General features: G+C 71.9%; 52 protein-coding genes and 1 tRNA gene (1 of these 53 running past the window's edge). 32 read left to right on the forward strand and 21 right to left on the reverse strand.

Annotation, left to right across the window (positions count from 1 at the left end; all coding sequences use genetic code 11):
• The first annotated feature begins 214 nt into the window (after positions 1–214).
• The gene (gene fabG, locus ASF96_RS13660) at positions 215–925 is read left to right on the forward strand and encodes a 3-oxoacyl-ACP reductase FabG (RefSeq protein WP_055837650.1); all 711 of its coding nucleotides are present in this window, start codon (positions 215–217) and stop codon (positions 923–925) included.
• A 61-nt stretch (positions 926–986) separates the two neighbouring features.
• Here fabG and ASF96_RS13665 read toward each other — a convergent pair whose 3' ends face one another.
• Together ASF96_RS13665 and serB are read right to left on the reverse strand one after the other, a co-directional pair.
• A complete protein-coding gene (locus ASF96_RS13665; RefSeq protein WP_055940102.1) occupies positions 987–1,679 on the reverse strand; it encodes an alpha/beta fold hydrolase in 693 nt (230 codons plus the stop codon).
• A 149-nt stretch (positions 1,680–1,828) separates the two neighbouring features.
• Entirely contained in the window at positions 1,829–2,470 is a 642-nt protein-coding gene (gene serB, locus ASF96_RS13670; protein WP_055940104.1) for a phosphoserine phosphatase SerB, read from the reverse strand.
• A gap of 121 nt (positions 2,471–2,591) precedes the next feature.
• Between serB and ASF96_RS13675 the strand changes: the two genes are divergently transcribed.
• Positions 2,592–3,065 (forward strand): S-ribosylhomocysteine lyase, encoded by a 474-nt coding sequence (locus tag ASF96_RS13675; protein ID WP_055940106.1) that lies wholly within the window; start codon positions 2,592–2,594, stop codon positions 3,063–3,065.
• Positions 3,066–3,159: 94 nt separating this feature from the next.
• Here the strand turns inward: ASF96_RS13675 and glgC are convergent, their stop codons facing one another.
• On the reverse strand, positions 3,160–4,404 hold the full coding sequence (glgC, locus tag ASF96_RS13680) for a glucose-1-phosphate adenylyltransferase (RefSeq protein ID WP_055837638.1): 1,245 nt from the start codon (positions 4,402–4,404) through the stop codon (positions 3,160–3,162).
• Positions 4,405–4,480: 76 nt separating this feature from the next.
• Between glgC and glgA the strand changes: the two genes are divergently transcribed.
• The 3 genes from glgA to ASF96_RS13695 all read left to right on the forward strand — a co-directional run bounded on the left by glgA (position 4,481) and on the right by ASF96_RS13695 (position 6,940).
• Positions 4,481–5,671: a glycogen synthase gene (gene glgA, locus ASF96_RS13685; RefSeq protein ID WP_055940107.1), complete on the forward strand. Its 1,191-nt coding sequence runs from the start codon at positions 4,481–4,483 to the stop codon at positions 5,669–5,671.
• A gap of 122 nt (positions 5,672–5,793) precedes the next feature.
• Positions 5,794–6,576 carry an ABC transporter ATP-binding protein gene (locus ASF96_RS13690; protein WP_055940109.1) on the forward strand — a complete coding sequence of 261 codons (783 nt, stop codon included), beginning with the start codon at positions 5,794–5,796 and terminating at the stop codon, positions 6,574–6,576.
• Positions 6,577–6,688: 112 nt separating this feature from the next.
• On the forward strand, positions 6,689–6,940 hold the full coding sequence (locus ASF96_RS13695) for a type B 50S ribosomal protein L31 (RefSeq protein WP_055837630.1): 252 nt from the start codon (positions 6,689–6,691) through the stop codon (positions 6,938–6,940).
• Between the two features lie 175 nt (positions 6,941–7,115).
• Here the strand turns inward: ASF96_RS13695 and ASF96_RS13700 are convergent, their stop codons facing one another.
• The 3 genes from ASF96_RS13700 to ASF96_RS13710 all read right to left on the reverse strand — a co-directional run bounded on the left by ASF96_RS13700 (position 7,116) and on the right by ASF96_RS13710 (position 10,834).
• Positions 7,116–7,922 carry a carbon-nitrogen hydrolase family protein gene (locus ASF96_RS13700; protein WP_055940110.1) on the reverse strand — a complete coding sequence of 269 codons (807 nt, stop codon included), beginning with the start codon at positions 7,920–7,922 and terminating at the stop codon, positions 7,116–7,118.
• 281 nt (positions 7,923–8,203) lie between these two features.
• A complete protein-coding gene (locus tag ASF96_RS13705; RefSeq protein ID WP_082509697.1) occupies positions 8,204–9,757 on the reverse strand; it encodes an HNH endonuclease signature motif containing protein in 1,554 nt (517 codons plus the stop codon).
• 342 nt (positions 9,758–10,099) lie between these two features.
• Positions 10,100–10,834, reverse strand: coding sequence for an exonuclease domain-containing protein (locus ASF96_RS13710; protein WP_055940114.1), 735 nt, complete (start codon positions 10,832–10,834; stop codon positions 10,100–10,102).
• A 141-nt stretch (positions 10,835–10,975) separates the two neighbouring features.
• Between ASF96_RS13710 and ASF96_RS13715 the strand changes: the two genes are divergently transcribed.
• Entirely contained in the window at positions 10,976–11,848 is an 873-nt protein-coding gene (locus ASF96_RS13715) for an alpha/beta fold hydrolase (RefSeq protein ID WP_055940116.1), read from the forward strand.
• A 112-nt stretch (positions 11,849–11,960) separates the two neighbouring features.
• On the opposite strand, the gene ASF96_RS13720 is transcribed toward ASF96_RS13715, so the two are convergent.
• On the reverse strand, positions 11,961–12,521 hold the full coding sequence (locus ASF96_RS13720; RefSeq protein ID WP_082509699.1) for a CGNR zinc finger domain-containing protein: 561 nt from the start codon (positions 12,519–12,521) through the stop codon (positions 11,961–11,963).
• A gap of 72 nt (positions 12,522–12,593) precedes the next feature.
• Here ASF96_RS13720 and ASF96_RS13725 point away from each other — a divergent pair, with 72 nt between their 5' ends.
• Complete coding sequence (locus tag ASF96_RS13725; protein WP_055940118.1) at positions 12,594–13,586, forward strand: EamA family transporter; 993 nt, start codon at positions 12,594–12,596, stop codon at positions 13,584–13,586.
• A gap of 58 nt (positions 13,587–13,644) precedes the next feature.
• Here ASF96_RS13725 and ASF96_RS13730 read toward each other — a convergent pair whose 3' ends face one another.
• Positions 13,645–14,118 carry an Lrp/AsnC family transcriptional regulator gene (locus ASF96_RS13730; RefSeq protein WP_055837611.1) on the reverse strand — a complete coding sequence of 158 codons (474 nt, stop codon included), beginning with the start codon at positions 14,116–14,118 and terminating at the stop codon, positions 13,645–13,647.
• A 176-nt stretch (positions 14,119–14,294) separates the two neighbouring features.
• On the opposite strand from ASF96_RS13730, the gene pdhA reads away from it, so the two are divergent.
• From pdhA to ASF96_RS13745, 3 genes are read left to right on the forward strand one after another with little or no spacing between them, the layout of a single operon-like run.
• Entirely contained in the window at positions 14,295–15,422 is a 1,128-nt protein-coding gene (pdhA, locus tag ASF96_RS13735; RefSeq protein WP_055940424.1) for a pyruvate dehydrogenase (acetyl-transferring) E1 component subunit alpha, read from the forward strand.
• Positions 15,419–16,465 carry an alpha-ketoacid dehydrogenase subunit beta gene (locus tag ASF96_RS13740; RefSeq protein WP_055837600.1) on the forward strand — a complete coding sequence of 349 codons (1,047 nt, stop codon included), beginning with the start codon at positions 15,419–15,421 and terminating at the stop codon, positions 16,463–16,465. Before pdhA ends, ASF96_RS13740 begins: the two co-directional genes overlap by 4 nt.
• The gene (locus ASF96_RS13745; RefSeq protein WP_055940121.1) at positions 16,462–17,865 is read left to right on the forward strand and encodes a dihydrolipoamide acetyltransferase family protein; all 1,404 of its coding nucleotides are present in this window, start codon (positions 16,462–16,464) and stop codon (positions 17,863–17,865) included. Before ASF96_RS13740 ends, ASF96_RS13745 begins: the two co-directional genes overlap by 4 nt.
• Before the next feature lie 522 nt (positions 17,866–18,387).
• On the opposite strand, the gene ASF96_RS13750 is transcribed toward ASF96_RS13745, so the two are convergent.
• Positions 18,388–19,188 (reverse strand): TetR/AcrR family transcriptional regulator, encoded by an 801-nt coding sequence (locus ASF96_RS13750; protein WP_235560615.1) that lies wholly within the window; start codon positions 19,186–19,188, stop codon positions 18,388–18,390.
• Positions 19,189–19,308: 120 nt separating this feature from the next.
• Between ASF96_RS13750 and ASF96_RS13755 the strand changes: the two genes are divergently transcribed.
• The 5 genes from ASF96_RS13755 to ASF96_RS13775 all read left to right on the forward strand — a co-directional run bounded on the left by ASF96_RS13755 (position 19,309) and on the right by ASF96_RS13775 (position 25,744).
• The gene (locus tag ASF96_RS13755; protein WP_082509703.1) at positions 19,309–20,916 is read left to right on the forward strand and encodes a carboxyl transferase domain-containing protein; all 1,608 of its coding nucleotides are present in this window, start codon (positions 19,309–19,311) and stop codon (positions 20,914–20,916) included.
• Positions 20,917–20,921: 5 nt separating this feature from the next.
• A complete protein-coding gene (locus tag ASF96_RS13760; RefSeq protein WP_235560616.1) occupies positions 20,922–23,189 on the forward strand; it encodes an acetyl/propionyl/methylcrotonyl-CoA carboxylase subunit alpha in 2,268 nt (755 codons plus the stop codon).
• The gene (locus ASF96_RS13765; RefSeq protein WP_082509705.1) at positions 23,186–24,361 is read left to right on the forward strand and encodes an acyl-CoA dehydrogenase family protein; all 1,176 of its coding nucleotides are present in this window, start codon (positions 23,186–23,188) and stop codon (positions 24,359–24,361) included. Before ASF96_RS13760 ends, ASF96_RS13765 begins: the two co-directional genes overlap by 4 nt.
• Positions 24,358–24,825, forward strand: coding sequence for a MaoC family dehydratase (locus ASF96_RS13770; protein WP_055940123.1), 468 nt, complete (start codon positions 24,358–24,360; stop codon positions 24,823–24,825). Before ASF96_RS13765 ends, ASF96_RS13770 begins: the two co-directional genes overlap by 4 nt.
• 106 nt (positions 24,826–24,931) lie before the next feature.
• A complete protein-coding gene (locus tag ASF96_RS13775) occupies positions 24,932–25,744 on the forward strand; it encodes an HpcH/HpaI aldolase/citrate lyase family protein (protein ID WP_055940125.1) in 813 nt (270 codons plus the stop codon).
• 39 nt (positions 25,745–25,783) lie between these two features.
• On the opposite strand, the gene ASF96_RS13780 is transcribed toward ASF96_RS13775, so the two are convergent.
• The 3 genes from ASF96_RS13780 to ASF96_RS17025 form a co-directional block, all read right to left on the reverse strand.
• Positions 25,784–26,371: a histidine phosphatase family protein gene (locus tag ASF96_RS13780; protein WP_055940126.1), complete on the reverse strand. Its 588-nt coding sequence runs from the start codon at positions 26,369–26,371 to the stop codon at positions 25,784–25,786.
• Between the two features lie 337 nt (positions 26,372–26,708).
• Positions 26,709–27,557, reverse strand: coding sequence for a Sir2 family NAD-dependent protein deacetylase (locus ASF96_RS13785; RefSeq protein ID WP_055837586.1), 849 nt, complete (start codon positions 27,555–27,557; stop codon positions 26,709–26,711).
• A gap of 86 nt (positions 27,558–27,643) precedes the next feature.
• Positions 27,644–27,814, reverse strand: a complete 171-nt coding sequence (locus ASF96_RS17025) for a hypothetical protein (protein ID WP_156458872.1) — start codon at positions 27,812–27,814, stop codon at positions 27,644–27,646.
• A 96-nt stretch (positions 27,815–27,910) separates the two neighbouring features.
• On the opposite strand from ASF96_RS17025, the gene ASF96_RS13790 reads away from it, so the two are divergent.
• Positions 27,911–29,113, forward strand: a complete 1,203-nt coding sequence (locus tag ASF96_RS13790; protein WP_055940128.1) for an amidohydrolase family protein — start codon at positions 27,911–27,913, stop codon at positions 29,111–29,113.
• Positions 29,114–29,813: 700 nt separating this feature from the next.
• Entirely contained in the window at positions 29,814–30,620 is an 807-nt protein-coding gene (locus ASF96_RS13795) for a TrmH family RNA methyltransferase (RefSeq protein ID WP_055837580.1), read from the forward strand.
• Here ASF96_RS13795 and ASF96_RS13800 read toward each other — a convergent pair.
• The 3 genes from ASF96_RS13800 to ASF96_RS13810 form a co-directional block, all read right to left on the reverse strand.
• Complete coding sequence (locus ASF96_RS13800; protein WP_055940130.1) at positions 30,617–30,919, reverse strand: putative quinol monooxygenase; 303 nt, start codon at positions 30,917–30,919, stop codon at positions 30,617–30,619. The genes ASF96_RS13795 and ASF96_RS13800 overlap by 4 nt on opposite strands.
• Before the next feature lie 67 nt (positions 30,920–30,986).
• Complete coding sequence (locus ASF96_RS13805; RefSeq protein WP_235560617.1) at positions 30,987–31,670, reverse strand: hypothetical protein; 684 nt, start codon at positions 31,668–31,670, stop codon at positions 30,987–30,989.
• A 5-nt stretch (positions 31,671–31,675) separates the two neighbouring features.
• Positions 31,676–32,536 carry an SGNH/GDSL hydrolase family protein gene (locus ASF96_RS13810; RefSeq protein ID WP_055940134.1) on the reverse strand — a complete coding sequence of 287 codons (861 nt, stop codon included), beginning with the start codon at positions 32,534–32,536 and terminating at the stop codon, positions 31,676–31,678.
• 335 nt (positions 32,537–32,871) lie between these two features.
• Between ASF96_RS13810 and ASF96_RS13815 the strand changes: the two genes are divergently transcribed.
• Positions 32,872–35,061: a DEAD/DEAH box helicase gene (locus ASF96_RS13815; protein ID WP_235560618.1), complete on the forward strand. Its 2,190-nt coding sequence runs from the start codon at positions 32,872–32,874 to the stop codon at positions 35,059–35,061.
• Between the two features lie 275 nt (positions 35,062–35,336).
• Positions 35,337–36,458, forward strand: a complete 1,122-nt coding sequence (locus ASF96_RS13820) for a VIT1/CCC1 transporter family protein (RefSeq protein ID WP_432734302.1) — start codon at positions 35,337–35,339, stop codon at positions 36,456–36,458.
• A 145-nt stretch (positions 36,459–36,603) separates the two neighbouring features.
• Here ASF96_RS13820 and ASF96_RS13825 read toward each other — a convergent pair whose 3' ends face one another.
• Positions 36,604–37,647, reverse strand: coding sequence for an isopenicillin N synthase family dioxygenase (locus tag ASF96_RS13825; protein ID WP_055940138.1), 1,044 nt, complete (start codon positions 37,645–37,647; stop codon positions 36,604–36,606).
• A 157-nt stretch (positions 37,648–37,804) separates the two neighbouring features.
• Positions 37,805–37,890: transfer RNA gene (locus ASF96_RS13830), tRNA-Leu, on the reverse strand.
• 140 nt (positions 37,891–38,030) lie between these two features.
• Between ASF96_RS13830 and ASF96_RS13835 the strand changes: the two genes are divergently transcribed.
• Both ASF96_RS13835 and ASF96_RS13840 read left to right on the forward strand, forming a co-directional pair.
• Positions 38,031–39,332 carry a M20/M25/M40 family metallo-hydrolase gene (locus ASF96_RS13835; RefSeq protein ID WP_055940140.1) on the forward strand — a complete coding sequence of 434 codons (1,302 nt, stop codon included), beginning with the start codon at positions 38,031–38,033 and terminating at the stop codon, positions 39,330–39,332.
• An 8-nt stretch (positions 39,333–39,340) separates the two neighbouring features.
• A complete protein-coding gene (locus ASF96_RS13840; RefSeq protein ID WP_055837560.1) occupies positions 39,341–40,186 on the forward strand; it encodes an undecaprenyl-diphosphate phosphatase in 846 nt (281 codons plus the stop codon).
• A gap of 71 nt (positions 40,187–40,257) precedes the next feature.
• Here the strand turns inward: ASF96_RS13840 and ASF96_RS13845 are convergent, their stop codons facing one another.
• The gene (locus ASF96_RS13845) at positions 40,258–41,124 is read right to left on the reverse strand and encodes a PAC2 family protein (protein WP_055837557.1); all 867 of its coding nucleotides are present in this window, start codon (positions 41,122–41,124) and stop codon (positions 40,258–40,260) included.
• A 108-nt stretch (positions 41,125–41,232) separates the two neighbouring features.
• Between ASF96_RS13845 and ASF96_RS13850 the strand changes: the two genes are divergently transcribed.
• From ASF96_RS13850 to lnt, 9 genes are all read left to right on the forward strand, one after another.
• Positions 41,233–41,928, forward strand: a complete 696-nt coding sequence (locus ASF96_RS13850; RefSeq protein WP_055940142.1) for an HAD family hydrolase — start codon at positions 41,233–41,235, stop codon at positions 41,926–41,928.
• Complete coding sequence (locus tag ASF96_RS13855) at positions 41,925–42,941, forward strand: tRNA (adenine-N1)-methyltransferase (protein WP_055940144.1); 1,017 nt, start codon at positions 41,925–41,927, stop codon at positions 42,939–42,941. The genes ASF96_RS13850 and ASF96_RS13855 overlap by 4 nt, the downstream gene beginning before the upstream one ends.
• A gap of 9 nt (positions 42,942–42,950) precedes the next feature.
• Positions 42,951–43,898, forward strand: coding sequence for an FKBP-type peptidyl-prolyl cis-trans isomerase (locus tag ASF96_RS13860; RefSeq protein WP_055837548.1), 948 nt, complete (start codon positions 42,951–42,953; stop codon positions 43,896–43,898).
• Positions 43,899–43,924: 26 nt separating this feature from the next.
• Complete coding sequence (locus ASF96_RS13865) at positions 43,925–44,917, forward strand: helix-turn-helix transcriptional regulator (RefSeq protein ID WP_055837545.1); 993 nt, start codon at positions 43,925–43,927, stop codon at positions 44,915–44,917.
• On the forward strand, positions 44,914–45,888 hold the full coding sequence (locus ASF96_RS13870) for a helix-turn-helix transcriptional regulator (protein WP_055837542.1): 975 nt from the start codon (positions 44,914–44,916) through the stop codon (positions 45,886–45,888). Before ASF96_RS13865 ends, ASF96_RS13870 begins: the two co-directional genes overlap by 4 nt.
• 164 nt (positions 45,889–46,052) lie before the next feature.
• Complete coding sequence (tatA, locus tag ASF96_RS13875) at positions 46,053–46,307, forward strand: Sec-independent protein translocase subunit TatA (protein WP_055837538.1); 255 nt, start codon at positions 46,053–46,055, stop codon at positions 46,305–46,307.
• Between the two features lie 63 nt (positions 46,308–46,370).
• Positions 46,371–47,132: a twin-arginine translocase subunit TatC gene (gene tatC / locus ASF96_RS13880; protein ID WP_055940436.1), complete on the forward strand. Its 762-nt coding sequence runs from the start codon at positions 46,371–46,373 to the stop codon at positions 47,130–47,132.
• The gene (locus ASF96_RS13885) at positions 47,129–49,612 is read left to right on the forward strand and encodes a DEAD/DEAH box helicase (protein ID WP_055940146.1); all 2,484 of its coding nucleotides are present in this window, start codon (positions 47,129–47,131) and stop codon (positions 49,610–49,612) included. Before tatC ends, ASF96_RS13885 begins: the two co-directional genes overlap by 4 nt.
• Positions 49,609–51,204 (forward strand): apolipoprotein N-acyltransferase, encoded by a 1,596-nt coding sequence (gene lnt, locus ASF96_RS13890; RefSeq protein ID WP_235560619.1) that lies wholly within the window; start codon positions 49,609–49,611, stop codon positions 51,202–51,204. Before ASF96_RS13885 ends, lnt begins: the two co-directional genes overlap by 4 nt.
• 15 nt (positions 51,205–51,219) lie before the next feature.
• Here the strand turns inward: lnt and ASF96_RS13895 are convergent, their stop codons facing one another.
• Both ASF96_RS13895 and ASF96_RS13900 read right to left on the reverse strand, forming a co-directional pair.
• Positions 51,220–51,591, reverse strand: a complete 372-nt coding sequence (locus tag ASF96_RS13895; protein ID WP_055837532.1) for an RNA polymerase-binding protein RbpA — start codon at positions 51,589–51,591, stop codon at positions 51,220–51,222.
• A 108-nt stretch (positions 51,592–51,699) separates the two neighbouring features.
• The gene (locus ASF96_RS13900; protein WP_055940148.1) at positions 51,700–52,497 is read right to left on the reverse strand and encodes a glycerophosphodiester phosphodiesterase family protein; all 798 of its coding nucleotides are present in this window, start codon (positions 52,495–52,497) and stop codon (positions 51,700–51,702) included.
• Positions 52,498–52,717: 220 nt separating this feature from the next.
• On the opposite strand from ASF96_RS13900, the gene ASF96_RS13905 reads away from it, so the two are divergent.
• On the forward strand, positions 52,718–53,482 hold the full coding sequence (locus ASF96_RS13905) for an SDR family oxidoreductase (RefSeq protein ID WP_055837526.1): 765 nt from the start codon (positions 52,718–52,720) through the stop codon (positions 53,480–53,482).
• A 2-nt stretch (positions 53,483–53,484) separates the two neighbouring features.
• Positions 53,485–55,458: a S9 family peptidase gene (locus tag ASF96_RS13910; protein ID WP_055940150.1), complete on the forward strand. Its 1,974-nt coding sequence runs from the start codon at positions 53,485–53,487 to the stop codon at positions 55,456–55,458.
• 51 nt (positions 55,459–55,509) lie between these two features.
• Here the strand turns inward: ASF96_RS13910 and ASF96_RS13915 are convergent, their stop codons facing one another.
• A protein-coding gene (locus ASF96_RS13915; protein WP_055837520.1) for an HdeD family acid-resistance protein crosses the window boundary here: on the reverse strand, positions 55,510–56,053 show its 3' portion. Its footprint extends 8 nt past the window's final position; the window shows 544 of its 552 coding nt (coding positions 9–552); its start codon lies beyond the right edge, outside the window — the gene reads right to left on this strand; the stop codon is at positions 55,510–55,512.

The raw sequence follows: 56,053 nt of genomic DNA on the forward strand, positions 1-56,053 counted from the left end.
CTCGCGGGAGGCGGGCGGCGGTGCGGTGGGGGCGCGCGGACGGGTGGCATCGGGTTCCCCCGCGCCCGTCGTCGTGGGTGCCGTGCTCCGAGCCGGTGCCCGTGCTCCGCGGCCGCGCTTCGAGCCCGAGCCCCGAGCCCGCGCTCCACGGCTCGGACGTCAGCCTCGGTAGGCTGAGTCGGTTCCGTCCCTCGCAAGCGCAGGAGTCTCACCCATGTCTCAGGACCGCGTCGTCGTCGTCACCGGTGGAAACCGGGGCATCGGTCGTGCCATCGCCGAGCGGTTCGTCGCGGAGGGGTGGCGCGTCGCCGTCACCGCCCGCTCGGGCGAGGGCCCCGAGGGCACTCTCACGGTGCGCGCCGACGTCACCGACGCCGCCGCCGTGGACGCCGCCTTCTCGCGGGTGGAGGCCGAGCTCGGACCGATCGCCGTGGTCGTGGCCAACGCCGGCGTCACCAAGGACACTCTGCTGCTGCGCATGACCGAAGACGACTTCGACAGCGTCGTCAACACGAACCTCGGGGGAGCGTTCCGCGTGGTCAAGCGTGCCTCGAAGGGCATGCTGAAGGCACGGTGGGGCCGCGTCATCCTCATCTCCAGCGTCGTCGGACTGTACGGTTCGGCCGGTCAGATCAACTACGCGGCGTCGAAGAGCGCCCTCGTCGGTTTCGCCCGCTCACTCACGCGCGAGCTCGGGGGGCGCGGGATCACCGCGAACGTCGTCGCTCCGGGCTTCATCGAGACAGACATGACGGCCGAGCTTCCGGCCGACACGCAGGCCGACTACAAGAAGAGCATCCCCGCGGGGCGCTTCGCCTCTCCCGACGAGGTCGCCGGTGTCGTCACCTGGCTCGCCGGCGATGACGCCGCCTACATCTCGGGCGCCGTGATCCCGGTCGACGGCGGCCTCGGCATGGGGCACTGACGAGACAGGACCCCCGTCGCGCGACGATCGACCCCGTCCCGAGTTGGTATCGGCCGGCCCCTCAGCGGATCGCCGCGTCGATCGCGCTCGCCAGCGCATGCGGCTGAGCGAACTGCGGCCAGTGACCGCCGGGCAACTCGACGATCTCGAGGTCGTCGATCGCGTTCATCTCGGCTGCCCACGGAGGTGACCCGGCGAGCGTCGCGCGCAGGTCATCGGCCGACAGGGTGCACGTCACGACGGTGACCGGGATGCCGTGACGGCGATCGTCGTGGAGCGAGATCGGGTCGGTGGGGATACGTGCCGGAACGGAAAGCATCTCGTCGTCGGCTCGCCGGCGCGCGTCGACGTCGAGGTCGGCGACCTCGACCTCGTCGAACGAGGCCCAGCCGGGGAAGGGCACGACGCCGTCGACGACTGCGAACTCCCAGATCCCCGCGCCGTCGGTGGGAGCGAACGTGTCGACGAGGATGACGCGTGCGACGCGCTCGGGGCGTGCGTCGGCCGCACCCCAGACGACGTTGCCTCCTCCGGAGTGCCCGACGAGGACGACCGGCTCGTCGCCCTGATCGATCACGCGGGTGACGTCGGCGATCCAGTCGGCGATACCGAGGTGCGCGGAACCGCTCGCGCCGATGCCCACGCCCGGCAGGGTGAGAGCTCGCGGACGGTGACCGGAGCGGGTGAGGTGGTCGGCGACCGTGTCCCAGGACGACGCGGTGAGCCAGAGCCCGGGAACGAGGACGATCTCCATGCCTCGAGGGTAGGACGGCCCACCGACATCGGCCAGGGGCGACCGGACGCGGGGCGCGGTGAGCCGGAGCCCGGTGCCGTCGAGGGGCTCGCTCACCTCGTCGATCGCCCGCAGGCGGGATCACGCGGGCGGGTGTGAGCCCCGTTGCGTCAGCGCGGCAGCAGCGCGATGACCTGGGCCAGGTCGACGTCGCCGATCACGAGGTCGGCGCGCTCGCGCACGGCGGGCTTGGCGTTGAACGCCAGACCCAGGCCCGCGGTCGCCATCATCTCGAGGTCGTTCGCGCCGTCGCCGATCGCGAAGGTGAGCGAGAGGGGCACGTCGTGTTCCGCCGCCCAGGCGCGCAGCGTCTCGGCCTTCGCCGTGGCATCCACGATCGCGCCGTCGACCTCGCCGGTGAGCGCGCCGTCGGCGGTGACGAGCCGGTTGGCGCGCCAGACGTCGACTCCCAGGTCGGGGGCGACGGTGTCGAGCACCTCGTGGAACCCGCCCGACACGACGCCGACGACCCCACCGCGCTCGTGCACGGCGGCGATGAGTTCGCGCACGCCGGGCGTGGGTTCGATGCGGGCGATCGCCCGGGCGAAGGCCTCGGTCGGCACGCCCGTGAGGGCGGTGACCCGCGAGCGCAGGCTCGTGGCGAAGTCGACCTCGCCGCGCATCGCGGCCTCGGTCGCCGCGGCCACCTCGGCGCCTCGGCCGGCTTCGTCGGCGAGGAGTTCGATGACCTCGTTGCGGATCAGGGTGGAGTCGGCATCGAGCACGACGAGGAATCGGGCGGGCGCAGGCACGCGCTCGACCCTAGCGGGTCGGACCGCGGGTCCCGCGTCGCGCGGCGTCACGCGCGGTGCCGTCACCGGCATCGCCGCGTAGGCTTTCGCGGTACCCCGAACCCCTCAGAAGGGACCCTCCATGGCCGATGTCGAGAGCTTCACCCTGGATCACACCGCCGTGCTGGCGCCCTACGTGCGCCTGATCGGCACCGAGTCGGGCCCGCGCGGCGACGTCATCTCCAACTTCGACCTGCGCCTCGTGCAGCCGAACGAGCAGGAGATCCCCACGGCGGGGCTCCACACGATCGAGCACCTGCTCGCGAGCCTCGTGCGCGACCGCATCGAGGGTCTCATCGACATCTCGCCGTTCGGATGCCGCACCGGCTTCCACGTCATCATGTGGGGCGAGCCGGCGGTCGCCGACCTCGTCGAGGCCATCACGGGCTCGCTGCGCGCGATCGCCGAAGACGTGCAGTGGGATGACGTGCCCGGCACCGACGCGTTCAGCTGTGGCAACTACCGCGACCACAGTCTGCACAGCGCCCGCGAGTGGTCAAGGGTCGTGCTCGACAAGGGCATCAGCCGCGACGCGTTCGCGCGCGTGGGCGTCTGAGCGTCGCCCCATAGGAACGCGGAAGGGGCGGTGACCATCGCGGTCACCGCCCCTTCCGGCATCCAGGATCCCGGCATCCGGGTCTGGATCACGCTCACGCGTGGACGTGCACGTCCTTGCCGACGACGGTGATGCCCGTCTCGGTGACGGTGAAGCCGCGGGCCAGGTCGCGTTCGCGGTCGACGCCGATGGTGGCGCCGGGTTCGAGCACGACGTTCTTGTCGAGGATCGCGCGGTGGATGCGGGCTCCCGCGCCGACCTGCACGCTGTCGAAGAGCACCGAGTCGGTGATGGTCGAGCCGCCACCCGCGAGGGCCCAGGGGCCGACGACGCTGCGCTCGAGGTGGGTGCCCGAGAGCACCGAACCGAGCGAGACGATCGAGTCGATCGCGTTGCCGATGCGTCCGACCGAGTCGCGCACGAACTTCGCCGGCGGGGCGTTGAACGTCTGCGAGTAGATCGGCCAGTCGGTGTTGTACAGGTTGAAGATCGGCAGGGTCGAGATCAGGTCCATGTGGGCGTCGTAGAACGACTCGATCGTGCCCACGTCGCGCCAGTACGAGCGGTCGCGCGGCGTGGAGCCCGGAACGTCGTTGCGCTGGAAGTCGTAGACGGCCGCTTCGCCGCGGTCGACGAACCAGGGCACGATGTCGCCGCCCATGTCGTGCGCCGAGGTCGGCAGCTCACCGTCGTGCGTGACGGCTTCGACCAGCGCATCGGCGTCGAAGATGTAGTTGCCCATCGACGCGAGCACCTCGTGCGGGGCGTCGGCGAGACCCGTGGGGTTCTGCGGCTTCTCGAGGAACGCGCGGATCTTCGTGGGGTCGGTCGGGTCGGTGTCGATCACGCCGAACTGGTTCGCGAGCCCGATGGGCTGACGGATGCCGGCCACCGTGGCGCGCGCGTCGGAGGCGATGTGGGCGTCGAGCATCTGCTTGAAGTCCATGCGGTACACGTGGTCGGCACCGATGACCGCCACGATGTCGGGCTTCTCATCGCGGATGAGGTTCATCGACTGCAGGATCGCGTCGGCCGAACCCGAGAACCATCGCTTGCCGAGACGCTGCTGCGCCGGCACCGACGCCACGTAGGCGTTCAGCATCGGCGACATGCGCCAGGTTTGCGAGATGTGGCGGTCGAGGCTGTGCGATTTGTACTGCGTGAGCACGACCAGCTGACGCAACCCCGAGTTGATGAGGTTGGAGATGGCGAAGTCGATCAGGCGGTACTGGCCACCGAACGGCACGGCGGGTTTCGCGCGGTCGGCCGTGAGGGGCATGAGACGCTTTCCCTCGCCGCCGGCGAGGATGATTCCGAAGACCTTCGGCGCTGCAGGCATGGCACCACACTAGGGGTCGAAAACTCCCGCGACTACACGCGGCGCGTCGCTTGACGGGTGTACTACCGTTCGTGTCATGCGCGTCGACATCGTGACCAAGGAATACCCGCCGGAGATCTACGGCGGTGCGGGTGTCCACGCCACCGAACTGGTGCGCGCGCTGCGTGCCGAGGGCACCGAGGTGCAGGTCCGCGCGTTCGGTGCGGCGCGCGACGAGAACGACACGACGTCGTACGGCGTCCCGGCGGAGCTCTCCTCCGCGAACGGGGCGATCCAGACGCTCGGCACCGACCTCGAGATCGTCTCCGACATCGCCGGCGCCGACGTCGTGCACTCGCACACCTGGTACGCGAACTTCGCCGGACACCTCGCGTCGCTGCTGCACGGCATCCCGCACATCGTCACCGCGCACAGCCTCGAGCCGCTGCGCCCGTGGAAGGCCGAGCAGCTCGGCGGCGGCTACGCCGTGTCGAGCTACATCGAGAAGACCGCGTACGAGGGAGCCGCCGCGGTCGTCGCGGTGAGTTCGGGTATGCGCGACGACATCCTGCGCAGCTACCCCGCTCTCGACCCCGCCAAGGTGCGCGTGATCTACAACGGCATCGACACCGAGTCGTGGCATCCGGTGTCGGACGACGCGTTCCTGTCGTCGGTCGGCATCGACCCCGCGCGGCCCTCGGTCGTGTTCGTCGGACGCATCACCCGTCAGAAGGGGCTGCCCTACCTGCTGCGCGCTGCGGAGCAGCTGCCCCCCGAGGTGCAGCTGGTGCTGTGCGCGGGGGCGCCCGACACCCCGCAGATCATGGCCGAGGTGCAGGAGCTCGTGCGCGGACTGCAGGCCACGCGCGACGGCGTCGTCTGGATCGACCGACTTCTGCCGCGGGGCGAGCTGTGCGCGATCCTCACCTCGGCGACGACGTTCGTGTGCCCCTCGGTCTACGAGCCGCTGGGCATCGTGAACCTCGAGGCCATGGCGTGCGGTGCCGCGGTCGTCGGCACGGCCACCGGGGGGATCCCCGAGGTCGTCGTCGACGGCGTCACCGGCCGTCTCGTGCCCATCGAGCAGGTGCAGGACGGCACGGGCACGCCCGTCGACCCCGAGCGCTTCGTCGACGACCTGGCCCGCGTGCTCACCGAGGTGGTGACGGATGCCGAGACCGCCCGCGCCTACGGACAGGCCGGTCGCCAGCGCGCCATCGACGACTTCAGCTGGGCGGCGATCGCCGAGACCACGGCGGCGCTGTACGCGGAGGTGGCGGGGAAGTAGCGGATCGGCGCCGTCGGGTGCGCGCGGTACGCCGAGGTCGCGGGCCTCGCGGTGCCGTGGCGCCTCGCCGCGCGGGCCGCGTCGCACCCGGCCCGGCGGGTCGGGGCCAGTAGGCTAGCCCCATGCCGCAGGTGCTCGAATTCTCCGATGTCGTCGTCCGCCGCAACGGTCGGGACATCGTGTCCCACCTCGACTGGACGGTCTCGGATGACGAGCGCTGGGTCGTCCTCGGACCGAACGGCGCCGGCAAGACCACGGTGCTGCAGCTCGCCGACACGCTCCTGCATCCCACCTCGGGCTCCGTCACGATTCTCGGCGAGCAGCTCGGGCGCACCGACGTGTTCGAGTTGCGTCCGCGCATCGGTTTCGCCTCGTCGGCGATGGCCCGCCGCGTTCCGCCCGAGGAGAGCGTGCTCGACGTGGTGCTCACCGCCGCGTTCTCGGTCGTGGGGCGCTGGCGCGAGGACTACGACGACATCGACGAGCGACGCGCGCTGCGGGTGCTCGCCGAGTGGAAGCTCGACCACCTCGCCGACCGCACGTTCGGCACGCTCAGCGACGGCGAGCAGAAGCGCGTGCAGATCGCCCGCGCCGTCATGACCGACCCCGAACTGCTGCTGCTCGACGAGCCCACGGCCAGCCTCGACCTCGGCGCGCGCGAGGAACTGCTCGCGCTGCTGTCGGGATACGCGCAGGCGCCCACGACGCCCGCCATGGTGATGGTGACGCATCACGTCGAGGAAATCCCCGTCGGATTCACGCACGTGCTGCTGTTGCGCGACGGCGAGGTCGTGGCATCCGGACCCCTCGACGAGGCCCTCACCGCCGAGAACCTCTCGTCGACGTTCGGGCTCAACATCACGCTGACGCACGAAGCCGGCCGCTACGCGGCGCGCGCGGTCTGAGCGCGACCGGCGTTCGCGCGCGGGCCTGGTAGACTCTTCCGTTGGTGCCTACGGCGCCGCCGACTTTGACGTCCTGGCAGAATCCAGGGCACCACTTCTCAAAGGACCTCCCATGCAGACTGACATCCACCCCACGTACAAGGCCGTCGTCTTCCGCGACCTCGGTTCGGGCGACACCTTCCTGACCCGTTCGACGGTCTCGAGCGACAAGACGATCGAGCTCGACGGCGTGGAGTACCCCGTCATCGACGTGGAAATCTCGTCGGCCTCGCACCCCTTCTACACGGGTAAGCAGCGCATCATGGACTCGGCCGGTCGCGTCGAGAAGTTCAACCAGCGCTTCAAGAACTTCGGCGGTCGTTGATCCCCACGGATCCGTCGCGAAAGCCCCTCGTCCTTCGGGACGGGGGGCTTTTTTCGCGCTCGTCAACACGGCGCGGCGGGGGAGGCGTGCGGTGCGAGCGCGGAGTCGTTGGGCGCGAGCGAGGAGTGGTGCGGTGCGAGCTAGTTGTGTGGGGCGAGCTAGCCGTGGGTGCGAGCTAGCCGTGCAGCACGAGCGAGCCTGACCGTTCGTACGCACCCAGGTCGGCGCGCCGGTCGGTCCACATCCGCTGGTCGCCGCGGACGGCATCCACGAGGGCGGGATCGATGTCGGCGATGGCCAGTCCCTCGCGTTCGGTGACGTCGGCGATGCGGCGGCCGAGGGGGTCGAAGATCGCCGAGCCGCCGATGAAGTCGCTCGGGGCTCCGACGAGACCGCTGTAGACGACGTAGATGCCATTGTCGAGCGCGCGTGCGGCCAGGTGCAGGTCGCGACGGCGTTCGCCACCGGGGAAGTACGCTCCGCTGTTGAGGTAGACGGTGGCCCCTGCGGCGGCCGCGGCGGCCGCGTGCTCGGGGAAGTTCGCGTCGTAGCAGACCGACAGGGCGAGCTCGACGCCGCCGACCTCGAAGGAGTATCCATGTGTTCCCGGGGTGAAGATCGCCCTCTCGGGTGCGTGCAGGTGCTGCTTGGCGTACGCGGGGTGAGGGGCCCGACCGGGGGCGATCAGCAGGTCGGTGAGAGTGCGGTGCTCGCCGACCTGGAGCGCGGTGTTCACGACGGCGATGACGCCGGCCTCGTCGACGGCGCTCTGCAGCGGGTGCAGCCAGGCGAGGTCGTCGAGGTGCGGCAGGGCGCCCGCGAAGACGGTCTCGTCGTACCCGGTGAGGAACGCCTCGGGGAAGACGACGACGTCGGCTCCCTGGGCGGAGCCCTCGGCGACGAAGCGGGCGGCACGAGCGACGTTGCGCTCGAGCGCGCCGGGAAGGGCTTCAGCCTGGACGGTGGCGATGCGGCAGGTCACGGGGACAGTCTGGCAGGGAGGTACGGGGGACTCGCGGCCTCGCGGGCGACGCGGGGGTGGTGTGTGCGACTGGCGGCCGTGCGGGCGGGCGGGGGTGATCTGCGCGACTCGCGGCTACTCGGGTGGGACGGGGTGAGGTGTGCGACCGGCGGCCTCGCGGGCGGGGCGGGGGTGATGCGCGTGACTCACGGTTTCGCGGGAGGGCGGGGGTGGTGTGTGCGACTCGCAGCCTCGGGGGCGGGGTCGGCGGGGTCGGGGGTGATGCGCGATAGGCGCCGTTCCTAGAACGGCGGGGGATCGGTGCCGTAGGTGCCGCCGAGGGGAGACGTCCAGGCCGTGGGCACGCCGGTCGTATGCGCGATGTCCCATCGCGACTCGTGGCGCAGGCGATGGTGATGTCGGCACTTCGGGTCGAGGTTGTCGTCGTCGGTGGTTCCGCCGTCGGCCCAGGCGGTGAGGTGGTCGATGTCGCAGTCTCGGGCCGCTCGGCCGCAGCCGGGGAAGACGCAGGTGGGTGAGGTGACGCCGAGCCACCGCCGCAGCGCGGCGGGAACGCGATAGGTCTTGCGGTCGAGAACCAGTGGCGCCCCGGTGACGGGGTGGGTGAGGAGCCGGATCCACGATGTGGCGGTGCCGGCCAGCCGCCGGGCCGTGTCGAGGTCGATGGGGCCGTAGCCCTCCAAGGTCGCGGGCTCGCTGTCGGCACCGAGAAGGGTGAGAGCGGGAATGGTGACGACGACGGTCGCCGGGGGAGCCGCGCGGAAGGTGCGGGGTGCTGTCCCTGACGTCGGCGCGCCGGCCGGGCGCGCCGCCTCGGTGGCCGTCGTCGCACCCTCAGCGGGAGCGGGCGCCTCATCGCCCGTCGTCGTGACGAGGTCGGCGAACGCATCCGCTCGCAACTGCGCCAGCGTGCGGTCTTCGTCGTCGCGCGAGCGGAGGTGACGGGCCGCCTGATCGAGCGTGGACATCACGGCTCTCGCCCGATCGGCGGGCAGGAGCGCGTGCAGCGTGGCCATGCCGTCGAGCTCGGGCGTCATCCATACGGCACGGTCGTCTGCGGCGCGACGGTGCCGGGTGTCGAGGGACTCGGCGTGGACGCGCTCGCGCACCGCCCTCGCCGCGACGAAGAACTTCGCGGGTGGGAGGACGAGCGCCCGGGCGCACGCCTCATCGTCGAAGCGATGGAAGGCCGCCGTATCGCCCGCGGGGAGGGTCGACGCCAGGCGAGCCGCGTCGACGGCGTGCTTCTCGGATATGCGACCGTCGCCGAACGCCGCCCAGAGCTGCGGACAACCGCCGACAAGCGTGCGTGCGTGGGCGGCGCGCGTTCGCACGGTCTGCTCCGAGAGGTGCAGCCGCACCGCGATCTCGGCGACGGCGGCGCGTTCCGCGAGGTCGACGCGGTCGCGCCGCACGGCTCGGGGCGTCCGCCCACGGGCGTCGATCCAGGCGCGGTCGAGCGTGGGGTCGGGCCCGACCCAGGGCGCCGGGTCGAACGCCGCGTCGTCGAGGACCGTGAGAATCAGCCGGTACTCCTCGGCGGTCGCCCGCTGGCGCTCGCTCACGACGGTCTCGAGATGCCCCAGCCGCGCGTCGAGGTCGGAGGCCGCATCGACCGCGCCGTGACCCCGATCGTGCGGGCTCTGGAGCTCGAGGGGCGCGTCTTCATCGGTGGGTTCGGGCGCGGCATCCGTCCACCACTCGACGTCGCCGCACTCGCGCAACGCTGCCCACTCGGCATCCAGGTCGAGTTCGTCGTCGGTCGGCCACGGAACCCCGTCGCACGCCCGGAACACCGGCGTCGGCCGGTGAGCGGGACGTGCGGTTCGGGTCATGGGAGAACGGTATCGGGGACCTCCGACATTGGCCCGGGGACGGGCGCCGCGCGTGGGGACGGATGCCGGATGGCCCCGGAGTAGTCAGACTCGGCGTCAGCGGATCCGCCTGGCCGCGTCGCGAAGAGAGCCGCACACCAACGGGCCGGCCCGCCCCACCGAGCGACGCAGGCGCAGGTCATGGGATCGGCCATGCCCCGTCGCAAAGAGAGCCGCACACCAACGGACCGGCCCGGCCCCACCGAGCGGAGCAGCCGCAGATCAGCGGACCGGCTGTGCCGCGTCGCGAAGGAAGCCACACCTCAGGGATCGGCCACGCCCCGCCGCGAAGAGAACCTCACCTCAGCGGATCGGCCACGCCCCATCGAGCGGCGCAGCCGTGGCATCCAGCCGGCCGATCTTCACGAAGTATTCGCTGAGGCTCGCCGCTTGCGCGCGGGCCCAGGCGATCTGGCGGGTGTGCAGTTCGTCGAGGGTGGGTGGCATCCAGGGGCCGAACTTCTCGGCGAGGGCCAGGGCGAGACGGCCCGCGGCGACCGCGTCGGCGCAGGCCTCGTGGGCGGATTCGAGCGGTACGGCGTAGTGCTCGGCGACGACCGACAGCGTGCGCTTGCCGCGCCGGTACCGGTCGTACGTCTTGTCGACGACGAGCGGGTCGATCACGGGCGCGGGGGAGTGGATGGGCTCGACACCGTGGCGCAGGGCCTCGTACTTGAGCATCGAGAAATCGAACGGGGCGTTGTAGGCGACGACGGGGATGCCGGCGGCGAACAGCGCGCCGAGCGCTTCGACGACCTCGGCCACCACGCGCGGGGCGGGGTCTCCCTCGGCGCGCGCGTGCGCGGTGGTCACGCCGTGGATCGCGGCCGCACCCGCGGGGATCTCGATGCCGGGATCGGCCAGCCAATCGCGGGCGTCGACCACCTGCCCGTCGGCGTCGAGCACACCGACGTGCGCGGTGACGATGCGGTCGTTCACGACGTCGACACCGGTGGTCTCGAGGTCGAAGACGCCGACGACACGCGTCCACTCGGGAGTCTGGAAGAGCGGGAGCGGCTCGGCCTGCCACAGGGTCATGCGCCCACGGTAGAGCGGGGCTCCGACATGGCCGCCGAGGCGCGCAGGCCCGAAAGCGAAGAGGCCGGAGTCACGGGGTCCGGCGCCCGCGCCCGCTCCGCCCGGCACGGCGATGTCGGACCCTGCTCGTAGACTTCACGGATGCCGAACCCCTATGCCGCGCAGCTCGCCGAGATCCCCGTCGTGCGGCGCGAGGTCGCCCTGCTCGGTGGAACCACGGCCTACTGGGTCTACGGCGACGACACGGCCGAGACGACGATCGTGGCGGTGCACGGGTTCCGCGGCGAGCATCACGGGCTCGATCCGGTCGTGGCGCATCTGCCCGGCATCCGGGTCATCTCGCCCGATCTCCCCGGCTTCGGTGAGACCGCCCCTCTCGTCGGGTACGCGCACGACCTCGACACGTACGCCGAGTGGCTGCGGCAGTTCGTCGAATCCGTCGCTCCGGATGCCGTCGTGCTCGGCCACTCGTTCGGATCCATCGTCGCGTCGGCCGCGGTCGCCGGGGGGCTCTCCACCCCGAAACTGATCCTGGTGAACCCGATCGGCGCGCCCGCGCTCGAGGGGCCGCGGGGGGTCCTCACGCGTCTCGCCGTCTTCTACTACCTCGCCGGAGCGAAGCTGCCGCGCCCCGTGGGCGAGGGGCTGCTGCGCAACGGGATCATCGTGCGCGTGATGAGCAACGCCATGGCGAAGACGCGCGACCCCGCACTGCGTCGCTTCGTGCACGAGCAGCACGACGAGTACTTCTCGCGGTTCGCCGATCGCGACGTGCTGCACGAGGCGTTCGTGACGAGCGTGTCGCACGACGTGCGGGCCTTCGCGCCGCGCATCGCGCAGCCGACGCTGCTCATCGCCGCCGAGAAAGACGACATCACGCCGATCGAGGCCGAGCGGCACCTCGCGACGCTCTTTCCGAACGCCGAGCTGGTCGAGATCCCCGAGGTCGGGCACCTCATCCACTACGAGACGCCCCGGGCGGCGGCATCCGCGATTCGGGAGTTCCTCGCCTAGGCGCAGGGATGCTGGGGTTCTGCGGCCGCTTCGTCGACGGGGCCGCGCGGTGTGTCAGGCCGGCGGCGGCCGTGCGCTTCGGTGGGCGCCTCGTCGACGGGGCTGCGCGGTGTCAGGCCGGCGCGTCGGCCTTGCGCTTTCGGTACGCGTTGACGTTCATGCGGTTGCCGCAGTTGCCGGCGTCGCAATAGCGCTTCGAGCCGTTCTTCGAGAAATCGACGTACACGCCGTCGCAGTCGTCGGCGTCGCACACCCGCACGCGCCCGTACTCATCCGCGCGGATCACATCGACGAAGGCGAGCGCCGTCTCGACGAGGATGCGCGTGGCCAGCGGATCCGCCGGGTCGCTCGCGTGGATGTGCCAGTCGAGCCCGTCGTGCCGAACGAGCTGAGGAAGGGCGCGGCCGTCGGCGAGCATCGCGTTCACGAGGGGCACCGCTGCGTCGCGGTCGACGCTCCAGAGGGGCAGCAGACGTCCCCGGATGCCGCGGACGGCGGCGAGCTCGCCCGCGTCGCGGGTGCGGGATCCGGTGTACCCGTGCCGCTCGATGAAGGCCTCGAGGTCGGACACGTCGGTGAGCGTGTCGGCACCGCTGGTGTCGGTCTGCGGCAGGGTGTTGACGAGCTCCACGGCGGCGCGCAGCACGAGCTCCGTGTCACGAATGAAGATCACGTTGACTCCTGACATGTCGAGGTCGTACTGTCACGAGTGTAAACGTTCTTCACTCCTGACAGCAGGCATCGCATGACCACGTCGTCCGTCACCCTCCCGCGCCCCACGCATCGCGGATCCAGCGCCGTCACCGGCCTCGCGATCGCGGTCGCCTCGGCCCTCGCCTTCTCCTCCAGCGGTCCGTTCGTGAAGCCGCTGCTCGACGGCGGGTGGTCGCTGGGCGCGGTGCTGCTCGTGCGCATGGGCGTCGCCGCCCTGCTGCTCTCGCCGGCGCTCCTGCTCGCGATCCGACGGCAACGCGGGTTCCTGCGCCGTCACGGCCTGCTGATCGTCTCGTTCGGTCTCACCGCCGTCGCCGGGTGCCAGCTGTTCTACTTCGCCGCCATGCAGCGCATGCCCGTCGCCGTGGCACTGCTCATCCAGTACCTCGCCCCCGTGCTGATCGTCATCGCCGTCTGGGTGCGCACGCGCCGTGCGCCGTCGAGAGCGGTACTGATCGGCTCGGTCGTCGCGATGGCCGGTCTGGTGCTGGTGGTCGACATCAGCGGAGCCCGGTTCGACCTACTCGGCACGATCTTCGCACTGTGTGCGGCCGTCTGCGCGGCGGCGTACTTCGTCATCGCCGGACGCGCGGGCGACGACCTCCCCCCGCTCGCCCTCGCCGCGGGCGGCCTGCTCACCGGCACGCTGCTCATGGGCGTGCTCGTCGGCACTGGGGTGCTGCCGTTCGCCGCGCCGTCGATCACGGTGACGCTGGCGGGGCTGGAGCTCCCCGGCATCCTGCCCCTGCTGTGGGTCGGCGCGGTCGCCACCACCGTGGGGTACGCGCTCGGGGTGATCGCGGTGCCGCTCATCGGGTCGCGGCTGGCGTCGTTCGTCGGGCTCAGCGAGGTGCTCTTCGCCCTGGGCTTCGCGTGGCTGCTGCTCGGTGAGACGCCCGCCCCGATCCAGTTCGTCGGCGGAGCGTTGATCCTGGTCGGGGTCGTGCTCGTGCGATTGGATGCCGCGAGTCCGGCCGAGCGGAGCGCCGAGACGGCGAGTATCCCGGTGGTGCCGTCGCCGTAGGGCGGTGCGGCGGTGTGGGGCCGGCGCGTGAACGCAGCCTGACCCGCCCGCCCCCGACCTAGATGTCCTCGCGCGCCAGCTGCATGAGCGGACCCACGCGGTAGCCGATGACCTCGCCCATCACGAGCGAGGTCTCGGTGCGCTCGACGCCCTCGATCGCGAGGATGCGCGCGTCGGTGTCGAAGAGGTGCTGCGTGTCGCGGCAGGCGACGCGCACGAGAAGGTCGACCTGGCCGCTGAGGCCGTGGGCCTGCAGCACCTCGGGTACTTTCGCGAGCTCCGCGCGGATCGCCGGCAACTCGGCCTGGCGCACGGTCACCTGCAGGAACGCCTCGATCGGGAAGCCCAGGGCCTCGGCCGACAGCGTGCGCTCGTAGGACAGGAACACCCCGCCGCGTTCGAGGCGGCTCATGCGCGCCTGCACGGTGTTGCGCGAGAGGCCGAGCTTCTCGGCGAGTGCCACGACGGTGGCCCGCGGATCGGCGGCGAGGGCGCGGAGGAGGTCGAGGTCGACCGCGTCGAGCTTGCTCATGCTGCGAAACATTAGCAGCGGTGCGACCGTTCGCAATGGGCAGTGTGCTCAATATGACGGCGAGGTCTTGAGCGGGGTGCATTCCGCGCGTACGGTCGGCCTCGTCGGCGACGCTGCCGGCACCCGGACCGCCGACGCTCCCACGAGGGGCCCCGGCCGCACCTGGAGGGATGACGATGACGTACACCCAGACGCAGGATTCTTCGATCGGAAGAGCGCGCCACCACGAGGATGAGGACGCCCTGCGGCTCCTGGAATCGGATGGGACCCGCGTTGCCGAGCCGACGCTCGATCCCTGGGTGAGCGACCTGTCTCCGCACGAGCTGCGGGCCCTCCACCGCGACATGGTCCTCACCCGCCGCCTCGATGCCGAGGGCGTCGCCCTGCAACGCCAGGGGCAGCTGGCGCTCTGGGCCCCGTGTCGCGGACAGGAGGCCACGCAGGTCGGAACCGCGCACGCCCTCGCCCCGGGCGACTTCGTCTTCCCGAGCTACCGCGAGCACGGTGTGCTCCTCGGCCGCGGCGCCCAGCCCGCCGACTACGTGCTCGCCTGGCGCGGCGAGGAGCACTCGGCCTACGACCACACGACCATCAACGCCGCCCCGCCCCAGATCATCATCGGAGCCCAGTCGCTGCACGCGACCGGGTGGGCGATGGGTGCGCAGCGCGACGGCTCCACCGACGTCGCCGTCGCGTATTACGGCGACGGGGCCACGAGCCAAGGCGACGTGAACGAGGCCATGGTGTTCGCCTCGTCGTTCCGCGCCCCCGTGGTGTTCGTCTGCTCGAACAACCAGTGGGCGATCTCCGAGCCCGTCACCGTGCAGTCCGAGTTCCCCCTCGCGGGACGGGCGCCGGGGTTCGGCATCCCGAGCCTGCGGATCGACGGCAACGACGCGCTCGCCTGCGTCGCGGCGATGCGGTGGGCGCTCGACCGCGCGCGCCGCGGGGAGGGACCCTCGTTCATCGAAGCCGTGACCTACCGCATGGGCCCGCACACCACCAGCGACGACCCCACCCGGTACCGGGAACCGGGCGAGGTCGAGGCTTGGGCGGAGCGCGACCCCATCGCCCGGCTCGAGGCGTACCTGCGCGCCGAGGGGATGCTCGACGACGGCGGCCTCGCCGAGGTCGCCCGTGCCGCCGACGCCCTCGCCGCCGAGGTGCGCGCCGCGTGCATCGGAGCTACCACCCGGGCACCCGAGACGATCTTCGACCACGTCTACGCCGAGCCGCACGCGGGGCTCGCGCAACAGAAAGCGGAGTACGCGCAGTACCTCGCCGGATTCGAGGTGTCGCGATGACCGCCCTCACCCTCGGTGCCGCCATCAACGCCGGCCTGTCCGAAGCTCTCGAGAGCGATGACAAGGTGCTGCTCATGGGCGAGGACATCGGCAAGCTCGGCGGGGTCTTCCGTGTGACCGACGGCCTGCAGAAGCGCTTCGGCGCGCAGCGCGTCGTCGACACCCCGCTGGCCGAGGCGGGCATCGTCGGTACCGCCGTCGGACTCGCCCTACGCGGCTACCGGCCCGTCGTCGAGATCCAGTTCGACGGTTTCGTCTACCCCGCGTTCGACCAGATCGTCTGCCAGGTCGCGAAGCTGCACTACCGAAGCAACGGGCGGATCCGGATGCCGCTGGTCATCCGCATCCCGTGGGCCGGGGGCGTGGGCGCCGCCGAGCACCACTCCGAGTCTCCCGAGGCGTACTTCGTGCACACCGCGGGGCTCCGCGTCGTGGCCGCCAGCAACCCGCAGGACGCATACGTCATGCTGCAGCAGGCCGTGGCATCCGATGATCCGGTCATCTTCTTCGAACCCAAGCGTCTCTACCACTCCAAGGGCGAGGTCGACCTGGACGCCGACCTCTCGGACGCCCCGCCCATGCACCTCGCCCGCATCGCCCGCGAGGGCACCGACGCGACGATCGTCACCTACGGCGCGCAGGTGCGGACGGCACTCGATGCCGCGCTCGCCGCGGAAGACGAGGGGATCTCACTCGAGGTCGTCGACCTGCGTTCTCTGTCGCCCCTCGATCTGAACACGATCGCGGCGTCGGTGCGCAAGACCGGCCGGGTCGTCGTCACCCACGAAGCCGCCCGCGAGGCAGGTCTCGGTGCGGAGCTGGTGGCGAGCATCACCGAGCAGTGCTTCGAGTACCTCGAGGCGCCGCCGATGCGGGTCACCGGCCACGACATCCCCTACCCGCCGTCGAAGCTCGAGAAGCACCACGTGCCCGACCTGGATCGCATCCTGCACGCGGTGGACCGGGTGCTCGATCGCGGGACGGGTGCGGTCACAGCTGCCGCGACCCCCGCCGGAGTCCGCGTCGACGGGGGTGTCCGATGATCGCCGAGTTCCTGCTGCCCGACCTCGGTGAGGGACTGCCCGAGGCCGAGATCGTGCAGTGGCACGTGGCGGAGGGCGACGACGTCACCCTCAACCAGACCATCGCCGAGGTCGAGACGGCCAAGGCCATCGTCGAGATCCCCTCGCCGTACGCGGGCACCGTGCAGGGGTTGCACGCCGCCGCCGGCGACGTCGTGGCCGTGGGGGCACCGCTGGTGTCCTTCGCCGTGGCGGGGGCCGACGATGAGCCCGACGCCCCCGCCGCCGCCGAGGGCCGGGCCGTCGAGACCGTCGTCGAGGCGCCCGTCGAGGCTCCCGCCGACGACATCGCCGCCCGCGCGACCCCGAACCTGGTGGGCTACGGCGCGGCTCCGTCGTCGGGCGGTCGCCCCCGGCGGCGAGCGCGCGGCGTCACCGCGACCCTCGACGCCGACGCCGCCGTCGACACCGCGGTGCGCGAAGCCGCCCCGCACGACGTGCTGCGCACGGGCCCCATCGATCTGCCGATGGAGCGTCCGCGCTCGACACCGCCCGTGCGCAAGCTCGCGAAAGACCTGGGCGTCGATCTCGTGCTCGTCGCCGCCGCTCACCCCGGTGAAGCGGTCACGCGCACGCACGTCGAGGAGTACGCCGCACGAGCGGACTCCTCCCTCGCCTCCACTCCCACGTCGACGGTCCCCCCGGCCTCGTCTCCCGGCGCGCGCGAGACCCGCACGCCGATCCGCGGAGTGCGCAAGCACACCGCCGCGGCGATGGTGCGCAGCGCCTTCACCGCTCCGCACGCGACGACCTTCCTCACGGTCGACGTCACCGCGACGACGGAGTTGCTGGCATCCCTCAAGCACGATCGCGCCCTCGACGGTCACCGCATCGGAGTACTCGCGATCGTCGCGAAGGCCGTATGCCTCGCCCTCGGGCGCACGCCCGCGCTGAACGCGCGGTGGGACGAGGCGGCGGGTGAGATCGTCGAGCACCACTACGTCGGCCTCGGCATCGCCGCGGCGACCGAGCGCGGGCTGGTGGTGCCGGTGATCCCGGATGCCGACGGCCTCGACCTCGTCGACCTCGCCGACGCGATCGCGGAACTCGCCGCCACCGCGCGGGCCGGGCGCACCTCGCCGGCGGCGATGACGGGCGGCACGTTCTCGATCACCAACGTGGGCGTGTTCGGCGTGGATGCCGGCACCCCGATCCTCAACCCGGGGGAGGCCGGGATCCTCGCCGTCGGGGCCGTTCGCCGCACGCCGTGGGAGCACCACGGCGAGATCGCGCTGCGCGACGTGCTGACGCTCAGCCTGTCGTTCGACCACCGTCTCGTCGACGGCGCCGAGGCGGCCGGGTTCCTCACCGACGTCGCCTGGGTGCTGCGCGAACCCGGGAGGGCGATGCTGCTGCGGTGAGCTCGGGCTGAGCGCTGGGGTGGCGAGTGCGTCGAGTGTCCAGGACACGCCGGGGAGGGGCTTCGGCATGCGGCGTGTCTTGGACACTCGTGTGCGTGTGCGTGTGGGTTCGGGTTCGCGGCCGTGCGGCGTCGTGAGGCGGGTCGAGTGACGCGGGCCGGCGGCGCAGGGTTCGACGCCGAGTGGCGTCGTGACACAGGTTGAGTGTCCAGGACATGCCGCGAGTGGGCTCCGGCGTGCGGCGTGTCTTGGACACTCGACAGGGGGCGGGGCGAATGAGGCGGGTTCGACGCCGTGCGGCGTCGTGTGGCGGGTCGAGTGACGCGGGCCGGCGGCGCAGGGTTCGACGCCGAGTGGCGTCGTGACACAGGTTGAGTGTCCAGGACATGCCGCGTGAGGGCTCCGGCGTGCGGCGTGTCTTGGACACTCAACAGGGTGGAGACGGCGGGCGGGTGACGAGGCGCGGGGCGACGCGCGGCACCGCGCGAGGGCGCGCCAGATCGCCAACGCCGCGAGGGCGCGTCAGGCCGTCAACGCCGCGAGGGCCATGCGCGTCAGCGTGGGGCGCACGCGAGCGGCCGCCACCCCGCGCACGCTGTGCGGGGTCGAGTTGATCAGACCGAAGCAGGCCAGGGCGCGGACGCGGCGTTCGGCGGGGGTCTCGGCATCCGGGTCCGCGGCGGCGAGAGCCGCGGTCCACACCGAGACGTACGCGTTCTGCAGGTCGCGGACCGTACGGCGGTCGGCCGGCGAGAGGCGGTCGAGGTCGCGGTCCTGCACGCGGATCACGTCGGCCTCGGCGAGCGCGAACGCGACGTGGGAGTCGACGAGGGCGCGCAGCAGCGGTGCGCCCGGATTCCGCTCGGACGGGGAGTCCCCGGATGCCGAGCGTTCACGGCTGCGGGGATCCTCGGCGACACGCCGGTCGAGGGAGCCGTCGCCCGATGTGTCGTGAGGGGTCTCCGCGGTTGTGCTCGGGGTCGCGGGGTCCGACACCGCCGCGGTGACGGCACGCCCGCCGTGGAGGAGCCGCTCGCTGACGTCGACGAGGATCGCGCCGAGCAGCGCCTGCTTGCCGGAGACGTGGCGGTACACCGCGGGGCCGCTGACCCCGACGGCGGCGCCGATGTCTTCGAGGGTCACGCCGTCGAAGCCGCGCTCGGCGAAGAGACGGGCGGCGGCCGCGAGCAGCGCCGCTCGGCGATCGGCCTTGGCGCGGTCGCGCGCGGTGCCCGGGCGCGCTTCGCCGGCGTCGGCCGAGCGCTCGTCGCGCGCTTCACCGGCGTCGGCCGACGGCTTACCGTTCGCTCTTGTCATCGGCATCCCGTCGGGCTAGCCTGAAATCTCAGTTAGCCAACATTAACTGAAACCTATCCCCGGGGGAACGACCCCCCAACGGGAGCGACGATGCCGTCGACGACGCGGCGTCGAGACGGAGCCGCCATGAGCACAGCACCGGTTATCGATTCACCCTCGCCCGAGGCGGCGAGCGACGCCGCGCCCACGCAGCGCTCCTTGGCGGCCGAGCTCCGCGACACCCTCGCCCGGGCCGCGCGCGGGGGATCGGATGCCGCCCGCGAACGCCACACCGCGCGGGGCAAGCTCCTCGCCCGGGACCGCATCGACCGCCTGCTCGACGAGGGCAGCCCCTTCCTCGAGGTCGCGCCTCTGGCCGCCCACGGGCTCTACGACGGCGGCGCTCCCGGGGCGGGCATGGTGGCGGGGATCGGTCTCGTGCACGGGCGCCACGTGATGGTGCTGGCCAACGACGCCACCGTGAAGGGCGGCGCTTACTTCCCCCTCACGGTCAAAAAGCACCTGCGCGCCCAGGAGATCGCGCGCGACAATCGTCTGCCCTGCATCGCCCTCGTGGACTCCGGCGGCGCGTTCCTGCCGATGCAGGACGAGGTCTTCCCCGATCGCGAGCACTTCGGTCGCATCTTCCGCAATCAGGCGCAGCTCTCGGCCCTCGGCATCCCGCAGATCGCCGCCGTGCTGGGTTCGTGCACGGCGGGAGGCGCGTACGTGCCCGCGATGAGCGACGAGAGCGTGATCGTGCGCAACCAGGGCACGGTGTTCCTCGGCGGACCGCCCCTGGTGAAGGCCGCCATCGGTGAAGACGTCACCGCCGAGCAGCTCGGCGGGGGAGAGCTGCACGCGCGCCGCTCCGGAGTGGTCGACCACCTCGCCGATGACGACGCGCACGCGCTCGAGATCGTGCGCGACATCATCGCCACCCTGCCGCCGACTCCCGCGCCGGTGTGGGAGGTGCTGCCCGCGGTCGCCCCCCGACGCCCGGCGGAAGATCTGTACGACCTCGTCCCCGTCGACGTGTCGCACCCCGTCGACATGCGCGCGATCATCGACACCCTCGTCGACGCGGGCTCCCTGCACGAGTTCAAGGCGCTCTACGGCGAGACCGTCATCACCGCCTTCGCGCGCCTGCACGGCCACCCGGTCGGCATCATCGCGAACGACGGGGTGCTGTTCAGCGAATCCGCGCTGAAAGCCGCGCACTTCATCGAGCTCGCCGACCAGCGCGGCATCCCCCTGCTGTTCCTGCAGAACATCACCGGGTTCATGGTGGGCCGCGATGCCGAGGCCGGCGGCATCGCCAAAGACGGCGCCAAGATGGTCACCGCCGTCGCCACCACCCGAGTGCCCAAGCTCACCGTGCTCGTGGGTGGCTCGTACGGCGCGGGCAACTACGCGATGTGCGGGCGCGCGTACGATCCGCGGTTCCTGTGGACCTGGCCCGCGAGCCGCATCTCGGTCATGGGCGGCGCGCAAGCGGCATCCGTGCTCTCGACCGTCACGCGCGATCAGCGCACCGCCCGCGGCGAGGAGTGGACGGATGCCGACGACCAGGCGTTCCAGAAGCCGATCCGCGAGCGCTACGACGAACAGGGCAGCCCGTATTACGCCACCGCCCGCCTCTGGGACGACGGCGTGATCGACCCCGCCGACACCCGCACGATGCTCGGGCTCGCGCTCGACGTCGTCAGCCGGGTGCCGCTGGCCGACCGGGGCTTCGGCCTCTTCCGGATGTGATCCCCGTGCCCACGATCCCCGACTCCGACCCGCGCCCGTTCTCCTCCGTGCTCGTCGCCAACCGGGGAGAGATCGCACGCCGGGTGTTCCGCACGCTCCGGCGTCTCGGCATCCGCTCCGTCGCCGTGTACACCGACGCGGATGCCGACGCCCCCCACGTCCGCGAGGCGGACCACGCCGTGCGCGTGCCCTCGTATCTCGACGTCGACGCGGTGGTCGCCGCCGCCGTCGCCGACGGTGCGGAGGCCGTGCACCCGGGCTACGGCTTCCTCAGCGAGAACGCCGGTTTCGCTCGTGCGTGCGCCGCGGCCGGGGTCGTCTTCGTCGGCCCGGGCGTCGAGGCGCTCGAGGTCATGGGCGACAAGATCCGCGCGAAGGAGCACGTCGCCGCCCACGGAGTGCCGACCGTGCCGGGGTTCTCGGCGACCGGGCTCACCGACGCCGAGATCGCCGTCGAAGCCGATCATGCCGGGTACCCCCTGCTGGTGAAGCCCTCCGCCGGCGGGGGAGGCAAGGGGATGACGGTGGCCACCCGCCCCGACGACCTCGTCGACGCCCTCGCCACGGCCCGCCGGGTGGCGGCATCGGCCTTCGGCGACGACACCCTGCTCCTCGAACGCCTCCTCGAGCGCCCCCGGCACATCGAAGTGCAGGTGCTCGCCGACCGGCACGGCACGACGCTGTCGCTCGGCGAACGCGAGTGCACCCTGCAGCGCCGGCACCAGAAGGTCATCGAGGAGGCGCCGTCGCCGGTCGTCGACGCCGAGACCCGCCGACGTCTGGGCGAGGCAGCCGTGGCCGCTGCCCGCAGCGTCGGATACCTCGGCGCGGGCACCGTGGAGTTCCTCGTCTCGGGTGACCGGCTCGACGAGCCCTTCTTCATCGAGATGAACACGCGCCTGCAGGTCGAGCACCCCGTCACCGAGCTCGTCACCGGCATCGACCTCGTCGAGCAGCAGCTGCGGGTCGCGGCGGGGTTCGCGCTCGATCTGCCCGAGGTGCGCCTCGACGGGCACGCGATCGAAGCCCGGGTCTATGCCGAGACGCCTTCTCGCGGATACCTTCCCGCCACCGGCACCGTGACCGACTGGCACGCGGGAGACGCGCGCGTCGACAGCGCGGTCGAGACCGGATCAGTCATCAGCGCGCTCTACGACCCCATGATCGCGAAGGTCATCGCGCACGGCCCCGACCGCGCCACCGCGCTCGCCCGCCTCGACGCCGCCCTCGCCGACACCGTCGTGCTGGGCGTCGACACGAACATCGCCGACCTGCGGGCGCTGCTGGCCGATCCCGCGGTGCGGGCCGGTGAGCTCGATACCGGGCTGCTGGATCGGCGCGGAACGCCCGAGGCTCCCCATCCCTCGACCGCCGCGCTCGCCGCGGTCGCCGACCGCGTCGCGAATGAACAGGGCCCGGATGCCGGCACCCCGACCCTCGGCTCCGTCTGGCGCCGCGTCGGACCGTGGCGTGCCGGGGGAGCGGCCGCCCCGCGGATCATCCACCTCGAGGACGACGCCGGTCGCGTGCACGACGTCGCGCCCGGGGTCATCCACCTCGGCGACGACCTGGAGCGCGCGCACGATCTGGCTCCCGGCCCGGTTCAGGCCGCCGTCGTGACCGGTGGGCCCACCGAGTACTGGGTGCACGCCGACGGCGGGGCGCACCGGCTGCGCGTCGTCTCGCGGCGGGCGGCCGCCGAACGGCGCCGGACGGCCGCGGGCCGGGCGCCGGGAACGATCGACCCCGACCTCGTCGCCCCGCTTCCGGGCACTGTCGTCGCCGTGCACACCGCCGACGGCGACGCGGTCGCGGCGGGGGACCGGCTCGTCACCATCGAGGCGATGAAGATGGAGCACACAGTGACCGCTCCCCACGCCGGCACCGTGCGGCTGCGCACGTCCGCGGGCGCCCAGGTCGCCCGCGATGCGGTGGTCGCGACCGTGACGCCGGCTGCCCCCGCGGGAGAGGCGTCGACCGGCTCACCGACCGGAGCTGATCAGGTTGCTGAGCCCATCGACGCCCCCGCGGGGCGCGAATCCTCGCGCACAACCTCGGCGATGCGCACAACCTCTGTCGCCGATGCGGCGAGTGCGGCGGAGGAGGCGCGCATCGCGGAGGATGCGCACGCCGACGCCGACGCCGACGCCGAAAACGACGCAGACGCAGACCCAGACGCCGCACCCGCGAAACCCCGCGATTTGGCCACCACCCTGGCATCCTCTCTCCCCGCTTCCCCCATCCCCGCTTCCCACAAGGAGACCCTCCCGTGAGCATCGACAGCCAACAGGCCTTCACCGACGACGAGCGCGACCTCAGCGCCATGGTGCGCGAGTTCGCCGACGAGGTGATCGCGCCCCGCTCGTACGAGGCCGACCGTGCGCACGAACTGCCCCTCGACCTGGTCGCGCAAATGGGCGAGCTCGGCCTGTTCGGACTGCCGTTCCCCGAGGAGGTCGGCGGGCAGGGCGGCGACTACGCGAGCCTGTGCGTCGCGATCGAGGCGATCGCGCGCGTCGACCAGTCGATGGCGATCACCCTCGAAGCGGGAGTGGGGCTCGGCGCCATGCCGATCTACCGCTACGGCACCGAGGCGCAGAAGGCCGAGTACCTCCCCGACCTCGTCGCCGGTCGCGCGCTCGCCGGCTTCGGGTTGACCGAAGCCGAAGCGGGAAGCGACGCCGGCGCCACCCGCACCACCGCCCGACTCGAGGGCGACGAGTGGGTGATCGACGGGTCGAAGCAGTTCATCACCAACTCGGGCACCGACATCACCCGGTTCGTGACCGTCACCGCGGTGACCGGTCGCACGGGCGATCGCCCCGAGATCTCGACGATCATCGTGCCGAACGGCACCCCCGGCTTCACCGTGGGCCCGGCCTACGACAAGGTCGGCTGGAACGCCTCCGACACCCACCCGCTGCACTTCGACGGCGTGCGCGTGCCCGCGGCCCACCTGCTGGGCGAGCGCGGACAGGGGTTCAAGAACTTCCTCCGCACGCTCGACGAGGGTCGCGTGGCGATCGCCGCCCTCGCGACCGGAGCCGCCGAGGGCTGCCTCGAAGCGGCGGTCGACTACGCCCGCACCCGCACCGTGTTCGGTGAGACGCTGTCGACGCGTCAGAGCATGCAGTTCCTGCTCGCGCGCATGCACGCCCGCGTGCACACCGCCCGGCTGGCCTGGGTGCACGCGGCGCGGCTGTGCGACGCCGGAAAGCCGTTCTCGGTCGATGCCGCGGTCGCCAAGATGACCGCGAGCGATGCGGCGATGGCGAACGCGCGCGATGCGACGCAGGTGTTCGGCGGCAACGGGTTCATCAACGAGTACGCCGTCGCCCGGCACTACCGCGACTCGAAGATCCTCGAGATCGGCGAGGGCACGACCGAGGTGCAGCTCATGGTGATCTCGCGCGCGCTGGGCCTCACCGGTACCGTGGCGGCATGATCGAGCAGCGCGGCCTGTATCTGGAGGAGTTCGTCGTCGGCGAGAGGTACGCGCACCGCCCCGGTCGCACCGTCACCGACGCCGACAACGTGCTGTTCACCACCCTCACGATGAACACGCAGGCCCTGCATCTGGATGCCGCCTACGCGGCGACCCAGCCCTTCGGCCGGCCGCTCGTGAACTCGATGTGGACGCTGTCGACACTCGTGGGGCTGTCGGTCGCGCAGTTGACGCAGGGCACTCTCGTCGCCCAGCTGGGGCTGACCGACGTGAGCTTTCCCGCCCCGCTGTTCGTCGGCGATACCCTCGGCGCCGAAACCGAGATCGTGTCGGTGCGCGCGTCGAGCTCGCGTCCCGGCAAGGGGATCGTGGTGATGGCGCACACCGGTCGATCGCAGAACGACGAGGTGGTCGTCACGGCGACGCGGACCGTGCTGGTGTGGGCGCAGGAGGGGCGGGCGTGAGCGGGCCCGGCGCTGCTCGCTGTGTCCCAGCAGGGGGCTCTTGCGTGAGCGGATCGTCCGAGTTCGGCCCCGCGCTGCTCGCTGCGTCACGGCAGGGGAGCGTTGCGTGAGCGGGTCGTTCGAGCTCGGCCCGGCGCTGCTCTTCGTTCCCGGAGACCGGCCCGAGCGGCTCGCCAAAGCCCTCGAGCGCGCGGATGCCGCGATCCTCGACCTCGAAGACGCCGTGGCCCCGGATGCCAAGGCCGCCGCCCGCGAGGCGCTGATCGCCGCCGATCCCGATCCCGACCGGGTCGTGGTGCGGGTGAACGCCCCCGTGACCGCCGACTTCGCGCTCGACCTCGCCGCGCTGGCGCAGACCCGCGTGCGCACGGTGATGGTCGCCAAGGCCGAGGACCCGGCATCCCTCGATCCGCTGGTGTCGTACGAGGTCATCGCCCTCTGCGAGACCGCGCGCGGCGTCGTCGCGGCCGAACAGCTCGCCGCATGCGCGCAGGTGGTGGCGTTGATGTGGGGCGCGGAAGACCTCGTCGCCAGCCTCGGCGGTACCTCCAGCCGCGGGGACGGCGGCCGGTATCGCGACGTCGCCCGCCTCGCGCGCGCCCGGGTGCTTCTCGCCGCGGGAGCGTTCGGCAAGCGGGCGATCGACGCCGTGCACGTCGACATCGCCGACCTCGAGGGTCTCTCGGTCGAGGCGCGGGATGCCGCGGCATCCGGGTTCGCGGCCACCGCGTGCATCCACCCGGGGCAGGTCGCGGCGATCCGCGAGGCCTACGCCCCCCGCCCGGAGCAGGTGGAGTGGGCGCACGCCGTGCTCGCGGCCGCCGAGGGCGAGCGCGGGGTGTTCCGGTTCGAGGGGCGCATGATCGACGAGCCGATCCTGCGGCACGCACGATCGCTCGTGCAGCGCGCGAGGCGCTGAGGCGGGGAGCCCGGTCTCAGCGACCCCGGCCCGGACGTCTCAGCTCGCGACGCCGGCGTACGCCAGCATCTCCCACGAGTCGCCGTCGAGGCGGAACGTCGTCGCCGAGCAGTTCGGCAGTCGCTCGCCCTCGCGGGGGAACGCGCCGTCGGTGGCGTAGAGGATCACTTCGCGGATGAGCGCGCCGTGCGCGACGGCGATGACGTCGGCACCCTCGGGAGCGGCGGCCAGGGCCTCGGCGAGCGCGGCGAGCGCGCGCTCGCGCACCACCGGCCAGGTCTCGGCGCCGGGGACCTCGGCCGCGTGCCACGCGCCATAGGCCCGGGCGAACGACGGGGCGTCCATCCCCTCGGCGTCTCCGTACGACCGCTCCTGCAGGCCGGGGAGTCGCAGCGCCACGGTGGTGCCGAGTGCTGCGGCGATGACGTCGGCGGTCTCGGCCGCGCGGGACAGGTCGCTCGAGACCACCACCGCGTCGCGCCCGGCGTACTCGGCGGCGAGACGCTCGGCGAGCTCGCGCGCCTGAGCGCGACCGGTGTCGTTCAGGGCGATGTCGGTCGAGCCCTGGATGCGGCCCCCGGAGTTCCAGTCGGTCTCACCGTGTCGCACGAGGGTCAGTATCGTCACCGTTCGAGCCTAACCGAGCGCGGCATCCGCCGGTCCGGCCCTCCGGGCGATAGGTTGCACAGCTCGCGCGGCTCGCGGCTCGCGCGGGTGGTGCGGGTGGGTCGCGCGAGGTGGTGCGGAGCGGAGGACGCGGGGGGGGGGGGGGGGGGGGGGGGGGGGGGGGGGGGGGGGGGGGGGGGGGGGGGGGGAGGGGAGGATGCCGGGGCGGATTGCGGTCCTCCGCTCGTCCCAGATCCTCCGCCCGTCACGCTCCACCGCGCGACGGACCGGGCATCGCGGCCCGCAGCGCCCGCCGCAGGTCATCTCGACCCGCGAACGTCGGTTCGGCTGACAGGTGTCAGAGCAGCGCGGGCAGCCGCTCGGCGAGTGCGCGCAGCACGTGGGTGGTGCTCCCGTCGATCTTCACCGCGGCGCGCTGGTCGGCGCGGGTCTCGCCGCGGTTCACGATCACGACCGGCAGGCGCTTGCGTCGCGCCCGCTCGACCAGACGGATGCCGGAGTTGACCACCAGCGACGAGCCGGCGATCACCAGGGCCCCGCTGGTGTGCACGAGCTGCTCCGCCTCGCGGAACCTCTCGACCGGGATGTACTCGCCGAAGAACACCACGTCGGGCTTGAGTGTGCCACCGCACACCGAGCACACCGGCACCACGAACCCGTCGGCCGAGGCGGGGGTGACGTCGCCGTCGGGGCCGAGCTCCACGTTCTCGGGCAGGCTGATCCACGGGTTGTCGGCTTCGACGCGCTCGGCGAGGTCGCGACGGTCGAACACCTGACCGCAGTGCAGGCAGCCGACCCGGCGCATCGTGCCGTGCAGTTCGACGACGCGTCCACTGCCCGCGCGCACGTGCAGTCCGTCGACGTTCTGCGTCACGACGCCGTTCGCCACTCCCGCGCGTTCGAGGTCGGCGAGCGCACGGTGCCCGTCGTTGGGTTCGGCGGCGGCGAAGACCTTCCAGCCCAGGTGACTGCCCACCCAGTACCGGCGTCGCGCCTCGGCGTTCGAGAGGAACTGTTGCGCCGTCATGGGCGTCCGCGTCGGAGCCCCCTTGCCGCGGTAGTCGGGAATCCCCGAGTCCGTCGACACGCCGGCACCGGTCAACACCGCGATGCGGCGGCCCGCGAGCACCTCGACGGCTCGATCGATGGATGCCAGGAACTCGGCATCCTCCGTCGTGTCGGTCATGCGCACCTCCGTCGTACCGAGTCTAGGACGGGCACCGACACCGGACGCGCGCGGGCGGCGGCGCAGGCGGCCGGCGCGGGAGGCCCCTACTTGCGCCGCTGCCAGGGGTAGGGCTTCTTCGGCTCCGTGCGCGCGATCCGCGCCTGCAGCAGGGCCGGTCCGAAGATGACGGCGAGCACGACGGCGAGAACGATCAGGCCGATGAGGCCGAGGACACCGTACGACCACACGTCGGCGAGAAAGCTCTGCAGATCCATACGGTGATCGTCGCACAGCCCCGGCCAACGGGGCGCGCGGGCGGTCGCCGCGCGCGGCGCCGCCGACGGGGCCGAGGCGCTGGGGATACTGGGACCATGACCCCCCTTCCCCCTCCGGCCATGCTCGACATCACCTCGCTCCGGCGCGTCCGGCCCTGGGGCGGTGACCTCGTCGACATCGCGATGGCCGACGGGAAGATCACCGGCATCACCCCGGCGGGCACGGCCCCCATCGGCGTGCGGGAGTTCGACGGACGCGGTCTCCTCGCCCTCCCCGGCATCGTGAACGCGCACGCGCACGTCGACAAGTCGTGGTGGGGGCTTCCCTGGCAGTCCTACGGCGGCGAGGCGTCCACCGAGGCGCGCATCCGCCACGAACGCTCCGAGCGCGACCGCCTCGGCATCCCGTCGCTCGAGTGCTCCGCCCACGTGCTGCGCGAATTCGTCCGCCACGGCACCACCGCGATCCGCACCCACGTCGACGTCGACAGCGGAGTCGGCCTGCGCGGAATCGAGGCCGTGGAAGAAGCGGCCGCGGCGTACGAAGGCGCGCTCGACGTGCGGATCATCGCTTTCCCTCAAGACGGGGTCCTGCGCCGCCCCGGAGTCCTCGACCTGCTGCGCGCGGCCGCCGCCCGACCCGGCGTGGAGGGGATCGGCGGACTCGACCCGGCGACCATCGACCGCGACCCCGTCGGGCAGATCGACGCGATCACCGCGCTCGCCGCCGACACCGGCGTCGGCATCGACATCCACCTGCACGACCCCGCCGACCTCGGCGCCTTCCAGATCGAACTGCTCGTCGACCGTGCCGCCCGGCTCGGGCTGCAGGGGCGGGTGAACATCGCCCACGGGTTCGCCGTCGCGCAGATCGAGCCCGCGCGCCGCCGCGACCTGCTCGCCGCGATGGCCGAGGTCGGTGTCACCATGACCACGGTCGCCCCGCTCCGCCTGCCGCAGCTGCCGCTCGCCGAGCTCGACGAGGCCGGGGTGCGCTTCGCGTTCGGCACCGACGGCATCCGTGATCTGTGGAGCCCCTACGGCACCGGCGACACCCTCGGGATCGCCTGGCAGTACGCCCGCGCGGCGGGCCTCGTGCGCGACGACGATCTGCTGCGCGTCGTGCAGCTCGCCACGACCGACGCGGCCTGGTCGGTCGGCCGGGAGACCCACGACCTCATCGAGGGTGCCCGCGCCGACATCGTGCTGCTCGATGCCGAGAACCCCCTCGACGCGCTGGTGCGCCTGCCCGAGCGGATGCTGGTCGTCGGCGGCGGGCGGGTGCTGCACGTGGCGTGAAGGCGCGCGGCGCCTGGTGCCCGGTCCCGGCTCGCGCCGCCCGGCGCCCGGCCCCGGCTCGCGCCGCCCCGCGCCCGGCCCCGGCTCGCGCCTCGTGCCGGCTCGCGCCTCGCGCCGGCTCGCGCCCGGCCCGGCCCGGCTCCGACTCGCGACCGGCTCGGTCCCGGCCCTCACGCTCACTCTGAAGCCGTTGAGTGTCCAAGACGCGCCGTGCCAGCGGGCAGGGACGCGGCGTGTGTTGGACACTCGACGTGCTCCGGCCCTCACGGGGCGCCGGCGAGGCGCGAGCCCGGGCATGGGCGCGGCCTAGTCCTGGGCCTGGGCCTGGGCCTGGGCCTGGGCGTGGGTGTGGGCGTGGGCGCAGGCGCGGGCGTAGACCCGGGCACGAACGCCGGTGCGGACTGCGGGAGTGACGCGCGGCGCCGAAGCTGATGAGTGTCCAAGACGCGCCGTGCCAGCGGGCCCGGATGCGGCGTGTTCCGGACACTCGACGTGCTCCCGGGGCGCACGGGGCGCGGTCTGGGCGTAAGCGTGGGTGCGGAGCGTGGGCTTGGGCGCAAGCGTGGGCGTGGGCGCGGCGTGGGCCTGGGCGTAGACGTGGGGGGCGGATACGGCCTGGACGTGGGCGGACTGGGCGTGGACGTGGGATCGGGCGTGGGCGTGGGCGCAGCGCGCGGCACGCGGCTGGCACGATGGGACGATGCCCGTCATCCCGCTCGACTCCGCCGACGACCCCCGACTCGCCGACTACCGCGATCTCACCGACGTGTCGCTGCGCCGGGTATCGGAGCCCGCGGGAGGGCTGTACATCGCCGAGTCGTCGAAGGTGCTCGACCGGGCCCTCCGCGCCGGGCACCGCCCCCGCTCGGTCCTGGTACAGCAGAAGTTCCTCGCCGACGCCCTCGCCCTCGTCGGTGAGGATGCCGAGGTGTACGTCGTCACGTCCGAGACCGCCGAGCAGATCACGGGGTACGCCGTGCACCGGGGGTTGCTGGCATCCATGCACCGCCCGATGCCGGCATCCGTCGCTGACGTGGTCCGGGATGCGCGGCTCGTCGTCGTGCTCGAGGACATCGTCGACCACACCAACATCGGTGCCGCGTTCCGCTCGGCGGCGGCCCTGGGCGCGGATGCCGTGCTGGTGACGCCGCGGTGCGCCGATCCGCTGTACCGACGCAGCGTGCGCGTGAGCATGGGCACGGTGTTCCAGGTGCCGTGGACCCGCCTGCCCGAGTGGTCGGAAGCGACCCCGCTGCTGCACGACGCGGGGCTCCACCTCGCCGCCCTCGCGCTCTCTGACGACGCCGTCAGCCTCGACGCCTTCTCGGCCGCGGGACACGAACGCGTCGCGCTGCTGCTCGGCGCCGAGGGCGACGGTCTGAGTCGTACCGCTCTCGCCGCGGCCGACACTGTCGTGACGATCCCGATGGCCGGGGGAGTGGACTCCCTCAACGTCGCCGCGGCGAGCGCCGTCGCGCTGTGGGAACTGGGGCGCGGGCGGCGCTAGTCGCGCAGAGGCGACCCCGAGACCTCGAACCGGAAGCCGCCGAACTCCCCGTTCAACAGGGGCCGGGCCTCGGCGATCGCGGCGACGACGTCGGGATGCCGCAGCGAGGCCTTATGCGCCTCGGGGTCGCGCCACATTTCGACGACGAACACGGTGTCGGGCTCGTCGTCGGTCGTGCCCACCTCGTACAGCTCGCAGCCCAGCTCGCGCAGCGCGTCGTTGCGACGAGTCAGGATGCCGACGAGCTCATCGCGTCGGCCGGGTTCGGTGCCGAGCGTGCCGGCGTTCACGAAGGTCATGCCTGAAGGCTAGCGAGGGGCTCGGACATCGCCGGGAGCCGCCGCGGCGCCGGGGCGCCCAGAAGGGTCAGAGCTCCGGCGGCTGCTCGCCGAGCGAGCGATCGCGGATCCACCGCTCCGACTCGGCCGCGGCGCGCACGCGCGGGTCGGGGTCGGCTTCGAGGGCCGTGAGCACGTCGTCGGGGAGGTCATCCTCGCCCGTGAGGTACCAGCGATCGATGACGGAGCCCTCGCGCAGCACGCGCCGCGCGCGGTCGTCATCGCGCGGCAGGCCGTCCGACGGAGTGTCGGTGCGTTCGATCGCGAGGTGCAGGTGGGCGGGGAGCGTGTCCCGACCCGCCGGCGTCTCGCCCGCGGTGAAGAGGGTGACGACGACGTCGGCTCCCGTCCACTTCAGCGCGTCGATGGACTCGGCGTCCCATCGCTCGTCGTCGACCGACCACGTCGACCAGTCCGGCCCCTCGGAGTCGAACACCCAGCGGTGCGGCACGGCCCTCATCGCCGACGCGACCGCGAGCGCGGCGCCCCTCACCCGGCTCACCTCGCCGTCGAGGAACACCGAGACATGGGGCGCCCGGGCCGAAGACAGCACGTCCCAGCCGTCGGCGCCGAAGCGCCCGCTCTCGACCTCGGGTGTCCAGCCGGCCTCGACGAGTCCCGCGGCCAGTGACTCGGCATCGCGCAGCAGCACGTCGGCGTCGGCGGCGTCCAGCAGCGCGGTGACGGCATCGGGCAGGTCGTCGTGGCCCACGCCGCTCACACCTGCGTCCCGCGTGGGCCCGCGGCATCCGGACCCGGCGCGAGGGTCACGACGGGCAGCGGCTCCGGACGCTTGGCGTGCACGTCGTCGCCCGACGACTGGTGCCGCAGGCGCCGCAGGACCCACGGCATGAGGTACGACCGCGCCCAGACCAGGTCGCGCTCGCGCGCGGCGCGCCACGTGCGCACCGGAAGCGTCTCGGGCTGCATCGGCTGCAGATCGTTGGGAACGTTGAGCGCCCGCAGCACCATGCGCGCCACCTCGTGATGGCCGAGCGCGTTGTAGTGCAGGCGGTCGTCGTCGAAGAAACGCATGTCCTGCACCCCCTTGAGCCCCCACTGGTCGGCGACGACGCAGTCGTGGGCGTCGGCGATCGCGCGGATGTTCTCGTTGTAGATCGCGACCTTGCCCCGGATGCCGCGGAACACGGGCGTGAATTCGGTGTCGATCGCCGTGAACACCACGACGGTGGCGCCGTCGCGGCGCAGGCGCCTGACGGCGTCTTCGAACTGGCGCGAGACGGCGTCGGGATCGGTTCCGGGGCGGATGATGTCGTTGCCGCCGGCCGAGAAGGTGATGAGATCGGGCTTGAGGGCGAGGGCCGGCTCGATCTGGTCGGCGACGATCTGCGCGATGAGCTTGCCGCGCACGGCGAGGTTGGCGTAGGCGAAGTCGTCGACCTGCGAGGCCAGCACGGCCGCGACGCGGTCGGCCCAACCGCGATGGTCGCCGTCGGGGAGCGGGTCGCCGATCCCCTCGGTGAACGAGTCGCCCAGGGCGACGTAGCGGCGCCACGGGTGGGGGCCGGGATTGTCGGATGCGGACGGGATGCGGGGCGAGTGCGGATCTGTCGTCATCGGTACCTCCTCGGTCCAGGCTAACCCCGACCCCCGACACGGCGGGAGGTGCCGGACGGCCGGGGCGGCGCACCCGGCGGCGGGTCGGCCCTCGCCCGCCGCGACGCCCGCTGCACCGCCCTCCGCGCCCTCCGCGCTGCCCGCCGCGCCGCGACGCCCCGCCGCGCAGACGGCCGTGTGGACGCGCGCAGCCGCACGACACGCTCCGGCCCGACGTCCGCTCGGATGGGGCGCGGTGAGAGTCCGTCGGAGGCAAGATCTGTCCACAGTCCGGTGCGACACCGCGCGGAGGTGACCTATCGTTGATGTTCGCGCTCGCGAGGGATGGAGGTTCGATGCTGGAAGAAGAAGCCCGCCCCCCGCACCCCCCTCACGCAGACCCCTCCCCGGCGGGCACCGGCGCGATCCGCATCGCCAGCCCCGGCCCTGTCGCGAGCACGGCGCGCATCGCCAGCCCGGGCCCGATCGCCAGTCCCGGACGCTCCCCGCTCGACGATCCCCCCGCGCCGCCTCGCGCGGCGGCGACGCCGCTCGCTCCCGCCGACGCCCCGCGCACCACCGAGCCCCACCCGGCCTCCGCCCCCGCCGGCCCCGCCCACGCCCCCACCCCCGTCGACCCGGCCCACGCCACCGCTCCCGTCGTCGACCACCCCGTGCCCGGCGACGCCCCCCTCTCCGTCGACGAGGCCCCCGACGGCACCGAGCCGCACTTCGGCTCCTTCGCGGCCGAGCACCTCTCGCCGGCGTTCCCGCAGCGCGCGCCGTGGGGCACCGCCCAGCGCCTCCGCGCGTGGCAGGCCGAGGCGCTCGACCTCTACTTCGGCCTCGACGGACCCGACGGCGAGGGCAAGGGGCCCCGCGACTTCCTCGCCGCCGCCACCCCCGGCGCCGGAAAGACCACCTTCGCCCTGCGCCTGGCCAGTGAGCTCATGCGCCGCCACGTCATCGACCGCATCGTCGTGGTGGCCCCCACCGAGCACCTCAAGACCCAGTGGGCCGAGGCGGCCGCGCGGGTCGGCATCCGTCTCGATCCGTTCTTCTCGAACCGCCACGCCACGCCCTCGCGGCAATATCACGGCGTCGCCGTGACCTACGCGCAGGTCGCGGTCAAGGCCGAGGTGCATCACCGCCTGACGATGGACGCCCGCACCCTCGTCGTGCTCGACGAGGTGCACCACGGTGGCGACGCCCTCAGCTGGGGCGACGCGCTGCGCGAGGCCTACAGCCGCGCCACCCGTCGTCTGCTGCTGTCGGGGACGCCGTTCCGCAGCGACACCGCGCCCATCCCGTTCGTGGAGTACCACCCGAACGCCAAGGGCATCCGCCTCTCGCGCACCGACTACACCTACGGCTACCGACGCGCGCTCGACGACGGGGTCGTCCGCCCCGTCTTCTTCCTCGTGTACGCCGGTCAGATGCGCTGGCGCACCAAGGCCGGCGAAGAGATGGAAGCCCAGCTCGGGCAGGACAACACCAAAGACATCACCTCGCAGGCCTGGCGCACCGCTCTCGATCCGAACGGCGACTGGATTCCCGCGGTCCTCCGCTCCGCCGACCGCCGCCTCACTGAGGTGCGCGAGACGGTCCCGGATGCCGGAGGCCTGGTCATCGCGACCGATCAGACCGCGGCGCGCGCCTACGCCGCCATCCTCGAGGACATCAGCGGCGAGAAGGTCACCGTCGTGCTGTCCGACGAGGCCGAGGCCTCGGGCCGCATCGAGACGTTCTCGAAGGGGACGAGCCGGTGGATGGTCGCCGTGCGCATGGTGTCGGAGGGCGTCGACGTGCCGCGTCTCGCGGTCGGTGTGTACGCCACGAGCGCCTCGACCCCGCTGTTCTTCGCCCAGGCCATCGGCCGTTTCGTGCGCGCCCGCCGGCGGGGCGAGACCGCGAGCGTCTTCCTGCCGAACGTGCCGCAGCTGCTCGCCCTCGCCGGTGAGATGGAGGCGCAGCGCGACCACGCCCTCGACCGCGACAGCGACGCGGAAGACCAGTGGAACGCCGAAGAAGACATGATGGACGCCGCCGAGCGCGAGGACAAAGCGTCCGACGCGCTCGAGCAGGAGTTCGAGTACCAGGCACTGGGCTCCCTCGCCCACTTCGACCGGGTGCTGTTCGACGGGCAGGAGTTCGGTCAGCTCGCGGTTCCCGGAACCGTCGAAGAAGAGGAGTTCCTCGGCATCCCGGGTCTGCTGGAGCCCGAACAGGTGCACGAGGTGCTGATGTCGCGCGCGACCCGGCAGTCGCGCCACCGCTCCACTCGCGAGGCGAGCGAGAAAGAGAACGGCGTCGAGCCGCCGTCGGTCGACGAGGGCGGCCTGCCCGCCCCGCTGCACCGCACGCTGAAAGAGCAGCGCCAGCTGCTGAACACCATGGTGGGTCTGTACGCCCGCCAGAGCGGCGAGGCCCACGGCCTCGTGCACGCCGAGCTCCGGCGCATCTGCGGCGGTCCCGCCGTCTCGCACGCGACCGTCGCGCAGCTGCAGGCGCGCATCGACGTGCTGCGCAGGCGCGTGCATTCCTGAACCGCGCCGGACGACTTCTGTCCCGCGGACGTGGTGCGCCTGACCCGCGATGGTCGAGCTCGGCCCGCGGCCATGTTCATCTGCATGATCGGTGGGGCGGGAGTACACGGTATGCCCCGTCCCGAACCCATATCGGGCGGTCGGTCATGCAGATGTGCCGTCACCTCGCGTTTCGCGGCCCCGAAATGCTGGCACCGTCGCCGTGGGATCCGCGTGTTCCCGGGGTTCGGAGGCCCGAAATGCTGTCAGTGTCAGCCGACGCGCCCGGGGGAGCGATGGGCGCTCATTACGGTGGTGGGCGACCCGAAGGAGCCCGAGTGACGACCCTCGCCACCCCGACCGCCCGTGATCGCCGCCGCTGGGCGCGCTATCTCGTCGACGAACGCGCCGAGGCGCGCGTCTACCGCGAGCTCGCCTCGCGGCGCACCGGCGAGGAGCGCGACATCCTGCTCGCCCTCGCCGAGGCCGAGGGGCGCCACGAGCAGCACTGGCTCGACCTGCTGGGTGAGACTCCGCCGCGCCTGCCGCGGCCCGGGATCGGTACGCGGTCCCTCTCGTGGATGGCCCGCCGCTTCGGCTCGATCTTCGTGCTCGCCCTCGCCCAGAACGCCGAGGCCCGTTCGCCGTACTCCGACGAGCCGTACGCGACTCCCGCGATGGCCGCCGACGAGCGCGTGCACCACGAGGTCGTGCGCGGTCTCGCCGCCCGCGGCCGCCGTCGCCTGTCGGGAACCTTCCGAGCTGCCGTGTTCGGCGCCAACGACGGCCTCGTCTCGAACCTGGCCCTCGTGATGGGCGTGGGGGCCACCGGCGTCGCCCCGAGCTTCGTGCTGTTCAGCGGCATCGCGGGTCTGCTCGCCGGAGCGCTGTCGATGGGCGCGGGGGAGTTCGTCTCGGTGCGCTCGCAGCGCGAGTTGCTGGAAGCCACCGAAGAGAGCGACTTCGCCGACTCCGCGCTTCCCCACCTCGACCTGGATGCCAACGAGCTCGCCCTCGTGTACCGCACGCGCGGCATGGACCCCGACGCCGCCCTCGACAAGGCCCGCGAGGCCGTGACCGCCGCGCGAGCGGGAACGGCGCCCGCCGCCGCGGCCCCGGGGGAGTCCGCGCACGACGTCGTCGGCAGCGCCTGGGGTGCCTCGATCTCGAGCTTCCTGTTCTTCGCCTCGGGCGCGATCATCCCGGTGCTGCCGTGGATCCTCGGTATGACGGGTCTCGGTGCCGTCATCCTCGCCCTCGCCCTCGTGGGCATCGCGCTCATGGCGACCGGGGCGATGGTGGGGCTTTTGTCGGGGGCGTCGCCGCTGAAGCGGGGCCTGCGTCAGCTGGCGATCGGCTTCGGCGCCGCCGCCGTGACCTACGTGCTGGGTCTGGTGTTCGGCGTCTCCGCGGCGTGACGCCGAGGCCTCTGGAGACGCCGCGCGAGACACACCGATTCGCGCGAGACACGGCGCGACACCGCGCGTCTCGCGAGAGCGAGCGTTTCTCGGCCGCGATGCCCGGGCGGCTGGGGGCGGCGCCGCATGCCGGGGCGATGCCGCGTCAGCCGCGACTCGCCGCGACGCGCGCGGCCTCGCGGACCGCCGTCACGTTGCGCCGGCCCGCCCGCGAGCCGGCGAGCTTGGCGGCGATGTGCTCGCGCACCGTCACGGGGTCGTAGAGCGCGGGCGCGTCGGGCGAGACGAAGTGCGGCAGGGGAGCGATCACCGCGTCGGCGTTGCCGTCGTGGAAGAACGCCGCCGATCGTCGGCGTTCGATCGTCCCGTCGATGACGGGCGGCTTCACCCGGTGCAGCGTCGACATCCACCGGTCATTGGTGAGCCGTGCCGCCACGTCGCCCAGGTTGACCAGCAGCGCGCCGTCGGCGGGCGAGACGTCGTTCCACGACCCGTCCGACCCCAGCACCTGCAACCCCTTCACCTGATCGGCCCAGAGCACGGTCACGAGCCCGAAGTCGGTGTGCTCGCCCATGCCCGTGAGCTCGCCGTCGAGTTCGATCGTGCCGGGCGGCAGGGCGTAGTTGTTCATGCGCAGCACGTCGATCGAGTGGCCGGTGAGGTCGTCGAAGAAGTCCTCCGGCACCCGCAGCGCCGCGGCGAACACGCGCGTGAGCGTGTGGGCGACCCGGCGTGCCTCGTCGTAATAGGTGCGGACCGCGGGCTCGAAGACGGTCGTGTCGGTGGGCCAGGTGTTCGCGGCGTAGTCGTCGGGGGTCGCCGTCGACCCCGGATACTCGGCGGCCGACGTTCCCACGTTGAACGCCTCGAAGAAGTCGTTCATGCGCGTGACCGGGTCGACGCCGAGGCTGTAACTCAACGACTCGCTCTTCGGCGGGCTGTACCCCCGGTTCTCGCTCGCCGGTCGCACGTACGCCTTCTTCGCCTCGAGAGGCAGGGCGAAGAACTCGTCGAGTCCTTCGGCGAGGTCCGCGACCGCGGCATCCGGGATGCCGTGCCCCACGATCTGCATGAACCCGACGGTGCGGCACGCGTGATCGACGGCGGCGACCACCGCCGCCCGGGCATCGGGCGAGCCGCGGCCCACCCAGGCGGAGATGTCGATCGTCGGCACGCGGAACGGAGGCATGCCTCGACGCTAAGCGGGCCGTGTCACGCCGGTGTTTCTGGGGCGTCACGTTCGCGCGGAACAGGCGCGGCGGGGGAGGGTTCCGAGGACACCGACGCCGGGCCGCGAGGGGAACAGAAAAGGCCCCGGGGATGAACCCGGGGCCTTCGTCGTTCTGTGCGCGAGGGGGGACTTGAACCCCCACGCCCGTTAAAGGGCACTAGCACCTCAAGCTAGCGCGTCTACCTATTCCGCCACCCGCGCATTGGGTGTTTCGTCGCTTTCGCAACGAGGAACGACATTACCATGCTCCCGACCCCGCCTCGAACCGGGCCGGCGCCCCGGGCGCGTCTCGCGATGTCACGCGACGGGAGGGGTCGCGCTCCCCGGGTACCGTAGAGCGCATGTCCGAGCTCGAAACCGACGTGCCCGAGGTCGCCCGCATCGCGTCCGACCTGATCCGGTTCGACACCTCGAACTACGGCGGGGGTCGCGCCGAGGGGGAGCGCGAGGCCGCCGAGTACGTCGGTGCCTACCTCGAAGCGCTGGGCCTCGACGTCAAGTACTACGAGCCGGTCGAGCGCCGCACCAACGTCTGCGCGCGCATCCCGGGCCGCAACCGCGACAAGCCCGCCCTGATCCTGCACGGCCACCTCGACGTCGTGCCGGCCGTCGCCGCCGACTGGAGCGTCGACCCGTTCGCGGGCGAGATCCGCGACGGGGTGCTCTGGGGCCGCGGCGCCGTCGACATGAAGGACATGGATGCCATGATCCTCACCGCCGTCGCCGACGTGCTGCGCGCGGGGGACCAGCCCGAGCGCGACATCATCGTGACCTTCTTCGCCGACGAGGAGAACGGGGGCGTCGAGGGCTCGGCGCGCGTGGTGAAGGACCGCCCCGAGTGGTTCGCCGGCGCGACCGAGGCCATCAGCGAGGTCGGCGGCTACTCGATCGCCGTCGGCGACCGCCGGGCGTACCTGTTGCAGGTGGGCGAGAAGGGCCTCATCTGGATCAAGCTCGTCGCCCGCGGCCGCGCCGGCCACGGCAGCGGTCTGCATCCCGACAACGCCGTGACGGCCCTCGCCGAGGCCGTGGCGGCCCTCGGGCGCACGGAATGGCCCATCCGGCTCACCGACACCACCACGCAGCTGCTGGCGGGACTCGCCGAGATCACGGGTGACGACGCGGGCGATCCCGATGCTCTCGCCCTGCGCACCGGCGCCGCATCCAGCTTCATCCGCTCCACGCTTCGCACCACCACGAACCCCACGGGTCTCACCGCCGGGTACAAGCACAACGTGATCCCCGACCGCGCCGAGGCCCTCATCGACGTCCGCGTGCTGCCGGGCACCGAAGAGGCCGCCCTCGCCGACATCCGCCGCATCGTCGGCCCGCACGTCGACATCGAGATCGTGCACCAGGACATCGGCCTCGAGGTGCCGTTCTCGGGCGACCTCGTCGACGCCATGATCGAACAGCTCGGTCGTCACGACCCGGGCGTGCCGGTCGTTCCCTACCTGATGGGCGGAGGCACCGACAACAAGGCGCTGTCGACCCTCGGCATCGCCGGCTACGGATTCGCACCGCTGCGACTCCCCGCCGATCTCGACTTCACCGGGATGTTCCACGGTGTCGACGAGCGCGTCCCCGTCGACGCGCTCGAGTTCGGTCGACGAGTTCTCGCCGACCTCCTCCGGACGTACTGAAGGACCGCATGCATATTCTCGAGGTCATCATCCTCGGGCTCGTTCAGGGCCTGACCGAGTTCCTCCCCATCTCCTCCAGCGCGCACCTGCGCATCGTGGGCGAGTTCCTGCCGTCGCGCGTCGACCCGGGCGCGACCTTCACCGCGATCACGCAGATCGGCACCGAGCTCGCCGTCCTGATCTACTTCCGCAAGAAGATCGGTCGGGTGCTCTCGCGCTGGTTCGGCTCGCTGACCGGCCGGGTTCCGCGCAGCGACCCCGACGCCCGCATGGGCTGGCTCGTGATCATCGGCACCATCCCGATCGCGGCGGCGGGCTTCCTGCTGCAGAGCCTCATCCGCGACAACTTCCGGAGCCTGTGGATCACCGCGATCGTGCTGATCGTGTTCGGCGTCCTGCTCGGTCTCGCCGACCACTACGGCAAGCGCCGCCGCGAGCTCGACGACCTGACCTATCCGCACGGCATCGCGTACGGCTTCGCGCAGGCGCTCGCGCTCGTCCCCGGCGTCTCGCGCTCGGGCGCGACCACGACGCTCGGTCGCGCCCTCGGCTACAAGCGCACCGCCGTGGCCGAGTACTCGTTCCTGCTCGCCGTGCCCGCCGTCTTCGCCAGTGGCTTCTACGAGCTGTACAAGAGCTTCGACGAGGGCACCGGTCCCTACAGCCTCGGTGAGACGGCCCTGGCCACGGTCATCGCGTTCGTCGTCGGCTACGTCGTGATCGCGTTCCTCATGCGCTACCTGCAGCGCGGCAGCTTCCTGCCGTTCGTGATCTACCGGGTGGCCCTCGGCATCCTGGTCATGGTGCTGCTGGCGCTCGGCGTGCTGCCGGCGTACTCGGCGATCACCGGCTGACGCGCCGCGCCCCGACGGGCCGGAATGACGGAAGGCGCCGTCCCCTCGGGGGCGGCGCCTTCGTTCTGTGTTCAGCGACGCGGCGGGTCGTCTCGACCGGGCTTCGTGGGGCCGTCGCCGCCATGGCGGAGGTAGCGCTCGAACTCCTGCGCGATCGCGTCGCCCGATGCTTCGGGGGAGTCCCACGTGTCGCGGGTCTGCTCGAGCTGGCGGATGTAGTCGCTCATCTCGTCGTCGTCGGCGGCGGCCGCGTCGATCGAGGCGACCCAGGCGCGCGCCTCGGTCTCGAGGTCGCCGCGGGGCACCGCGATGCCGCTGATGGTCTCGAGGCGTTCGAGCAGCGCCAGCGTGGCCTTGGGCGAGGGGGTGTGCCCGGCGACGTAGTGGGGCACGCTCGCCCAGAGGCTCGCGGTGGGGATGCCGACGGCCTCGGCGGCGTGGCCGATCGCGCTCAGGATGCCGACCGGACCCTCGTACAGGCTCTTCTCGAGGCCGAGCGACTGGCGGACGTTGTCGTTGTCGCTGCCGGCGAACACCGAGATGGGCCGCGTGTGGGGCACGTCCGACATCATCGAGCCGAGGGCCACGAAGCCGGTGACGTCCTCGCGCAGGGCGACGTCGATGAACTCGGCCGCGAAGGCCTGCCACGCGCGGGCGGGCTCGACGCCGACGAGCAGCCAGATCTCGGCCTCGTCGGAGCGCTCGACGGGCCGCAGCAGCGTCGCCTCGGGCCAGGTGAGCGTGCGCCGCCCCTCGGCATCCAATCCGATCTGCGGTCGTGTGTACTGGTAGTCGAAGTACAGCTCGGGATCGACCGTGTGCACGACCTCGTACTCGACGTCGGCGCGCAGCATGGCGGCCGCCGCCGACGCGGCTTCTCCGGCGTCGTTCCAGCCGTCGAATGCGGCGACGATGATCCGGCGACCCAGTGCGTCCACACAACCTCCTCTGCCCCGTCGGGGCTGGGTTCCAGGATAGGCGCACGCGCGCGACGACGGCCGGACGTGCGGCGCGGGGCCGCGCGGGGCGCTGGATACGATGGAACGATGACTTCCCCCGCGCGTCCCGCGCCGTCCGCGGTCCTCTGGGACATGGACGGCACCCTCGTCGACACCGAGCCGTACTGGATGGCCGCCGAGACCCCGCTCGTGGAGCGCTTCGGCGGCACGTGGTCGCACGAGCAGGCGCTGGGCATGGTCGGCCTCGCGCTCGAGGACTCCGCCCGCCTGCTGCAGAACGCCGGCGTGCCGTGGGGCGTCGACGAGATCATCTCGTACCTCACCGACGAGGTGCTGCGGCAGCTCGCCGTCACGGGGGTGCCGTTCCGCCCGGGCGCGCGCGAGCTGCTCGCCGATCTGCGCGCCGAGGGCGTCCAGACGGCGCTCGTGACGATGTCGATGCGGCGCATGGCGCTCTCGGTCGTCGATCTGATCGACTTCCCCGCCTTCGACATCGTGGTCGCCGGCGACGACGTCCAGCGCCCCAAGCCCCACCCCGACCCGTACCTGCAGGCCGCCGCAGCGCTCGGCGTCGACATCGTCGACACCGTCGCCATCGAAGACTCCCCGAACGGCCTGCGCTCGGCCATCGCCAGCGGCGCCGTGTCGCTCGGCGTCCCGCTCATGGTACCGCTCGAGGGCGTCGGAGCGCACGCGCTCTGGCCGAGCCTCGAGGGCCGCACCACCGCCCACCTGCGCGCGCTCCACGCCGCGCACGTCCCGACCCGCCAGGAGAACCGATGAGCGAGACCCCCCACCTGAGCGGTCCGTTCCGCATCGGCGATCGTGTGCAGTTGACCGGCCCCAAGGGCCGCATGCACACGATCACGCTGCGCGAGGCGGGCGAGCTGCACACCCACAACGGCGTGCTCAAGCACGAGCTGCTCGTCGGCCAGCCCGACGGCAGCGTGGTCACGAACAGCTCCGACCATGACTACCTGGCCGTGCGCCCGCTGCTGCGCGACTTCGTGATGTCGATGCCCCGCGGCGCGGCGATCGTCTACCCGAAGGACGCGGCGCAGATCCTCGCGCAGGCCGACATCTTCCCCGGCGCCACCGTCGTCGAGGCCGGCGTCGGCTCCGGTGCCCTGTCGCTGTGGCTGCTGCGCGCGATCGGGCCCGCGGGTCGGCTGCTCTCGTTCGAGCGTCGTGAGGAGTTCGCCGAGGTCGCCCGCGCGAACGTCGCGACCTTCCACGGCGAGCTCCCCCCGACGTGGGACGTCATCGTCGGGGACCTCGGCGAGAGCCTTCCGGATGCCGTGGCCCCGGCATCCGTCGACCGCATCGTGCTCGATATGCTCGCGCCCTGGGAGTGCATCGACGCCGCCGCCGACGCCCTCACCCCCGGCGGAGTGGTGCTGTGCTACATCGCCACCGCGACGCAGCTGAGCCGTGTTGCCGAGTACATCCGTGCCACGGGTCTGTTCACCGAACCGGATGCCAGCGAGACGATGGTGCGCGGGTGGCACGTCGAGGGCCTCGCCGTGCGCCCCGACCACCGCATGATCGCGCACACGGGGTTCCTCATCACAGCCCGCCGTCTCGCGCCGGGCGCCGTCCCGCCCGAGGTCAAGCGCCGCGCGTCGAAGTCGAGCTACGGCGATGAAGACGTGGAGCTCTGGACCCCGGGAGCTGTCGGCGACCGCGAGATCACCGACAAGAATCTGCGCAAGCGCGTGCGCGAAGCGCAGAAGTCCGCCGAGGGTGTGCGGCAGTCCGTCGCGGGCGCGGCGGAGGAGTCGGGCCCGAGCGCCTAAACTGATCCGGTGCGCAGACTTCCCGCTCTCGTGGCCGTGACCGCTCTGGCCGGATTCGGCCTCGTCGGATGCTCGGCGACCGCCGCGTCCTCCTGCCCGACCCCCACCGACAGCTCGATCGCCTCGGTGGTCGAGGCGACCGGTGACTTCGGTACGACGCCCACGGTGACCGTGCGGTCGCCGTTCATCCCGTCGCAGGCGGGCACGCAGACGCTCATCGAGGGGAACGGCACGCGCATCACGACCGACGATCAGCTCTCGCTGATCGACGTCACCGTGCTCGACGCCGCCACCGGCGAGCAGGTGGGGGCGACGAAGTACAGCTCCGACCTCACCACCGCCACCCCGATCACGCGCCTCACGCAGGCGGTGCCCGCCGTCGCCCCGCTGCTGAAGTGCGTGACCGAGGGCTCGCGCGTCGCGGTCGCCCTCCCGGGCGACCAGGTCGGTGCGCAGGGCGCCCAGGGCTTCGGTCTGGGCGAGGGCGACGGCGCGATCTTCGTGTTCGACGTGCGCAAGGTGTTCCTGCCCGCCGCAGACGGCGCCGACCAGTACAACGCCGAGTCCGGCATGCCCTCGGTCGTGCGCGCGCCCGACGGACAGCCCGGCATCGTGACCCCCGCGGGCGACGCCCCCACCGAGGTGCGTTCGCAGACCATCATGAAGGGCGACGGCGACGCGCTGACCGCCGACTCCTCGGTGGTCATCCACGTGCAGGGCGTGGCGTGGGGCGCCAAGACGACGTTCGCCTCCACCTGGAAGAACGGCGCGCCCGGCCAGGCCAAGGTGTCTGCTCTGCCGCCGGCTCTCGCCTCGGCCCTCGAGGGGCAGACCGTCGGTTCGCAGGTTCTCGTCGTCGTCCCCGCCGACCAGACCGAGCAGGACCAGCAGATCCTCCAGGCTCCGGCCGACACCGCCCTGGTGTACGTCGTGGACATCCTCGGCACCGTCGGCTGACCCGCCCCGACGCCTAGGATGGGCGGGTGCCCGCCACCCCGTCCAGAAGTGCTCCCGAGGAGCGCCTGGTGAACCTCGTCGTCGCCCTCATGGCGACCGAGCAGGGGCTGACCAAAGACACCATCCTCTCCTCGGTCGCGGGCTACCGCGAGCAGCTCGAGGCGGGCGCGTCGAAGGATGCGCTCGAGAAGATGTTCGAGCGCGACAAAGAGAACCTGCGCGGGCTCGGTGTGCCGATCGAGACGATCGGCAACCGCTCCGACCCCGACGATCTGCGCGAGGCGCGCTATCGCGTGCCGACCGCCGAGTACGAGCTGCCCGACGACATCTCGTTCAGCCCGGCCGAGGTGGCGCTGCTGAACATCGCCGGAGGCGTGTGGGGGAGTGAGTCGCTCTCGGTCGACGCCCGCAGTGGTCTGCGCAAGATCCGCGCGCTCGGCATCGCCGTCGACGAGCCGATCATCGGGTACGCGCCCCGCATCCGGGTGCGCGACGCCTCGTTCGCGACCCTGCAGCGGGCGATCGAGCAGTCGCGGGTCGTGACGTTCACCTACCTGCGTCCGGGCGAGGCGCGTCCGCGCGAGCGGCGCATCCGTCCGTTCGCCCTCGTCGAGTACGAGGCGCGGTGGCACGTCTACGGGTTCGACCAGAACGTGCAGGCCGACCGCACGTTCCTCTTGGCCCGCATCGTCGGCGACGTCACCGTCGCGCGCGAGAAGTTCCCGGCCGACCTGCGAGACGGCGCCGGAGAGCGTGCGCTGGCGGGCCTGCGGGCTGTCGCCGCGCGTCAGCGGGCCCTGCTCGAGGTGCACCCCGGAACCGAAGCCGCCCTGCGGCTGGCGCGCCGCGCCGATGCGGCGCCGCAGGGCATCCTCGTGCCGTACGTCGACCTGCACGTGTTCGCCGACGAGCTCGCCTCGTACGGTCCCGAGGTGCGCGTCGTCGCCCCCGACGACCTGCGCGTCGAGGTCATCCGTCGCCTCGAGGCGACGCTGGCCCTGCACGGAGGTGCCGCGTGAGCACCGATCGGCCCATCGCCGCCCTCGACCGCGCGGCTCTGCTGCTGCAGCTGGTGCCCTACCTGCTCGGCAAGGGCGAGGTCTCGGTGGCCGAGGCCGCAGCCGACTTCGACGTCGCCCCCGGGCAGATGCGCGCGATGGTGGAGCGCCTCACCGTCATCGGCCTTCCCGGCGAGCAGGGGTACTGGCAGTTGCCGCACGACCTCTTCGACATCGACTGGGACCTGCTCGACCGCGAAGATGTGATCGCGATCACCAACACCGTGGGACTTGAACGCTCGCCTCGGCTGACCGCGCGCGAGGCCGCGGCTCTGCTGGCGGGTCTGCAACTCGCTCGGAGTCTGCCGGGCGTCGGCGACAACGACCTCGTCTCGGGGCTGCTCTCCAAGCTCGCTCGCGGTGCCGCCGCGGCGCCGCCCGCCGTCATCGTCGCGCCCGGGCCCGTCGACGGGGTGCGCGACGTCGTCGATGAGGCGCTCCGTGCCCGCGTGGCGGTCACGTTCACGTACCGCGCGCCCGGCGCCGGTCCCACCACGCGCACCGTCGACCCCATCAAGGTGCACATCGCCAACGACCAGTGGTACCTGCAGGGCTGGTGCCACCTGCGCCAAGCTGTGCGCACGTTCCACCTCGACCGCGTGAGCGACCCCACCCTCACCGACATCCCGGCCGTGCACGGCGGCGATCCGGTTCCCGACCTGTTCGCCCCGGCCGACGACGAGGTGGTGGCCCGGTTCCGCTTTCCCCGCGCGGTGGCGCCGTTGCTGGCCGACTACCTCGAGCGCGCCGACATCGACGACTCCGACGGGGTCACCTCGGTGGCCTCGCTCCACCTCGCCGACGAGCAGAGCCTGAAGCGCCTCGCAGCCCGGCGCGGCGGCGAGGTCGAGCTGCTCGAACCGGCCGGCGCCCGCCACGCGGCGGCGGCGTGGGCGGCGGCGGGGCTGGCGCAGTATCGCGCGGAGCCCTGAGCGCCAGCCCGCACGGCCCTCCGCGACGACGAGGAGCCGCTGGCCGACCCGATCGCCGCGCCTGAGCGTCCGCACCGAGTCGTCGCGCCCGTGGGCCTGTCCGGTCCGCGGCGGAAACCGCGGGTTAGACTGATGTCCACGCCCGAACAAGACGAGGAGTCCTCATGTTTCAGGGATTGACCGGATGGCACCTGCTGATCGTCTTGGCCGTCATCCTTCTGCTGTTCGGCGCCGCCAAGCTCCCCGCCCTCGCGAAGAGCGTCGGCCAGTCGGCTCGCGTGTTCAAGAGCGAGATGAAAGAGATGAAGCGCGACGACGAGGTCGCGGCTCCCACTCCCGAGACGCCGCGCGCCACCGAGACCGGCACCGCTTCGACCGCCGCCCCCGAGCCGCGCAGGTCGAACGACCCCACGATCTAAGTCGTGGTGACGGCAGGCCCGCCGCGCATCGACCTCCCCGAGGGGCCGCGGCGCGATAAGCGCATGTCCATCGGCGCGCATCTCGTCGAGCTGCGCAAGCGTCTGATGATCGCGGCTGCCGCCCTCGTGGTGGGCATGGTGGTGGCCTTCATCATCACCGACCCGATCATCCACCTGATCACCGAGCCCATCCGCGAGATCGCCGAGCGCCGTGGCGACGATTTTTCGGCGCTGAACTTCACCTCGGTGACCTCGGCGTTCGATCTGCGCATGCGCATCGCGTTCTCGATCGGCATCTTCCTGTCAGCACCGGTGTGGCTGTGGCAGATCTGGGCGTTCATCATGCCCGGACTCACGCGCAAAGAGGTGCGCTACACGGTCGGGTTCGTGGCATCCGCCGTCCCGCTGTTCTTCGTGGGCTGCTGGGTGGGGCTCCTGATCGTCCCGCACGTGATCGAGCTCATGTGGGGCTTCACTCCCGAAGGCGGCGTCAACTTCTACAACGCCACCGACTACTACGATTTCGTGTTCAAGCTCATGATCGTGGTGGGCGTGGCGTTCGTGCTGCCGGTGTTCCTGGTGGCGCTGAACGTCGCCGGCATCATGAGCGGCAAGGCGATCCTGAAGGGCTGGCGGGTCGCGATCCTCATCGCCACCCTGTTCTCTGCCCTCGCCACCCCCGCGGCCGACATCATCAGCATGCTCATGCTGGCTGCCATCCTCACCGTGCTGTTCTTCGCCGCCGCCGGGGTGTCGATGCTGTTCGACCGCCGCAAGGCACGTCGCGCCGCCGCGGCCGGAATGCCGTCGGGGCCCATCGCGTGAGCGCGCCGAGTCCGGCCGAGCGTTTCGCGCGCGCCAGCGCCCGTTCGACGCACCCGCACACGGCCGACTTCGCCGAGATGCAGCGGTTCGAGCTCGACGACTTCCAGATCGCCGGATGCCACGCCCTCGAAGACGGACGGAGCGTGCTGGTGGCGGCCCCCACCGGCGCCGGAAAGACCATCGTCGGCGAGTTCGCGATCCACCTCGCGATGTCGGAGCCCGGGGACAAGGCGTTCTACACCACGCCGATCAAGGCGTTGTCGAACCAGAAGTTCCACGAGCTGCAAGAGATCTACGGCGACGACGAGGTGGGCCTGCTCACCGGCGACACGAACATCAACTCCTCGGCGCGCATCGTCGTGATGACGACCGAGGTGCTGCGCAACATGCTGTACGCCGATTCGCCGGCCCTGCGTGGCCTGCGCTTCGTCGTCATGGACGAGGTGCACTACCTCGCCGACCGCTTCCGCGGCGCGGTGTGGGAAGAAGTCATCATCCACCTGCCGTCGTCGGTCAAACTCGTGTCGCTGTCGGCGACCGTGTCGAATGCCGAGGAGTTCGGCGACTGGCTCGACACCGTGCGCGGCGACACCGAGGTGATCGTGTCGGAGACCCGGCCCGTGCCCCTCGAGCAGCACGTGCTCGTGCGCGGCGATCTGCTGCCGCTGTTCGACGACCGGGCGGGAGTCGCCACCGCCCAGGTGAACCAGGAGCTGCTGCGCATCCGCGGGGGCAACTCGGGGGGATACGAGAACAACCGGCGCGCGCAGGAGTACCGCTCGGCGCGCCACGCCGGGGGTCCGCGCCACGCGGGCCAGCGCCGCGCCGGGCACAAACCGACCCGTGCGGCGCAGGGGCCGCGCATCGAGCGCATCGACCGTCCCGAGGTCGTGGAGCTGCTGCAGCGCAACCACCTGCTGCCCGCGATCTTCTTCATCTTCAGCCGCGCCGGCTGCGACGCCGCCGTGCAGCAGCTGCGGCGCGCGAACGTGCGGCTGACCTCGGCCGAGGAGCGCGTCGAGATCCGCCAGATCGTCGACGAGCTGACTTTCACACTGAAGGACGAGGACCTCGCCGTCCTGCACTTCTGGGAGTGGCGCGACAACCTCGAGCGCGGCATGGCCTCGCACCACGCGGGCCTGCTGCCGGCGTTCAAAGAGGTCGTCGAGGAGCTGTTCCGTCGCAAGCTCGTCAAGGTCGTCTTCGCGACCGAGACGCTGGCGCTCGGCATCAACATGCCGGCGCGCACGGTCGTGCTCGAGAAGCTCGAGAAGTTCAACGGCGAAGCTCGCGTGGCCATCACGTCGGGGGAGTACACGCAGCTGACCGGTCGCGCCGGCCGCCGCGGCATCGACGTCGAGGGCCACGCGGTGGTGCAGTTCACCGAGGGCCTCGACCCGCAGTCGGTCGCGGCGCTGGCCTCGCGCCGCACCTATCCGCTGAACTCGAGCTTCCGGCCCACGTACAACATGGCCGTCAACCTCATCGACCAGTTCGGTCGGGCCCGGGCCCGCGAGGTGCTCGAGTCGTCGTTCGCGCAGTTCCAGGCCGACCGCTCGGTCGTCGGTCTCGCGCGTCAGGTGAAGGATGCCGAGGAGTCGCTCTCGGGCTACGAGCAGGCGATGACGTGCGACCGCGGGGACTTCCGCGAGTACTCCACGATCCGCCGCGAACTCAGCGATCTCGAGAAGATCAACCGGCGCGACGCCACGGCGCCCCGTCGCCTGCGCGACGAGCGGCAGGAGCAGATCCAGTCGCTGCGCCGGCGCATGCAGCGACATCCCTGCCAGTCATGCCCCGATCGCGAGGCCCACGCCCGCTGGGCGGAGCGGTATTGGAAGCTCAAGCGCACCACCGACAAGACCCGGCAGCAGATCGATCAGCGCACCGGCAACGTCGCGCGCGTGTTCGACCGGGTCGTGGAGGTGCTCGCCGCCCTGGAGTACGTCGCGATAGAAGACGACGGTGCCACGGTGCTGACCCCCGCGGGTCGCACGATGCGCCGCATCTACGGTGAACGCGACCTGCTCGTGGCCGAGTCGCTGCGCCAGCGCCTGTGGGACGGACTCGATGCTCCGTCCCTCGCCGCCCTCGCCTGCTGCCTCGTGTACGAACCGCGCCGCGACGAGGCCGGGCCGGGCGAGCGGGGTCTGCCGCGCGGCGCGTTCCGCGGGGCGCTCGATGCCACGCAGACCCTCTGGCAAGAGCTCGACGACCTCGAGCGCGACCACCGCCTGCCGGGCTCGGCGGAACCCGCCTCCGGCCTGGCCCCCGCCATGCACGCGTGGGCGAAGGGTCTGCCGCTCGACAGCGTGCTCACCCTCGCCGACATGGCCGCGGGCGACTTCGTCCGCTGGGTCAAGCAGACGATCGACCTGCTCGACCAGATCTCGCTCGTCGCCGAACCGAAGCTCGCGTCGACCGCGCGCACGGCGCTGGATTCCGTGCGGCGCGGCATCGTCGCGTACACGTCCGCGTGAGCGCCGTGTCGACGCGCCGTCCGCGCGCGCGCCTCGCCGAGCCCGCCCCGCCGGTGCTGCGTCTGGCGTTCGCGGCGCCGCTCTCGGTCGTGGCGGGTCTGCTGCTGGTCACCGCGTTCCCCGCGCTGGCGTGGTGGCCGATGGCACTGCCCGCCGTGGTGCTCGCGCTCGTCGTCCTCGCCGGTCGGGGCATCTGGTCGTCGCTGCTCGTGGGGTTCCTGTTCGGGGCGGCGTTCTTCTCGGTCAACCTGCTCTTCACGGCGCGCTACCTGGGACCCATCCCGTGGATCGCGCTGTCTGTGCTCGAAGCGCTGCTCACCGCGGTGTTCGCCATCCCCATCGCGCTGGCCTATCGATGGATGCCGCGGCTGGCGCCGGGAACGCTCGGACGGCTCGTACTGCTGCCGGCCCTCGTCGCGGGGCTGTGGACGTTGCGCGAGCAGATCGTCGGCTCGTGGCCGTACGGCGGCTTCCCCTGGGGACGTATCGGCGTCTCGCAGGTGAACGGGCCCTTCGCCGAGGTGGCGTCGTGGGTCGGCATGTCGGGTCTGACGTTCCTGGTCGTGCTGCTGTGCGCCATGGCGATCGAGTTCGTGCGCACCGGGCGGTTCCGCCGTCTCGCGCGTGCCGTGCCGGCCGCACTCGTGCTGGTCGTGCTCGTGGCGCTGCCGCAGTTCCCGACCACCGACGCGGGCTCGCTGCGCGTGGGCGCGGCGCAGGGCAACGGTCCCGCCGGCTACTTCGACCAGCGCTCCCGCAACGCCGTGCTGAACGCGCAGCTGGCGGCATCCGCTCCGCTTCTCGGGCAGGACATGGACGTGCTGCTCTGGCCCGAGGGTGGCGTCGACTCCGACCCGACCGCCTCGCGACCGACCGCCGCCGTGCTCGACGAGCTGTCGCGCCGGGTCGACGCGCCGCTGCTCGTCTCGGCGGTGACCGAGCGCGGGCCCGACCTGTTCAATTCCGCGCTGCTGTGGACCCCCGACGGCGGGGCGATCGCCACGTACGACAAACGGCATCCGGTGCCGTTCGGCGAGTACGTGCCCGACCGGGCGTTCTGGGAGCCGTTCGCTCCCGACCTGATCGGTCTGATCGGGCGCGAGTACACCCCCGGAACGGCGAGCCCGCTCTTCGACCTGAACGGTGTCGGCATGGGCCTTGCCATCTGCTTCGACGTGATCTACGACGACGTGGTGTGGGACGGCGCGGCCGCGGGGGCGCAGATCTACATGTTCCAGACCAACAACGCCGACTTCCGCGGCACCGACGAGAACCTGCAGCAGCTCGCCTTCGCGCGCATGCGGGCGATCGAGACCGGTCGTTCGGTGGTGAACCTCTCGACCGTGGGCACGAGCCAGGTCATCGCACCCGACGGGGCCACCCTCGACGAGCTGCCCGTCGACGTCGCGGGGCACATGCTCACCGACGTGCCGCTGCGCACCGGTCTCACCCCCGCGACGGTCATCGGACCCGCGGTCAAGATCGTGGTGGGCGGGGGGAGCCTCGTCGCTCTGCTGGCGGCCGGTGTGCTCGTCGCGGTGCGGTCCCGCGCCACGAAGAAGACGCCGACCCCCGAAGGGGCCGGCGTCTGAATCCGTTTCTCAGCGTCAGGCGCTGAGCTTCTCGTTCCCGGCGCCACGGCGGGCGCGGACGAAGGCGAGACGCTCTTCGAGCAGCTCTTCGAGCTCGGGGAGGGTGCGACGCTCCAGGAGCATGTCCCAGTGCGTACGGGCGGCCTTGTCGCCGCTGTGGTCGACGGTCGCGATGCCGTCACCGATGCGCAGCAGCGCTTCGGCGCCGCACGTGCGGCACTCCCAGGACTCCGGAACCTCGGCGTCTGCAGCGAACGTCAGGACGGTGTCGCGTCCGCAGGTGCTGCAGTTGTACGTGTGTTGTGCACGGTCGTGAAACACGACGCCGTCTTCGCTCTGGAGGCTTTGGGCGCCGAGTCGGATGCCGCGGAGACTGCGGTCTGCCATTGTGTGGTCCTCTCGTCGGTCCCCATGTATAACGCTCGCACCTGTGCGCTTTATTCGAACGGCGGGCCCGCGGCCGGGTTTCACAGAGAATGCTCAGTCAGCTGGAGTTCACCGTTCGTTCACCAGGGCCAGAGCCAGGTCGGCGCGGTCGGTGACCAGCCCGTCGACGCCCAGGTCGAGCAGGCGGTGCATGTCGGCGGATTCGTTGACCGTCCACACGTGCACCTCGACGCCGGCGGCGTGCGCGTCGCGGACGAAGCCCGGGGTCACGACCGGGATCACCCCGTGCCGCTCGGGCACCTGCAGCGCATCGAGGTCGGCGAGCAGCTCCCGCACACGCCGGCGCTGGCCCAGCACGCGCGCCGCCAGCAGGCGGGCGATGGTCGCCGATCCGGGGGAGGTGGCCGGGCGGCGGGTCGCCCCCGCGCGGCGGGCCGCCTCGAGGGCGGTGCGACGGCGATCGTCGGAGAAGCTCGTGACGAGCACCCGCTCGGCGTGCGGCGCGATGAGCCGCCCGACCGGTTCGGCCGCGGCGGTGGCCTTGACGTCGAGGTTGAAGCGCACGTCGGGGAAGGCGTCGAGCGCCTGGGCGAGGGTGATGAGGCCGCCGCGGTCCGACATGAGCTCCGCCAGCTCGTGCACGCGGACATCGGCGATCGCCCGAGGGTCTTCGGCGACGCGTCGCAGGTCGTCGTCGTGGAACAGCACGACGGTGCCGTCGGCGGTGAGGTGGCAGTCCGATTCGACGTAGACGGCGCCGGCGGCGTGCGCCGCGGCCACCGCGGCGAACGAGTTGTCGACCAGCCCGTTCGCGACGGCATCCGGGGTGACGAGCCCCCGGTGCGCCAGCACACGCGGTCCCTCCGGTGAGAGGTAGGGATGCCGGGCGGCGGGCGATGCGGTCATGTCAGGGCCTCCGGGCCAGAACGTAGCACGCGCGTACGACACGCCCGTGCCCGTGGACAGGGGCTGTTCGCGGCGTCGTGGAGGCGTCCGTGGCCGTCGTGAGGAGCGGCGCGGCTGCGGCCCGGCGCCGGTGGCGGTGGGCGGGGGATCGGTAGGCTGGGAGGGGCTCCGAGTATCCCCCCGCTCGCGGTCCCCCTTTTTCGAATCGTCAGGAGAATCCGTGTCTCAGACCCTTCCGTCCGGCTCCCTGAGCGGCAAGACCGCGCTCGTCACCGGCTCGTCGCGCGGCATCGGCGCCGACACCGTGAAGTACTTCGCCGAGGCCGGCGCGAACGTCGTCATCAACTTCCGCAACAAGGCGCCGCGCGCCGAGAAGCTCGCGTCGCAGCTGCGTGAGCTGGGCGTCGAGGCGCTCGTCGTGGGCGCCGACCTCACCGACCCCGCGTCGGTGAAGGCGATGTTCGATGAGGTCGAGCGCACGTTCGGAGGCCTCGACGTGCTCGTGCTCAACGCCTCGGGCGGCATGGAGTCCGGCATGGCCGAGGACTACGCGCTGCTGCTCAACCGCGACGCGCAGGTCTCCGTGCTCGAAACCGCGCTGCCGTTGCTCAAGGCCGACGCGCGCGTGGTGTTCGTGACCAGTCACCAGGCGCACTTCATCCGCACCACCCCGACCATGCCCGAGTACGAGCCGGTCGCGCTGTCGAAGCGGGCCGGCGAAGACGCGCTGCGTGAGAAGATCCCCGCTCTCGAGGAGCGCGGCATCGGCTTCACCGTCGTCTCGGGCGACATGATCGAAGGCACCATCACGGCCACCCTGCTCGAGCGCGCCAACCCCGGCGCGATCGCCGCCCGCCGCGACGACGCCGGCAAGCTGTACAACGTGTCGGAGTTCGCGGCCGAGGTCGCCCGCGCGGCCCTCGACCCGGTTCCCGCCGACAACACCCGTCTCGTGGGCGACACGGGTTCGTTCGGAGGCGAGTGAGCATGCGCTCCGTCGACATCGAGGCGCTCGTCTCCGTGGGGCGCCCCGCGCTCTCGTCCGACGGCGACGTCGCCGTCTTCGCCACCTCGCGCCCCGATCTCGTCGCTGACCGCGGAGTGGGCCAGCTCTGGCGGGTCGACCTGCCCGACGGCGCGCCGCGCCGCCTGACCCGCGGTGTCGCCGACAAGGCGCCGCGCCTCTCGCCCGACGACGCCACCGTCGCGTTCCTCCGCGCCGATGAGCGCGGCCGCGCGCAGGTGTTCGTCGTCTCGGTCCTCGGTGGTGAGCCGGTCCAGGTGACCGACCAGCCCGGGGGAGTGACCGACGTCGCCTGGTCGCCCGACGGCACGCGTCTGGCGTTCTCGGCGCGCGTGCCCGAGCCCGGTCGGTACGGCACCGTCGAGGGGCGCGATGCCGCCGCCGAACCGCCGCGTCGGATCACCGGCATCCGGTGGCACTCGAACGGCGCCGGCTACCTGGACCGCCCGAGCCATCTCTTCGTGGTGGACGCGCCCTCGACCGAGGCGGAGCCCTTCTACACGCCCGCTCCGGCGCTGGAAGCGCCCGAGAAGCGCGTGATACCCGCCGAGCCCACGCGGCTGACCGAGGGTGACACCAGTTGGAGCGGCGTCGTCTGGACGCACGACGGCAGCGAGCTGCTGAGCGTTCCCGACGTGATCGAGACCGACCGCCGCGACCTGCGCGACCGCATCGTGGCCGTCGCGGTCGAGGGTGGGGTCGAGCGCGAGGTGCTCTCGACCTCGTCCGACCTGTCGGTCGCCGAGGTCGCCGTGGCGCCCGACGGGGCGATCTTCGCGCTCGCGAACGACGTGGGTCCGGAGGGCGTGGACTTCGTCGCCCCCGGCGTCTCGCTGTTCCTGCTGGAGGCCGAGGGTCCGCGCCGGCTCACCGACGCCGAGACGATCGATCTCGGCGAGGTCGGCAGTCACCTGTCGTTCGACGACGGCGACGTGCTCGTGCAGGACCGCACCCGCGGGCGCCTGCGCCTGCTGCGCGTCACGCGCGGAGCAGACGTGTCCGAGGTCCTCGGCGGGGACCTCGAGGTCAACGGCCACGCCGTCGCGAACGGCCGGGTCGTGGCATCCGTCGCCGCGCCCGAATCGTTCGGTGAGCTGGTGCTCGTCGACCCCGTGGCGGGCGTTCGCGCCGTCACCGACTTCGGCGCCGCCGTGCGCGAGCGGGGTGTCGTCGTGCCGGTCGAGCACGAGATCGCCGGCCGCGACGGCTACCCGGTGCACGGGTGGGTCGCCACGCCCGAGGGCGAGGGGCCGTTCCCGGTCATCCTGCAGATCCACGGCGGGCCGTACGCGTCGTACGGGGTGCACGTCTTCGACGAGACCCAGGTGCTCGTCGACGCCGGGTACGCCGTCGTCTACAGCAACCCCCGCGGGAGCGCCGGATACGGTCGCGCCCACGGCCGGTCGATCCGACAGAAGATGGGCACCCTCGACTTCTTCGACGTGCTCGACTTCTTCGACGGCGTCGTGGCGGCAGATCCTCGCCTCGACGGCGACCGCGTCGGCGTGATGGGCGGGTCCTACGGCGGATACATGACCGCATGGATCATCGCGCATGACCACCGCTTCGCCGGCGCGATCGTGGAGCGCGGGTTCCTCGACCCGACCGCGTTCCCGGGCTCGAGCGACATCGGCTCGTTCTTCGGTCAGGAGTACGTCGGGACCGACCCCGAGCAGATGGCCGCGCAGAGCCCCATGGCCGTCGTCGACCGGGTGCGCACCCCCACGCTGGTGCTCCACTCCGAGCTGGACTTCCGCTGCCCGCTCGAACAGGCCACGCGTTATTACGCGGCGCTGAAGCGCCAGGGAACTGAGGCCGAGATGCTCGTCTTCCCCGGCGAAGACCACGAGCTCACCCGCGCGGGTCGGCCGCAGCACCGGGTGCAGCGCTTCGATGCGGTGCTCGAATGGTGGGCGCGGTACCTGCCGGTCGCGTGAATCGGAGAGGGCCCGGATGCCATGGCATCCGGGCCCTTTCGCGTACCCGTGTTACGCGGCCTTGCCGAACTGGATCGCTCGCACGATCTGGAAGATGCCGAGGATGACGAGCGAGATGCCGATGAGCAGGAACAGCGTCACCGCGCCCAGGAGCGGCGAGAACAGCAGCACGACGCCGGCGAGGATGCTGACGATCGCGAAGAAGATCGTCCAGGCCCGCGCCTTCGATCCGTGGCCGACGGTGGTGAGCGAGACGACGCCCTCGATGATCCACAGGATGCCGACGAGGGTGCCGATGAAGACGCCGAACCACGCGGTCGTGGCCGAGAGGTTGGCGAACGAGAAGATGCCCGCGACGATGAACAGCACGCCGAGCACGATGTAGCCGATGCGAGCCCAGCCGGAGCGCCAGAACAGGCCGATGCCGATGTTCACCAGTCCGGCGATGATGACGTAGACAGAGATGATGCCGACGGCGATCTCGGCGGTGCGGCCGGGCCACACCAGGATGAGCAGGCCGATGACGAGCGACAGCGCGCCGCTGACGCCGAGCGCGGTGCGGACGGCGCTGAGAGCGGGGCTGGTCGTGGACGAG

Origin of the sequence: Microbacterium sp. Leaf179 (assembly GCF_001423785.1) — a bacterium.
Lineage (GTDB): Bacteria > Actinomycetota > Actinomycetes > Actinomycetales > Microbacteriaceae > Microbacterium.

What these genes read in the sequence shown, in the direction of transcription:
- fabG (WP_055837650.1), top strand. Translation starts at nt 215, where the DNA reads ATGTCTCAGGACCGCGTCGTCGTCGTCACCGGTGGAAACCGGGGCATC.
- ASF96_RS13665 (WP_055940102.1), bottom strand. Translation starts at nt 1,679, where the DNA reads ATGGAGATCGTCCTCGTTCCCGGGCTCTGGCTCACCGCGTCGTCCTGG.
- ASF96_RS13675 (WP_055940106.1), top strand. Translation starts at nt 2,592, where the DNA reads ATGGCCGATGTCGAGAGCTTCACCCTGGATCACACCGCCGTGCTGGCG.
- glgC (WP_055837638.1), bottom strand. Translation starts at nt 4,404, where the DNA reads ATGCCTGCAGCGCCGAAGGTCTTCGGAATCATCCTCGCCGGCGGCGAG.
- glgA (WP_055940107.1), top strand. Translation starts at nt 4,481, where the DNA reads ATGCGCGTCGACATCGTGACCAAGGAATACCCGCCGGAGATCTACGGC.
- ASF96_RS13690 (WP_055940109.1), top strand. Translation starts at nt 5,794, where the DNA reads ATGCCGCAGGTGCTCGAATTCTCCGATGTCGTCGTCCGCCGCAACGGT.
- ASF96_RS13695 (WP_055837630.1), top strand. Translation starts at nt 6,689, where the DNA reads ATGCAGACTGACATCCACCCCACGTACAAGGCCGTCGTCTTCCGCGAC.
- ASF96_RS13705 (WP_082509697.1), bottom strand. Translation starts at nt 9,757, where the DNA reads ATGACCCGAACCGCACGTCCCGCTCACCGGCCGACGCCGGTGTTCCGG.
- ASF96_RS13710 (WP_055940114.1), bottom strand. Translation starts at nt 10,834, where the DNA reads ATGACCCTGTGGCAGGCCGAGCCGCTCCCGCTCTTCCAGACTCCCGAG.
- ASF96_RS13715 (WP_055940116.1), top strand. Translation starts at nt 10,976, where the DNA reads ATGCCGAACCCCTATGCCGCGCAGCTCGCCGAGATCCCCGTCGTGCGG.
- ASF96_RS13725 (WP_055940118.1), top strand. Translation starts at nt 12,594, where the DNA reads ATGACCACGTCGTCCGTCACCCTCCCGCGCCCCACGCATCGCGGATCC.
- ASF96_RS13730 (WP_055837611.1), bottom strand. Translation starts at nt 14,118, where the DNA reads ATGAGCAAGCTCGACGCGGTCGACCTCGACCTCCTCCGCGCCCTCGCC.
- pdhA (WP_055940424.1), top strand. Translation starts at nt 14,295, where the DNA reads ATGACGTACACCCAGACGCAGGATTCTTCGATCGGAAGAGCGCGCCAC.
- ASF96_RS13740 (WP_055837600.1), top strand. Translation starts at nt 15,419, where the DNA reads ATGACCGCCCTCACCCTCGGTGCCGCCATCAACGCCGGCCTGTCCGAA.
- ASF96_RS13745 (WP_055940121.1), top strand. Translation starts at nt 16,462, where the DNA reads ATGATCGCCGAGTTCCTGCTGCCCGACCTCGGTGAGGGACTGCCCGAG.
- ASF96_RS13750 (WP_235560615.1), bottom strand. Translation starts at nt 19,188, where the DNA reads ATGCCGATGACAAGAGCGAACGGTAAGCCGTCGGCCGACGCCGGTGAA.
- ASF96_RS13755 (WP_082509703.1), top strand. Translation starts at nt 19,309, where the DNA reads ATGAGCACAGCACCGGTTATCGATTCACCCTCGCCCGAGGCGGCGAGC.
- ASF96_RS13770 (WP_055940123.1), top strand. Translation starts at nt 24,358, where the DNA reads ATGATCGAGCAGCGCGGCCTGTATCTGGAGGAGTTCGTCGTCGGCGAG.
- ASF96_RS13785 (WP_055837586.1), bottom strand. Translation starts at nt 27,557, where the DNA reads ATGACCGACACGACGGAGGATGCCGAGTTCCTGGCATCCATCGATCGA.
- ASF96_RS17025 (WP_156458872.1), bottom strand. Translation starts at nt 27,814, where the DNA reads ATGGATCTGCAGAGCTTTCTCGCCGACGTGTGGTCGTACGGTGTCCTC.
- ASF96_RS13790 (WP_055940128.1), top strand. Translation starts at nt 27,911, where the DNA reads ATGACCCCCCTTCCCCCTCCGGCCATGCTCGACATCACCTCGCTCCGG.
- ASF96_RS13795 (WP_055837580.1), top strand. Translation starts at nt 29,814, where the DNA reads ATGCCCGTCATCCCGCTCGACTCCGCCGACGACCCCCGACTCGCCGAC.
- ASF96_RS13800 (WP_055940130.1), bottom strand. Translation starts at nt 30,919, where the DNA reads ATGACCTTCGTGAACGCCGGCACGCTCGGCACCGAACCCGGCCGACGC.
- ASF96_RS13810 (WP_055940134.1), bottom strand. Translation starts at nt 32,536, where the DNA reads ATGACGACAGATCCGCACTCGCCCCGCATCCCGTCCGCATCCGACAAT.
- ASF96_RS13815 (WP_235560618.1), top strand. Translation starts at nt 32,872, where the DNA reads ATGCTGGAAGAAGAAGCCCGCCCCCCGCACCCCCCTCACGCAGACCCC.
- ASF96_RS13820 (WP_432734302.1), top strand. Translation starts at nt 35,337, where the DNA reads ATGGGCGCTCATTACGGTGGTGGGCGACCCGAAGGAGCCCGAGTGACG.
- ASF96_RS13825 (WP_055940138.1), bottom strand. Translation starts at nt 37,647, where the DNA reads ATGCCTCCGTTCCGCGTGCCGACGATCGACATCTCCGCCTGGGTGGGC.
- ASF96_RS13835 (WP_055940140.1), top strand. Translation starts at nt 38,031, where the DNA reads ATGTCCGAGCTCGAAACCGACGTGCCCGAGGTCGCCCGCATCGCGTCC.
- ASF96_RS13840 (WP_055837560.1), top strand. Translation starts at nt 39,341, where the DNA reads ATGCATATTCTCGAGGTCATCATCCTCGGGCTCGTTCAGGGCCTGACC.
- ASF96_RS13850 (WP_055940142.1), top strand. Translation starts at nt 41,233, where the DNA reads ATGACTTCCCCCGCGCGTCCCGCGCCGTCCGCGGTCCTCTGGGACATG.
- ASF96_RS13855 (WP_055940144.1), top strand. Translation starts at nt 41,925, where the DNA reads ATGAGCGAGACCCCCCACCTGAGCGGTCCGTTCCGCATCGGCGATCGT.
- tatA (WP_055837538.1), top strand. Translation starts at nt 46,053, where the DNA reads ATGTTTCAGGGATTGACCGGATGGCACCTGCTGATCGTCTTGGCCGTC.
- tatC (WP_055940436.1), top strand. Translation starts at nt 46,371, where the DNA reads ATGTCCATCGGCGCGCATCTCGTCGAGCTGCGCAAGCGTCTGATGATC.
- ASF96_RS13895 (WP_055837532.1), bottom strand. Translation starts at nt 51,591, where the DNA reads ATGGCAGACCGCAGTCTCCGCGGCATCCGACTCGGCGCCCAAAGCCTC.
- ASF96_RS13900 (WP_055940148.1), bottom strand. Translation starts at nt 52,497, where the DNA reads ATGACCGCATCGCCCGCCGCCCGGCATCCCTACCTCTCACCGGAGGGA.
- ASF96_RS13910 (WP_055940150.1), top strand. Translation starts at nt 53,485, where the DNA reads ATGCGCTCCGTCGACATCGAGGCGCTCGTCTCCGTGGGGCGCCCCGCG.